General features: G+C 65.5%; 52 protein-coding genes and 2 pseudogenes (1 of these 54 running past the window's edge). 23 read left to right on the forward strand and 31 right to left on the reverse strand.

Annotated elements, in window-relative coordinates; all coding sequences use genetic code 11:
* Both OZ10_RS06800 and OZ10_RS06805 read right to left on the reverse strand, forming a co-directional pair.
* Positions 1–1,909: M3 family metallopeptidase (locus OZ10_RS06800; RefSeq protein ID WP_039564275.1), on the reverse strand; the 1,909-nt coding region annotated here is incomplete at its 3' end.
* Between the two features lie 94 nt (positions 1,910–2,003).
* Complete coding sequence (locus OZ10_RS06805; protein ID WP_039403655.1) at positions 2,004–3,107, reverse strand: PLP-dependent cysteine synthase family protein; 1,104 nt, start codon at positions 3,105–3,107, stop codon at positions 2,004–2,006.
* Positions 3,108–3,201: 94 nt separating this feature from the next.
* On the opposite strand from OZ10_RS06805, the gene OZ10_RS06810 reads away from it, so the two are divergent.
* The 6 genes from OZ10_RS06810 (at position 3,202) to OZ10_RS22080 (ending at position 10,696) form a co-directional block, all read left to right on the forward strand.
* Complete coding sequence (locus OZ10_RS06810) at positions 3,202–3,657, forward strand: CopL family metal-binding regulatory protein (protein ID WP_068835589.1); 456 nt, start codon at positions 3,202–3,204, stop codon at positions 3,655–3,657.
* A 226-nt stretch (positions 3,658–3,883) separates the two neighbouring features.
* A complete protein-coding gene (locus tag OZ10_RS06815; protein WP_039564278.1) occupies positions 3,884–5,668 on the forward strand; it encodes a copper resistance system multicopper oxidase in 1,785 nt (594 codons plus the stop codon).
* 209 nt (positions 5,669–5,877) lie between these two features.
* Positions 5,878–6,951 carry a copper resistance protein B gene (locus tag OZ10_RS06820; RefSeq protein ID WP_425598934.1) on the forward strand — a complete coding sequence of 358 codons (1,074 nt, stop codon included), beginning with the start codon at positions 5,878–5,880 and terminating at the stop codon, positions 6,949–6,951.
* Positions 6,952–7,110: 159 nt separating this feature from the next.
* Positions 7,111–7,635: a lactoylglutathione lyase gene (gene gloA / locus OZ10_RS06825; RefSeq protein WP_039403670.1), complete on the forward strand. Its 525-nt coding sequence runs from the start codon at positions 7,111–7,113 to the stop codon at positions 7,633–7,635.
* 325 nt (positions 7,636–7,960) lie between these two features.
* Positions 7,961–8,722 (forward strand): hypothetical protein, encoded by a 762-nt coding sequence (locus tag OZ10_RS06830; protein ID WP_039564305.1) that lies wholly within the window; start codon positions 7,961–7,963, stop codon positions 8,720–8,722.
* 72 nt (positions 8,723–8,794) lie between these two features.
* Positions 8,795–10,696, forward strand: a complete 1,902-nt coding sequence (locus tag OZ10_RS22080; protein ID WP_039564306.1) for a peptidoglycan-binding protein — start codon at positions 8,795–8,797, stop codon at positions 10,694–10,696.
* Positions 10,697–10,830: 134 nt separating this feature from the next.
* On the opposite strand, the pseudogene OZ10_RS22830 reads toward OZ10_RS22080, so the two are convergent.
* The 3 genes and pseudogenes from OZ10_RS22830 to glmS form a co-directional block, all read right to left on the reverse strand.
* Positions 10,831–11,975 (reverse strand): annotated as a pseudogene (locus OZ10_RS22830) (hypothetical protein).
* 234 nt (positions 11,976–12,209) lie between these two features.
* On the reverse strand, positions 12,210–12,683 hold the full coding sequence (locus OZ10_RS06845; RefSeq protein WP_039564281.1) for a hypothetical protein: 474 nt from the start codon (positions 12,681–12,683) through the stop codon (positions 12,210–12,212).
* Positions 12,684–13,072: 389 nt separating this feature from the next.
* A complete protein-coding gene (gene glmS / locus OZ10_RS06850) occupies positions 13,073–14,902 on the reverse strand; it encodes a glutamine--fructose-6-phosphate transaminase (isomerizing) (RefSeq protein WP_039403678.1) in 1,830 nt (609 codons plus the stop codon).
* Positions 14,903–15,107: 205 nt separating this feature from the next.
* Here glmS and OZ10_RS06855 point away from each other — a divergent pair, with 205 nt between their 5' ends.
* The 7 genes from OZ10_RS06855 (at position 15,108) to OZ10_RS06885 (ending at position 23,132) form a co-directional block, all read left to right on the forward strand.
* Positions 15,108–16,379: an efflux RND transporter periplasmic adaptor subunit gene (locus tag OZ10_RS06855; RefSeq protein ID WP_039564282.1), complete on the forward strand. Its 1,272-nt coding sequence runs from the start codon at positions 15,108–15,110 to the stop codon at positions 16,377–16,379.
* Between the two features lie 48 nt (positions 16,380–16,427).
* A complete protein-coding gene (locus OZ10_RS06860; protein ID WP_011348648.1) occupies positions 16,428–17,147 on the forward strand; it encodes an ABC transporter ATP-binding protein in 720 nt (239 codons plus the stop codon).
* An 11-nt stretch (positions 17,148–17,158) separates the two neighbouring features.
* Entirely contained in the window at positions 17,159–18,460 is a 1,302-nt protein-coding gene (locus OZ10_RS06865) for an ABC transporter permease (protein ID WP_039564283.1), read from the forward strand.
* Between the two features lie 55 nt (positions 18,461–18,515).
* Positions 18,516–19,742: an ABC transporter permease gene (locus OZ10_RS06870; RefSeq protein WP_039564284.1), complete on the forward strand. Its 1,227-nt coding sequence runs from the start codon at positions 18,516–18,518 to the stop codon at positions 19,740–19,742.
* A 225-nt stretch (positions 19,743–19,967) separates the two neighbouring features.
* Positions 19,968–20,273, forward strand: coding sequence for a hypothetical protein (locus OZ10_RS06875; protein ID WP_039417653.1), 306 nt, complete (start codon positions 19,968–19,970; stop codon positions 20,271–20,273).
* 160 nt (positions 20,274–20,433) lie between these two features.
* Positions 20,434–21,777: a sigma-54-dependent transcriptional regulator gene (locus tag OZ10_RS06880; protein WP_039564307.1), complete on the forward strand. Its 1,344-nt coding sequence runs from the start codon at positions 20,434–20,436 to the stop codon at positions 21,775–21,777.
* An 8-nt stretch (positions 21,778–21,785) separates the two neighbouring features.
* On the forward strand, positions 21,786–23,132 hold the full coding sequence (locus tag OZ10_RS06885; RefSeq protein ID WP_039564308.1) for a sensor histidine kinase: 1,347 nt from the start codon (positions 21,786–21,788) through the stop codon (positions 23,130–23,132).
* Positions 23,133–23,339: 207 nt separating this feature from the next.
* On the opposite strand, the gene glmU is transcribed toward OZ10_RS06885, so the two are convergent.
* Entirely contained in the window at positions 23,340–24,704 is a 1,365-nt protein-coding gene (gene glmU, locus OZ10_RS06890; RefSeq protein ID WP_039564285.1) for a bifunctional UDP-N-acetylglucosamine diphosphorylase/glucosamine-1-phosphate N-acetyltransferase GlmU, read from the reverse strand.
* Between the two features lie 145 nt (positions 24,705–24,849).
* Here glmU and OZ10_RS06895 point away from each other — a divergent pair, with 145 nt between their 5' ends.
* Positions 24,850–25,233 (forward strand): GtrA family protein, encoded by a 384-nt coding sequence (locus OZ10_RS06895; RefSeq protein ID WP_039409185.1) that lies wholly within the window; start codon positions 24,850–24,852, stop codon positions 25,231–25,233.
* A gap of 412 nt (positions 25,234–25,645) precedes the next feature.
* On the opposite strand, the gene OZ10_RS06900 is transcribed toward OZ10_RS06895, so the two are convergent.
* The 10 genes from OZ10_RS06900 to OZ10_RS06945 form a co-directional block, all read right to left on the reverse strand.
* Positions 25,646–26,233, reverse strand: coding sequence for a chorismate mutase (locus OZ10_RS06900; RefSeq protein WP_039564287.1), 588 nt, complete (start codon positions 26,231–26,233; stop codon positions 25,646–25,648).
* Positions 26,234–26,499: 266 nt separating this feature from the next.
* Positions 26,500–26,922, reverse strand: a complete 423-nt coding sequence (locus OZ10_RS06905; RefSeq protein ID WP_005992065.1) for a F0F1 ATP synthase subunit epsilon — start codon at positions 26,920–26,922, stop codon at positions 26,500–26,502.
* Positions 26,923–27,069: 147 nt separating this feature from the next.
* Positions 27,070–28,476, reverse strand: a complete 1,407-nt coding sequence (atpD, locus tag OZ10_RS06910) for a F0F1 ATP synthase subunit beta (RefSeq protein WP_003484008.1) — start codon at positions 28,474–28,476, stop codon at positions 27,070–27,072.
* A gap of 125 nt (positions 28,477–28,601) precedes the next feature.
* Entirely contained in the window at positions 28,602–29,465 is an 864-nt protein-coding gene (gene atpG, locus OZ10_RS06915; protein WP_039409202.1) for a F0F1 ATP synthase subunit gamma, read from the reverse strand.
* 187 nt (positions 29,466–29,652) lie between these two features.
* A complete protein-coding gene (atpA, locus tag OZ10_RS06920) occupies positions 29,653–31,200 on the reverse strand; it encodes a F0F1 ATP synthase subunit alpha (RefSeq protein ID WP_039409204.1) in 1,548 nt (515 codons plus the stop codon).
* A 47-nt stretch (positions 31,201–31,247) separates the two neighbouring features.
* Positions 31,248–31,775, reverse strand: coding sequence for a F0F1 ATP synthase subunit delta (locus OZ10_RS06925; protein ID WP_039409206.1), 528 nt, complete (start codon positions 31,773–31,775; stop codon positions 31,248–31,250).
* Between the two features lie 3 nt (positions 31,776–31,778).
* Entirely contained in the window at positions 31,779–32,249 is a 471-nt protein-coding gene (locus OZ10_RS06930; protein ID WP_039409208.1) for a F0F1 ATP synthase subunit B, read from the reverse strand.
* A gap of 114 nt (positions 32,250–32,363) precedes the next feature.
* Positions 32,364–32,666, reverse strand: a complete 303-nt coding sequence (gene atpE / locus OZ10_RS06935; RefSeq protein WP_002814105.1) for a F0F1 ATP synthase subunit C — start codon at positions 32,664–32,666, stop codon at positions 32,364–32,366.
* A gap of 73 nt (positions 32,667–32,739) precedes the next feature.
* The gene (gene atpB / locus OZ10_RS06940) at positions 32,740–33,540 is read right to left on the reverse strand and encodes a F0F1 ATP synthase subunit A (protein WP_039409216.1); all 801 of its coding nucleotides are present in this window, start codon (positions 33,538–33,540) and stop codon (positions 32,740–32,742) included.
* A gap of 25 nt (positions 33,541–33,565) precedes the next feature.
* The gene (locus OZ10_RS06945; RefSeq protein WP_074059361.1) at positions 33,566–33,931 is read right to left on the reverse strand and encodes a hypothetical protein; all 366 of its coding nucleotides are present in this window, start codon (positions 33,929–33,931) and stop codon (positions 33,566–33,568) included.
* 630 nt (positions 33,932–34,561) lie between these two features.
* On the opposite strand from OZ10_RS06945, the gene OZ10_RS06950 reads away from it, so the two are divergent.
* Entirely contained in the window at positions 34,562–35,374 is an 813-nt protein-coding gene (locus OZ10_RS06950; RefSeq protein ID WP_039409218.1) for a porin family protein, read from the forward strand.
* Between the two features lie 137 nt (positions 35,375–35,511).
* Here the strand turns inward: OZ10_RS06950 and OZ10_RS06955 are convergent, their stop codons facing one another.
* The 6 genes and pseudogenes from OZ10_RS06955 to OZ10_RS06980 form a co-directional block, all read right to left on the reverse strand.
* The gene (locus OZ10_RS06955; protein ID WP_039564289.1) at positions 35,512–35,799 is read right to left on the reverse strand and encodes a hypothetical protein; all 288 of its coding nucleotides are present in this window, start codon (positions 35,797–35,799) and stop codon (positions 35,512–35,514) included.
* A gap of 59 nt (positions 35,800–35,858) precedes the next feature.
* Entirely contained in the window at positions 35,859–37,691 is a 1,833-nt protein-coding gene (gene lpdA / locus OZ10_RS06960; RefSeq protein ID WP_039564290.1) for a dihydrolipoyl dehydrogenase, read from the reverse strand.
* A gap of 16 nt (positions 37,692–37,707) precedes the next feature.
* Positions 37,708–38,355, reverse strand: a complete 648-nt coding sequence (locus OZ10_RS06965) for a hypothetical protein (RefSeq protein ID WP_039409224.1) — start codon at positions 38,353–38,355, stop codon at positions 37,708–37,710.
* A complete protein-coding gene (locus tag OZ10_RS06970) occupies positions 38,352–40,127 on the reverse strand; it encodes a dihydrolipoyllysine-residue acetyltransferase (RefSeq protein WP_039564291.1) in 1,776 nt (591 codons plus the stop codon). Before OZ10_RS06970 ends, OZ10_RS06965 begins: the two co-directional genes overlap by 4 nt.
* 127 nt (positions 40,128–40,254) lie before the next feature.
* Positions 40,255–40,660 (reverse strand): annotated as a pseudogene (locus OZ10_RS06975) (DUF2884 family protein); the annotation flags it as partial.
* 97 nt (positions 40,661–40,757) lie between these two features.
* Positions 40,758–41,318, reverse strand: coding sequence for a DNA-deoxyinosine glycosylase (locus tag OZ10_RS06980; RefSeq protein ID WP_039564293.1), 561 nt, complete (start codon positions 41,316–41,318; stop codon positions 40,758–40,760).
* 140 nt (positions 41,319–41,458) lie between these two features.
* On the opposite strand from OZ10_RS06980, the gene OZ10_RS06985 reads away from it, so the two are divergent.
* On the forward strand, positions 41,459–42,130 hold the full coding sequence (locus OZ10_RS06985; RefSeq protein WP_039409230.1) for an OmpW/AlkL family protein: 672 nt from the start codon (positions 41,459–41,461) through the stop codon (positions 42,128–42,130).
* A 253-nt stretch (positions 42,131–42,383) separates the two neighbouring features.
* Here the strand turns inward: OZ10_RS06985 and OZ10_RS06990 are convergent, their stop codons facing one another.
* The 5 genes from OZ10_RS06990 to OZ10_RS07010 all read right to left on the reverse strand — a co-directional run bounded on the left by OZ10_RS06990 (position 42,384) and on the right by OZ10_RS07010 (position 46,909).
* Complete coding sequence (locus tag OZ10_RS06990) at positions 42,384–42,941, reverse strand: CcdC protein domain-containing protein (RefSeq protein WP_039564294.1); 558 nt, start codon at positions 42,939–42,941, stop codon at positions 42,384–42,386.
* A 127-nt stretch (positions 42,942–43,068) separates the two neighbouring features.
* The gene (locus OZ10_RS06995; protein ID WP_039409234.1) at positions 43,069–43,872 is read right to left on the reverse strand and encodes a MetQ/NlpA family ABC transporter substrate-binding protein; all 804 of its coding nucleotides are present in this window, start codon (positions 43,870–43,872) and stop codon (positions 43,069–43,071) included.
* Between the two features lie 217 nt (positions 43,873–44,089).
* Complete coding sequence (locus tag OZ10_RS07000) at positions 44,090–44,785, reverse strand: methionine ABC transporter permease (RefSeq protein ID WP_039564295.1); 696 nt, start codon at positions 44,783–44,785, stop codon at positions 44,090–44,092.
* Positions 44,782–45,789, reverse strand: a complete 1,008-nt coding sequence (locus tag OZ10_RS07005) for a methionine ABC transporter ATP-binding protein (protein WP_039564296.1) — start codon at positions 45,787–45,789, stop codon at positions 44,782–44,784. The genes OZ10_RS07000 and OZ10_RS07005 overlap by 4 nt, the downstream gene beginning before the upstream one ends.
* 223 nt (positions 45,790–46,012) lie before the next feature.
* A complete protein-coding gene (locus tag OZ10_RS07010) occupies positions 46,013–46,909 on the reverse strand; it encodes a DMT family transporter (protein WP_039564309.1) in 897 nt (298 codons plus the stop codon).
* Between the two features lie 106 nt (positions 46,910–47,015).
* On the opposite strand from OZ10_RS07010, the gene OZ10_RS07015 reads away from it, so the two are divergent.
* The 6 genes from OZ10_RS07015 (at position 47,016) to OZ10_RS07040 (ending at position 52,361) form a co-directional block, all read left to right on the forward strand.
* A complete protein-coding gene (locus tag OZ10_RS07015) occupies positions 47,016–47,501 on the forward strand; it encodes a YajQ family cyclic di-GMP-binding protein (RefSeq protein WP_039409242.1) in 486 nt (161 codons plus the stop codon).
* Positions 47,502–47,645: 144 nt separating this feature from the next.
* A complete protein-coding gene (locus tag OZ10_RS07020; RefSeq protein ID WP_039409244.1) occupies positions 47,646–48,110 on the forward strand; it encodes a hypothetical protein in 465 nt (154 codons plus the stop codon).
* A complete protein-coding gene (locus tag OZ10_RS07025) occupies positions 48,103–49,842 on the forward strand; it encodes an ATP-binding response regulator (protein WP_039564297.1) in 1,740 nt (579 codons plus the stop codon). Before OZ10_RS07020 ends, OZ10_RS07025 begins: the two co-directional genes overlap by 8 nt.
* Entirely contained in the window at positions 49,820–50,683 is an 864-nt protein-coding gene (locus OZ10_RS07030) for an alpha/beta hydrolase (protein WP_039564298.1), read from the forward strand. Before OZ10_RS07025 ends, OZ10_RS07030 begins: the two co-directional genes overlap by 23 nt.
* 131 nt (positions 50,684–50,814) lie before the next feature.
* Complete coding sequence (locus OZ10_RS07035) at positions 50,815–51,375, forward strand: DUF1415 domain-containing protein (protein ID WP_039415418.1); 561 nt, start codon at positions 50,815–50,817, stop codon at positions 51,373–51,375.
* Between the two features lie 179 nt (positions 51,376–51,554).
* Positions 51,555–52,361, forward strand: coding sequence for an SDR family oxidoreductase (locus tag OZ10_RS07040; RefSeq protein WP_039564301.1), 807 nt, complete (start codon positions 51,555–51,557; stop codon positions 52,359–52,361).
* 74 nt (positions 52,362–52,435) lie between these two features.
* On the opposite strand, the gene OZ10_RS07045 is transcribed toward OZ10_RS07040, so the two are convergent.
* The 3 genes from OZ10_RS07045 to OZ10_RS07055 are packed head-to-tail and all read right to left on the reverse strand — an operon-like array spanning position 52,436 to position 54,890.
* Positions 52,436–53,116 (reverse strand): HAD family hydrolase, encoded by a 681-nt coding sequence (locus OZ10_RS07045; protein WP_039414169.1) that lies wholly within the window; start codon positions 53,114–53,116, stop codon positions 52,436–52,438.
* Complete coding sequence (locus OZ10_RS07050) at positions 53,113–53,826, reverse strand: pseudouridine synthase (RefSeq protein WP_039414172.1); 714 nt, start codon at positions 53,824–53,826, stop codon at positions 53,113–53,115. The genes OZ10_RS07045 and OZ10_RS07050 overlap by 4 nt, the downstream gene beginning before the upstream one ends.
* Positions 53,823–54,890 carry a class I SAM-dependent methyltransferase gene (locus OZ10_RS07055; protein WP_039414175.1) on the reverse strand — a complete coding sequence of 356 codons (1,068 nt, stop codon included), beginning with the start codon at positions 54,888–54,890 and terminating at the stop codon, positions 53,823–53,825. Before OZ10_RS07055 ends, OZ10_RS07050 begins: the two co-directional genes overlap by 4 nt.
* A gap of 189 nt (positions 54,891–55,079) precedes the next feature.
* Between OZ10_RS07055 and OZ10_RS07060 the strand changes: the two genes are divergently transcribed.
* Positions 55,080–55,340 carry a hypothetical protein gene (locus OZ10_RS07060; RefSeq protein WP_081419358.1) on the forward strand — a complete coding sequence of 87 codons (261 nt, stop codon included), beginning with the start codon at positions 55,080–55,082 and terminating at the stop codon, positions 55,338–55,340.
* 224 nt (positions 55,341–55,564) lie between these two features.
* Here the strand turns inward: OZ10_RS07060 and OZ10_RS07065 are convergent, their stop codons facing one another.
* A protein-coding gene (locus OZ10_RS07065) for a PQQ-dependent sugar dehydrogenase (protein WP_039564303.1) crosses the window boundary here: on the reverse strand, positions 55,565–56,753 show its 3' portion. Its footprint extends 149 nt past the window's final position; only the last 1,189 of its 1,338 coding nucleotides appear in the window; the start codon falls outside the window, past its right edge; the stop codon is at positions 55,565–55,567.

Consider the following 56,753-nt stretch of genomic DNA (forward strand, 5'->3'; position numbering starts at 1 on the left):
GGAAACGGGCGCCGGTCTCGGCTACCTGCTCGGGCGCTTCCTCGAACGCGGCATAGGCATCGGCGCTGAGCACTTCGGCCCATTTGTAGCTGTAGTAACCGGCCGCATAGCCGCCGGCAAAAATGTGGCTGAACTGGTGCGGGAAGCGATTCCACGCTGGTGGCCGATTGACCGCCACTTCGTCGCGCACGCGTTCGATCAACTGCAGCACGCTGTCCTGCGCCGGGTCGAAGCTGCTGTGCAGCTGCATGTCGAACAAGGCGAATTCCAGCTGGCGCACGGTGAACATGCCGCTCTGGAAATTGCGCGCAGCCAGCAGGCGATCGAACAGGTTGCGCGGCAGCGGCTCGCCGGTCTGCACATGCGCGGTCATCGCCTGCACGCGCTCCCATTCCCAGCAGAAGTTCTCCATGAACTGGCTCGGCAGCTCCACCGCATCCCATTCCACGCCGTTGATGCCGGCCACGCCCAGCTCGCCGATCCGGGTCAGCAGCTGATGCAGGCCATGGCCCATTTCATGGAACAGCGTGGTGACTTCGCCATGCCGGAAGGTAGCCGGTGCGTCGCCGCTGCCGCGGCCGAAGTTGCACACCAGGTACACCAATGGCGTCTGCACGCCGTTGGCTGTTTCGCGGCGATTGCGGCAGTCGTCCATCCACGCGCCACCGCGCTTGCCCTCGCGTGCATACAGATCCAGATAAAACTGGCCCACCAGCGCACCTTGCGCATCTTCCAGCCGGTAGAACCGCACATCCGGATGCCACACCGGCGCGCTGTCCTGTATGACGCGCAAGCCATAGAGACTGTGGATCACATCGAACAGACCAGCCAGCACCTTCGGCTCGGTGAAGTACTGCTTCACTTCCTGCTCGGAAAAGCTGTACCGCGCCTGCTTGAGTTTTTCACTGACGTAGGCCAGATCCCAGGCCTGCAGTTCGTCCAATCCCAGTTCGTCGCGTGCGAAGGCTTCAAGCTCGGCGCGGTCGCGCTGCGCATAGGGCTTGGCGCGCACGGCCAGATCGCGCAGGAATCCCATCACTTCATCGGGGCTCTGCGCCATCTTGGTGGCCACCGAATAGTGGGCGTAGCTGGCAAAGCCGAGCAGCTGGGCCAGCTCCGCACGCAGCGCAAGAATGCGGTCGATATTGGCGCTGTTGTCCAGCGCGGCATCGCCGAATTCGGAAGCGCGCTCGGCGTTGGCGCGATACAGCAGCGCGCGCAGTTCGCGGCTGTCGGCATCGCTCTGCACCGGCATATAGCACGGCATCTGCAAGGTGAACTTCCAGCCCGCCACGCCGTCCTTTTCTGCGGCAGAGCGCGCGGCGGCGATCACTTCGGCCGGCAGGCCGGAGAGCTGCGTTTCGTCCTCGGTGACGTGCGACCAGGCATCGGTGGCGTCGAGCACGTTCTGCGAAAACTTGGCTGCCAGTGCCGACAGTTCTTCCTGGATCTGCGCAAAACGCGCCTTGGCCTCGTCATCGAGTTCGGCACCGCCCAGGCGGAAATCGCGCAGCGCGTTGTCCAGCACCTTGCGACGTGCCTCATCGTAGGACGCCGCCTCCGGCGACTGCGCCAACGCCTTGTACTGCGCATACAGCGCCAGGTTCTGGCCCAGCGCACTGCCGAAGCGGCTCACCTTGGGCAGGTTGCTGTTGTAGGCCTCGCGCAACTCCGGGGTGTTCATCACCGCCTGCAGGTGGCCGACCTGGCCCCAGGCGCGCCACAGGCGCTCGGTGGCATCGTCCAGCGGGGTCACGAAGCTGTCCCAGCTCACCGGGCTGACCTGCTCGGCCGCTTTCACTGCCGCTTCGGCATCGGCGAGCAAGTGGTCGATCGCCGGGCCCACGTGTTCGGGGCGGATCGCATCGAAGGACGGCAGTCCGGACAGGTCGAGCAGCGGGTTGGTCATGGGGCGCTCCGGCGGGGGACTGGATCAGGGATGACGACGTTGTCTGGTGACACGTACCGACACGTTGCATGTCACTGCGTGGTGGATATGGCGGTCATTCCAGCGCGGCACAAGGCAAGGCCGGCAGATCGCCGCCGTTCACGGCCAGCGCAATGGCGGCATCGCTGCCGCTGACATCGATCTCGCGCGCCACGTACCAGGCCGGGTCGTAATAGCTGTGCGCGTAGCGCTCGCCGGCATCGCACAGGATGGTGACGATGGAGCCCTGCCGGCCCTCCTCGCGCATCCGCTGCGCCGCCTGCAGCACGCCGACGAAATTGGTGCCGGTGGAGCCGCCGACGCGCCGGCCAAGGGTGGCGCTGACATGGCGCATGGCCGCCAGGCTCAGCGCGTCGGGCACCTTGATCATCACATCCACGCAGCTGGCGATGAAGCTCGATTCCACCCGCGGCCGGCCGATGCCTTCGATGCGCGAACCGCCGGTGATGGCCAGCTCCTTGGGGCACTGCCCGTCCACCGCACGGCAGTAGCCGTCGAAGAACACCGACACTTCCGGGTCTGCGCACAGGATGCGGGTGGCATGCCGGCGATAGCGCACATAACGGCCCAACGTGGCGCTGGTGCCGCCGGTGCCGGGGCTGCAGACGATCCAGTCCGGAATCGGGTGCGGCTCTTCGGACAGCTGCTTGAAGATCGATTCGGCGATATTGTTGTTGGCGCGCCAGTCGGTGGCGCGCTCGGCATAGGTGAACTGGTCCATGAAGTGCCCGCCGGTCTCGCGCGCAAGTGCATGCGAGGCGCTGTCCAGGTCGCAGGCGCGCTCCACCAGATGGCAGCGGCCGCCCTGGAATTCGATCGCGGCGATCTTCTCCGGCGAGGTCGACGCCGGCATCACCGCGATGAAGGGCACGCCCAGCAGGCGCGCGAAATACGCTTCGGAGATGGCGGTGGAGCCGCTGGAAGCCTCGATCACCGGCCGCCCGGCACGCAGCCAGCCGTTGGTAAGCGCGTACAGGAACAGCGAGCGCGCCAACCGGTGCTTGAGGCTGCCGGTGGGGTGGCTGGACTCGTCCTTGAAGTACAGGTCGATGCCCGGATAACCCGGCAGGTCCATCGGGATCAGATGGGTGTCGGCCGAACGGTTGAAATCGGCCTCGATCTTCTGGATGGCGGCGGCCACCCACTGGCGCTGCGACATGGGCACGGACGTGATGCAAAGGAAGAACGCAATTCTAACGCCGCCAGGTGCGCTGCCGGGGCGGGCGGTCATCCGGCGGACAGTTGCCGGGCCGGTGGTATGCTCGTGGCCCTGTCCGCCGCCTCCACTGCCCGTGCTGCGTTGCCTGCTCCGCCTGCTGCTGTGCCTGTGCCTGGTCGCCAATACGGCCACCGGCTCGTGGGCGTCGGTGGGCATGGCGATGCCGGACACGGTCGTGCCGCAGGCCACGGCGCATGCGATGGCGGCGCACCCGTCGACCGCACAGGCCATGCCCTGCCACGACGCCATGGCGGCGCCGCACAGCGCTGCGCCCGACGCACTGACCGCGCAGGTCAAGGGCGACCACCCGCATGCCGCCGACTGCTGCAAGCTGGGCAGCTGCGACTGCCTGCAGCATTGCAGCCTGGCCCTGCTGACGCTGCCTGCGCTGCCGACGGCGATGCCGGGCCATTTTGCCGTGCCTGCCGCCCTGGACGAGGGCCGCAGCAGCCCGGCGCACGAGCAACCGGTGCGACCTCCCATCGGCTAAGCGGCCGACGGACCCTGTGCCCACCAGCAGGCGGGCATGCTCGTTGCCCGATGTCGTCAGGTCGTGCATGCGCGCGGCGCGTGCAATCGCGCCCTCGCCGCAGCCTGACGTCGGCTCCGCATCGTCTGTCAGCCACGTCTTATGCCCTTCGCCCTGCGTGCATGCACGCGGGAGTTCCCAGCGATGCGTTGCGTCCGCCAGTTGGCGCAGACGCACCGGAGGTGTCATGTCTTCCGATTCCCATGTGTTCGATCCAACCTCCGCGCCAGGCCTGAGCCGGCGCCGCTTCGTGCAGGGCCTGGCCCTGGGCGGGGTTGCCGCCACCGCCGGGCTGTGGCGCAACAATGCGCGCGCAACCGGTGCCATGGCTGCGCCCGTCCTGCGCGGCAGCAGCCAGTCGCTGCAGATCGGCCGCCTGCCGGTCAACATCACCGGGCGCACCCGCCCGGCGATCACCGTCAACCAGAGCCTGCCCGCGCCCACCCTGCGCTGGCGCGAGGGCGACACCGTGAGCGTGCGCGTGCGCAACACGCTGCCCGACCAGCCCACCTCGGTGCATTGGCATGGGTTGTTGCTGCCGGCCAACATGGATGGCGTGCCGGGCATGAGCTTCGATGGCATCGCGCCGGGGCAGGAATATCACTACCGCTTCGCGCTGCGCCAATCCGGCACCTACTGGTACCACAGCCATTCGATGTTCCAGGAGCAAGCGGGCCTGTACGGCGCCATCGTCATCGACCCGCTGACGCCACCTCCGTATCGCCACGACCGTGAGCATGTGGTGCTGTTGTCGGACTGGACCGACCTGGACCCGGCCGCGCTGTTCCGCCGGCTCAAGCAGATGCCCAGCCACGACAACTACGCGCAGCGCACGGTGGGCGATTTCCTGCGCGATGCGCGCGAAGACGGTGTGCGGGCAACGTTGGCAGACCGCGGCATGTGGGGGCGCATGCGCATGACCCCCACCGACCTGTCCGACGTCAATGCCAACACCTACACCTACCTGCTCAACGGCGTGGCACCGGCCGGCAACTGGACCGGGCTGTTCACCCCCGGCGAGAAGGTGCTGCTGCGTTTCATCAACGGCTCGTCGATGACCTATTTCGACCTCCGCATCCCCGGGCTGCGCATGACGGTGGTGGCCGCCGATGGCCAGTACGTGCATCCGGTCAGCGTGGACGAACTGCGCATTGCCGCAGCCGAAACCTTCGACGTCATCGTCGAACCGATCGGGCAGGATGCATTTACGTTGTTTGCGCAGGACATGGGGCGTACCGGCTTCGCCTGCGGCACCTTGGCGGTACGGCACGGCCTGCAGGCGCCGATTCCTGCACTGGATCCGCGCGCGATTTTGACCATGCAGGACATGGGGCATGGCGATGGGATGCATCACGCAATGCCCGCAATGCATGGCGCACCCGGGATGCAGGCGGCGCACGAGATGCACACCATGCACTCGCATGATCACGCCCAGGCGCACGACACCACACCGCACCATGCCGCCAGCGAAGCAGGCAACCCGCTGATCGACATGCGCAGCAACGCCACCTCACCACGCCTGGACGACCCCGGCGTGGGCCTGCGCGACAATGGTCGCCGCGTGCTGCGCTATGGCGATCTGCACAGCCTGTTCGACGACCCGGATGGGCGCGATCCCGGACGCGAGATCGAGCTGCATCTGACCGGGCATATGGAAAAATTCGCCTGGTCCTTCGATGGCATCGCCTTCGCTTCTGCAGAGCCGCTGCGCCTGCAGTACGGCGAGCGGCTGCGCATCGTGCTGGTCAACGACACCATGATGCAGCACCCCATCCATCTGCACGGCATGTGGAGCGATCTGGAAGATGCCGACGGCAACTTCCAGGTGCGCAAGCACACCATCGACATGCCGCCCGGCACCCGCCGCAGCTACCGCGTGCGCGCCGATGCGCTGGGCCGCTGGGCGTATCACTGCCATCTGCTGTACCACATGGAAGCGGGCATGATGCGCGAAGTGCGGGTGGAGGCATGAGTGCGCTTCGGCTCACCGCGCTGGTAGCAGGCAGCGTCTTGTTCAGTGCGCCGCTGGCGGCGCAGGAGCACGTGCATGCTGCGGCGGACATGGCAGCGCACGACCATCATGCCCATGCGATGCAGGCAGCAGACCAGCCCGGCGCAGCCGGCACGCAGGCGCCAGCCTCTCCGGAAGCGCCGTCGTCCGCGCGCGATGTGACGCCCGCGATGGACATGACGCATGCACATGCGCAGCACGCCAGCGATGACGCCGCTTCGACGGAGCCGGATGCTGCCACGCACGCTCCGGCACGACACCCGGCGCATGCCCACGGCGTAGTGCCCCCGCAGCATGCAGACATCCCGCAAACACCGCAGCAAGCCGCATCGCCTTCGCCGGCAGAGCATCGCCAGATGGCGCACGAGGGCATGGACCATGGCGCGATGAACCATGGGCCGACGGATCATGCCGCGATGGAGCACGCTGCAGTCGACCACGCGGCGATGGGCCATACGGCGATGGATCATGCAACGATGGGTCATGCAACAGCCACGAGCACGTCCGTGTCCACATCTGCCCCCCGTGGCAACGCAGCCCTGCCACGCGAGCCAATTCCCGCGCCCACCACCGAGGACATCGCGGCGGCCCTTGCCCCGTTGCGCAGCCATGCGATGCACGGAACCGGCATCAACCGGTATGTCCTGTTCGATCGCCTGGAAGCCTTCGACACCGATCGCGGCAGCGGGCAAGCATGGGAAGCACGGGCGTGGGTCGGCGGCGACATCAACCGGCTCTGGCTCCGCAGCGAAGGCGAGCGTCACCGCTGCCGCACCCAGGATGCATCGGTCGAAGCGTTCTACGGTCATGCCATCTCACCGTGGTGGGATCTGCTGGCAGGCGTGCGTCAGGACCTGGGTGCAGACCATCGCAGCTGGGCCGCGTTCGGGGTGCAGGGAGTGGCGCCGTACAAGTTCGAAACCGAAGCCACGCTGTTTGTCGGCAATGGTCGCGCCGCGGTGCGGCTGGAAGGTGAGTACGACGTGCTGCTCACCAACCGCCTGATCCTGCAGCCACGTGCAGAGGCAACCATCGCAGTGACCGATGACGATCGACGCGGGATCGACAGCGGGCTGCAACAGGTCGAAGTAGGCGTGCGGCTGCGTTACGAAATCACCCGGCGGTTTGCGCCTTACATCGGCTGGGTGCATCACCGCAGCTTCGGTGACCGGGCCACCGCCACGATGGACGAGGAGCCTGCACGCGACAGTCGCTTCGTCGCTGGCGTGCGCGTCTGGTTCTGAGCCAGTGGCAAGACGGCCCCGACTGCTTATCTGGCCCCTGCCGCTGACAGGCGCGCGGACGGTGGCAGCGCGCTGCCATGACACGCACACAACCCCGCCCCCGCTAACATCGCCGCCCGGCGCTCACCCTGCGCACCCAACTTTTAAGAGGAGATCACCATGCCTTTGACCGATCTGCAGCATGTTCCCGGTGCCAGTGCGGCGCCGGCACAGACCCACGGCTTCGTGTTCAACCACACCATGCTGCGCATCAAGGACGCGCCGCGCTCGCTGGACTTCTACACGCGCGTGCTCGGCTTCCGCCTGCTGGATGCACGTCACTATGCAGACGCGAAATTCAGCCTGTACTTTCTGGCGTTGTTGCCGGAGGACACCGCCGTTCCCGATGACGACGCAGAGCGTCGCCTGTGGATGGCCGGCATCCCCGGCGTGCTCGAACTGACCCACAACCACGGCACCGAAACCGAAGACGGTCCCGTGTATCACGACGGCAACAGCGACCCGCGCGGCTTCGGCCACATCTGCATCTCGGTGCCGGACATCCACGCCGCCTGCGCGCGCTTCGACAGCCTCGAGGTGCCGTATCAAAAGCGCCTGGAAGACGGCCGCATGAAGCACCTGGCCTTCATCAAGGACCCGGACGGATACTGGGTAGAGATCATTTCCAATACGCCGCTGGCCTGAGAGCGGGACGCTCGGCAACCCTGACGTTTCGGCGGATGGGAGTGGACATGAAAACGCCTCCCATCCCGCCCACAGGCCCCGGCGGAAAGCCGGCACCGCCAGGCGCGGCGCGACGACTGGACACAACGGCGGGCTGGAGTAGACTTTCGCCGCCCTCCGCAATGGATGCACCCCAATGCTCGTCAGGAAGATTCCACTGATTCTTGCGCTAGCAACGATCGCCGCGTGCAAGCCGGCGGCGCCAGACGCCACGGCTCCAAAAACGGCCACCGCCGACACAGCCAACGCCACCACTCCTAAATCCGCAGACAAGGATGCATCTCCCATGCAGGACGCAACCCAGGGATCGACCCAGCAGGTGCAGCCGCCGCGCCCCGATAGCGTGCTGTATTTCATCAGCAACGTGGACGGCGACGGCGCAACCTCTTACGAGGTCGCCAATGGCAGCTGGATTAACTACTGGTACGGCTTCGAGTTCGAACTTGGCGGTACGCGTTACTACACCGGCTTTGCCTGGGAAACGCCCGAACGCTACGGCGCAGAGCGCGAGAATCACGACGCTGCCCCTGGTACCAAGGTGACACTTGCTCACGCTACGTTTGTGGCCAGCGAGCCGGGCAGCAAGTCACCGTGGAAGCTGCTAGGCGTAGAACCCTACATTGGTGAATTCGGGGGTAGCGAAAAAGGCAACGAGATAGATACTGAGCGCAAACCCCAGACATGGATCACACCCTCGGGCGACATGCTACTGGCGTTACCCACCTGGTATCTGGTCTCGGGGGTTCGTATGCGGACGATCGAGGTACTGCTATTCAATCCGCATGAACTCACAAAAACCGATGAAAATGTGTGGCGCTACCTGACAACGCTCGAGGCTGGCTCCAATAACGATGCAAGTTGCGGACCTGACTCTCCGGGATCCATTCCTTGCATTGATGTCACCGGCACGCTTGTGATCGTGCCGCAAGATGGGAGCGACATGCCCCTGTTGCGGGTAAGCATTCCTGGAGCAGCCAACCAGGGTGACACGGTAACCGAATATCTTTACGATGCGTCGCAGAAAACCTACCGGTCGACCTCCCGGTAAGGGCCAATGGATTGGCTCAGGTCGACTTAACGCGGCAGCATCTGTTGCCGCCTCAATCGCATGGAGAACGCGATGGCACGTGACTACAACCGCGCTGAAGTATTGGACATCATCGAACATGAAGCTCAGCAGCGCAGCATTCCGCGCGACGACTTCATGCGGTTCGCATATATCGAAACTGGCGGCCAGTTTAATGAACTGGCATCGCGCGGCCCCAATAGCGCCAAGGGTTTATTCCAGTTCGTACCAGAAACGGCTGAGCAATACGGCATCAGGGGCCGTGAGTTGGATGCGGTCGCTAACACCGATGCCGCTGCACAACTGTATCAGGACAACCGTCGCATCCTGGTAAACCGCCATGGAAGCAACGGCATGCCATATCTATCGGGCAAAGAGCAGCCCGATGGAATGGACTTATACATGGCGCACCAGCAGGGTGCGGACGGCTATCGTTCAATCCAGTCGGCTATCGCACGCGGCGAATTCATCCGTCCCGATACTCGCGCGAAGATCATCAACAATGTCTCCAGAGAAGACTTGAAGGAAGTGACTGGAGTCGAATACGACGCGTTTAAACGCCTCGCCGACAGGGAAATGGCACAGACGTTCAGGCAATACTGGGATACAAAGTTTGATCGCATTCGCATTCCCGAAAAAGGAATTGAGCCGATTAACGATGCACCTTCACGCGCACCGACGCAAGCCCAGGGCACACCCGCACAAGCACAGCAGAAGGGAGCTATCGCACTAAGCGCTGCCTATGATTTGACAGAGAAGTACGATCATGTCAAATACGCCATGAGCGGCAAGCATGCAGGTGTGGACGGGAAACACCCGGAACAGGGATATGTTGATTGTTCTGGCTGGGTTGCGACCATGCAGAACGCAACCATGAAGGAGATCAACGAAAAGGCTGGGCATACCGTGTTCAGTAAGGGCGATCAATTCAAGCTGGCAATTGACGGCGCGGCGATGATCGTGGAAAAAGCGCAGGAGCGCTCTGGAGTTCTGATCCAAGGCAAAGACGTCACTGCCCAGAATCTCAAAGAAGGCATGATCATCGGCGAGGACAATGGTCCGCAGAGTTGGGACAAGGGGCGTTACAAGGGCATCGACCACATCACCATGGTGGTGCGCGACCCCAAGGATGGCGAGCTCAAGATCAGCCAGTCGCGCGGCGGCGAGGGTGTCGAACTCAGCTCGCTGGATACCTACCTTGAGCGCAAGCACGCCAAGGGCGTCAAACTCTATGCCAGCGACCCGCTCTCCGAGGCGCGCGAGTTGCTGCAAGACCGTAGCCAGAACAAGCAGCAGTCTCACGCGGCCAACGAGCACAAACTCAGCCAGGCGCATGCTGCCGCTGATGCGCCGGGCGTCTTGCGCGAACATGCACGTGGCGCAGAAGTGCACACCTTGCAGCAGACACTTCACCAACTCGGCTACAAGGACGCTGGCGGCAACGAACTCAAGGCCGACGGCGCATACGGGCAGCGGACGAGCGACGCGGTCAAGGCATTCCAGCGTGCGCACGGATTGCAGGACGACGGCGTGGTTGGCCGCGATACGCTCAATGCGCTGAAGCAGGCAGAAAAAACACCGCTGCTCTCGGAGAAAACCAACCCCGACCACCCGCTATTCAACCAGGCTGTCAGCAAGCTGGAACAACTGGGTCCGAATGCATTCGCCAACCGGCAGCAGTTGGTGAACGCTGCCGGCCACATGACCTTCGAAGCAAAAGTCAGTGGCCTGCAGCGAATCGACATGGTAGCGCAAAGCAAGGATGGCAGCGGGCTGTTTGCCGTACAGGGCCAGCCGAGCGACCCGGCGCATCAGCGTATCTACACCGACAAGGCAACCGCTGCGGAACGTCCCCTGGAGCAAAGCAGCAATGCCGTGCGGCAGGAAGCGCAGTCGCAGACGCAGGCCCAAGATCAGCACGAGCAGCAACGCAACCAGGCGCGCGGCGTAGGCTGATCGCTCTGCAATGGAAAGACACAAGGGGCACTGATCGATGGATCAGTGCCCCTTGTGGTTTAGCGATATGTCTACCGTGATTCTTGTCAGAGCACATCGGGTGCCGGATGTCCGACGTCGACAGATCTGACCGTTCAATTGGACGTCGCAACAGCCTCTCGATCGGGGAACCACTGCGGCAACCGCTCGGCGAATTTCGCTGCGCATTCGTCGCTGTAGGCTTGTGCGGCCTCTTTGACCAATGCGTAATCGTTGGCTTCCCACTGCTCCAGAGAAGCAGTCCGCGGTGTCGGTGTACAGTGCATGCTGACCGGGCTCGCCTTGCGCTTGAGAAGGCCGGTGCGCTCTCCGCCGATCGTCACTGCATAGCGCAATTCGTAGGGCGATTTGGTATCGGCCAGGCTCTGATACACCAGCAGCCAGTCGGACATCAGCACCTGCAATGGAAACGGATCCACCGGCAGCGCAGTCGGATGCCCGGTGAAATAGGTCTTCAAGTGCGCGTTGACCGCATCGCGCTGCAATTGATAACCCGGATTACCTACCCCTTCCATCTTCTCGCCTTTCAACTGCCCCTTGTTGAAGGCCGAGACCACGCCCCCACGCGCAAACAAGCTGGTGGCGATCTGCAATCCCACCACCGCCCCGGTATGCCCGCGACGAACCACGCGCAACATTTCATCGCCATTGGAAGCCCGTTGGAGCCTACGCGCATGCTGGCATGCAACGGCAGCTGCAAGGCCCAGTCAGCCGATGCTGCAATGACAACATCTGCATCGGCTTGCGTTTGTGACGATGGCTGCCCTTCGGCTGCCGCAAGCGCAATCGTCCCCGCCTCAGCTGCCGCCGCATAGGCCGTTGCCGCAGAGAAGTCACCGCCTGCAAACGCAGGCCCCACTGCTGTGGCTTCGGTCACGCGCGTCGGCGTACAAAACGTCCCAGCCGCACGCATCTGCGCTTCATGAAAGCCGATACCGTTGATCTGGTGCACCACGGCATCCTTGCCGTACTGCTCCACCAGCTTGCCGATCACTGCATCAGATGGCGTTTGCTGTGCGCAGACCTTGGCGGCAGCGAGACGCGACCACGCAAATTGCAGCGCAGGGTCCCAACCCATCGCATCTTCGCCTACGAACCCGTGGTCGTAGTGATACGCATAAATGGCCGGGTCGATTTCCTGCAACGTCATTCCACCCTGACCCGCATAGCCAAGCGGCAGATCTTGCGCAACGGCAAGCCCAGGCAGTGCCAACAGCACCGCCGCGATACACGTCTTCATGGATCCCTGTCCCTGTGGATGACTGCGGCGCGCTGCATGTCCCCCATGCAGCGCGACCGATGCACCAACGCTTGCACGCGATGGCCTCCAACACTGCAGGGTTCGGATCGACAGGTAATGGCACAACGCACCCGCAGATCGTCCTGCAGGGATAGTGTGCCCGCACACGGCAGCCATCGCAGTCGGGGCGGTCCCGACGCCGATGTGGGGACCGTCCCTGCGCACGTTCACTGGTTACGCATGCAAGATCCCGCCAGCGCTCGGTTGCCAGTCGTGTGGAGTGCGCAATGCAGCGAGTGTGCGCACCAGCTCGCGATAGCTGCCGGCCAGTTGTGCAAACAGACCTGCATCGCTGTAGCGGGTGTCGGCTACTTCGGAATACGCACCGCGCCCCAGGTCGATGAAGTAGTCCACGCTCAGCCGACGGCGCTGCGCCACGCCCGGGAACAGGCCCGCAATGAGCAGGCAACCGTCGCCGACGTCGCGCAATGCATCGGCCCGTACGCTGCCGACCTGATCCTGCGCATGCAACCATGCCAGTGCCTGCGTGCGCGACAGCAGATGCGCATCGCGCTGGAAACGCAACAACACAAACACCAGATAATGCTCACGCGACTCGTCCAGCGGACGTGCGATCCGCTGCCCCGCCTCGCGCACCAACGCCTGCCACAATTCCGCTGGCGCCCCCTGTTTGAAAGACTCGTGCATACGTCCTCCTGCGTGGTGTGACCCTCGCAAGAGGCTTATGCATAACCTGGGCCAAAGCGTTGGCAGCCTTGGAGCGCGGCTGCTAAGCGGCGCAACACGCAGCTGCCTTGACGAGGGCCCATCGCTTGGCTGCCCTAGGACGACGATCGCTACTCCCTTGAGCAGAAGCAGCGAGGCAGCCACGCAGCCTGGCTGCTCACCGCCGTTGCACGAGGGCTGCGGGCTCACGCTTCGGTGCAGTGGCTCGATGCGGATATGGCACGCAGGTCGTCGGCCAGAGGCCGGCACCGGCAGCGCGCAAGCATTGCATTCGGGCGGCATAGTCTCAGCCGAAACAACGCACTAGCCGCGCCTGCCCCAAGGCGGGCACGGTCGTCCCGTTCGCGCGCTTACTCCACCGTCACCGATTTGGCCAGATTGCGCGGCTTGTCTACATCGGTGCCGCGTGCCAGGGCGGTGTGATACGCCAGCAGCTGCACCGGGATGGTGTGGATCACCGGCGACAGCACGCCGGCGTGGCGCGGCGTGCGGATGACATGCACGCCTTCGGACTCGCTGAAGTGGCTGTCCTGGTCGGCGAACACGAATAGCTCACCGCCACGTGCACGCACCTCCTGCATGTTGGATTTGACCTTCTCCAGCAGACGGTCGTTCGGTGCGATCACCACCACCGGCATCGCCGCGTCCACCAGTGCCAACGGGCCGTGCTTCAACTCGCCAGCCGGATACGCTTCGGCATGGATATAGGAGATTTCCTTGAGCTTGAGCGCGCCTTCCAGCGCGATCGGGTAATGCAGGCCGCGACCGAGAAACAGCGCATTTTCCTTCGGCGAAAAACGCTCGGCCCAGGCCATGATCTGCGGCTCCAGATTCAAGGCGTGCTGCACGCTGCCCGGCAGGAAACGCAGCTGCTCCAGATAATCGGCTTCTTCGGCCTCGCTGATGCGGCCCTGCAGCTTGCCCAGCACCATGGTGAGCTGGAACAGCACCGCCAGCTGCGTGGTGAACGCCTTGGTCGAGGCCACGCCGATCTCGGCGCCGGCGCGCGTATAGCAGACCAGTTCGCTGGCGCGCGGGATGGCGCTTTCGGGCACGTTGCAGATCGACAACGTATGCAGATGCCCCAGCGATTTGGCGTATTTCAGCGCTTCCATCGTGTCTAGCGTTTCGCCGGACTGCGAGATGGTGACGATCAGGTGCTTGGGGTTGGCATACGCGGCGCGGTAGCGGTATTCGCTGGCGATTTCCACGCTGCACGGCAGGCCGGCGATGGCTTCGATCCAGTAACGCGCAGTCATGCCGGCGTAGTAACTGGTGCCGCAGGCCAGGATCTGCACGCCTTCGATGTCACGCAGCACCGCTTCCGCGTTGGCGCCGAACAGCGATGCCGGAAAGCCCTTGGCATCGATGGCCGCTTCGATGGTGTCGGCCAGCGCACGCGGCTGCTCGTGGATTTCCTTCTGCATGAAATGCCGGAACGGCCCCAGCTCCAGCGACGCCAACGAGACATCCGACAGGTGCAGCGGGCGCTCGACCGGGGCGTCGTTGCCATCGAAGATGCGCACGCCATCGCGACGCAGTTCGGCGGTGTCGCCCTCTTCCAGGAAGATCACCTGGCGGGTGGCCTGCACGATGGCCGACACATCGGAGGCGACGAAGTTCTCGCCCTCGCCCACCCCGATCAGCAACGGGCAGCCCATGCGCGCGCAGACAAACCGTTCCGGCTCGGCCTGGCTCATCACCGCCAGCGCGTAGGCACCGGTGAGCTCCTTGACGGTGCGCTGCAGCGCGGTCAGCAGGTCGCCCGCGCTGCCCAGATGGTGATGGATCAGGTGCGCGATGACCTCGGTGTCGGTCTGCGACTCGAAGGTGTAGCCCAGCGCGCGCAGTTTTTCGCGCTGCGCTTCGTGGTTTTCGATGATGCCGTTGTGCACCAGCGCCACGCCGGCGCTGATATGCGGGTGCGCATTGGCTTCGGTGACACCGCCATGCGTGGCCCAGCGGGTGTGGCCGATGCCCAACGTGGCGCCGAACTGTTCGGCCTGCGCGGCCTGGGCCATTTCGGCCACGCGCCCGGTGCGTCGCACCCGGCGCACCTGGTCGCCATCGAGCACCGCGATGCCGGAGGAATCGTAGCCGCGGTATTCCAGCCGCTTGAGTCCTTCGATCAGGACCGGGACCACATCGCGCCCGGCGATCGCTCCGACAATGCCGCACATAGGGACAGCTCTTTAGGAAGAAGACCGGCATTTTAGCGTGTCCGCTCTTGTCCACTGCATGACCGTCCCCGGACAGCGTGTCCGCGCAGGTGTCCGCGGACACTGCGGACACCTGCACTGCGGCTCTAAAGTGCAATCATTTCAGCCACTTGCCAGTTGGCACGCGTCCTGCTTTGTCACCGTGACGCCACCGAGCCCGCCGACCATGATTCGTGACACCTCTGCCCAGGACCAGGTTCTCCGCACCCCCACCCGGGGCACGCCGTGGCGCCGCTGGCTATGGCCCGGCATCGCGGCGGTCGCCGTGTTGGCCGGTATTGGCTGGGCGGTCACTGCATGGAGCGCCGGCAGCCGCTCGTTCGACGCCAGCCGGGTGCGCATCGCCACGGTCAGCCAGGGCGACCTGGTACGCGACATCGCCGCCGACGGCCGCGTGATCGCTGCCAACAGCCCCGTGCTGTACGCCATCTCCGCCGGCACGGTAACGCTGAGCGTGGTGGCCGGCGATGTGGTCAAGCAGGGCCAGGAGCTGGCGCGCATCGACAGCCCGGAGCTGCGCAGCAAGCTGGCGCAGGAGCAGGCCACGCTGGCCGGCCTGGAGGCCGAATCCAGCCGCGCCGCCCTGGATGCCACGCTTGCCCGCGCCAACGCCAGCAAGCTCACCGACCAGGCCCGGATCGACAAGCAGGCCGCCGCACGCGACCTGGAGCGCTACCAGCGTGGCTACGATGGCGGTGCGGTGCCGCAGGTGGAGCTGGCCAAGGCGCAGGACACCCTGAAGAAGACCGACATCGACCTGCAGCACGCCCAGCGCGATGCCGCGTTGAAGAGCCAGGGCGCAGATCTGGATTCGCGCAACAAGCGCCTGCTGGCCGACCGCCAACGCGCGGTGGTGGCCGAGGTGCAGCGCCAGGTGGACGCACTCACGCTGCGCTCGCCCTTCGATGGCCAGGTCGGCCAGGTGCAGGCCGTGCAGCACACCCAGGTCGCCGCGAACGCACCGATCCTGGGCGTGGTGGACCTGTCCAAGTTCGAAGTCGAGATCAAGGTGCCGGAAAGTTTCGCGCGCGATCTCGCGATCGGCATGCCAGCCCAGCTCACCAGCGGCAGCGGCGAACCGTTCCCCGGCGCCATCTCGGCGGTGTCGCCGGAAGTGGTCAACGGCGAAGTCACTGCGCGCATCCGCTTCACCGACAAGCAGCCGCCGGGCCTGCGCCAGAGCCAGCGCATGAGCGCACGCGTGGTGATGGACACGCGCCGCAACGTGCTCAAGGTCGAGCGCGGCCCCTTCGTCGAACAATCCGGCGGCAGCTACGCCTACGTGATGGATGGCAACACCGCAGTGCGCCGCCCGGTGCGCATGGGCGTCAGCAGTCTGGGCGAAGTGCAGGTGCTGTCCGGGCTGCAGGCCGGCGACCGCGTGGTGGTGTCCGGCGCAGACAACTTCGGCGATGCGCCGCGCGTCACCGTCCACTGATTCAGTCATTCCACCTCGTCGCACTCTCTCTTCGCAAAGGAATCGGCAATGCTCAAGATGCAAGCGGTCTCCAAGGTCTTCCGCACCGAACAGGTGGAAACGCACGCGCTGCGGTCGCTGGACCTGCATGTACGCGAAGGCGAATTCGTCGCGGTCACCGGCCCCTCCGGCTCGGGCAAGACCACCTTCCTCAACCTGGCCGGGCTGCTGGAAACCTTCACCAGCGGGCAGTATCTGCTCGATGGCGAAGACGTCAGCCATCTGTCCGACGATGCACGTTCGCGCCTGCGCAACCGCAAGATCGGCTTCATCTTCCAGGGCTTCAATCTGATTCCCGACCTCAACCTGTTCGACAACGTCGATGTGCCGTTGCGCTATCGCGGCATGGCCGCGGCCGAGCGCAAGCAGCGCATCGAAGAGGCGCTGACCAAGGTCGGCCTGGGCTCGCGCCTGCGTCACTACCCCACCGAACTCTCCGGTGGGCAACAGCAGCGCGCTGCGATTGCGCGCGCACTGGCCGGCAGTCCACGCTTGCTGCTGGCCGACGAACCCACCGGCAACCTCGATTCGCAAATGGCGCGCGGGGTGATGGAACTGCTGGAAGAGATCAACAGCCAGGGCACCACCATCGTCATGGTCACCCACGATCCGGAACTGGCCGCACGCGCGCAGCGCAACGTGCACATCGTCGACGGGCAGGCCACCGACCTGGAACGCAATCCCAGCCTGATGCGCACGCCTGCCGCCGTTGCAACCCTGGCCGACTGAGGAGCCCACCCATGTTCGGCTATTACTTCAATCTTGCGGTACGCAGCTTCCGCCGCAACAAGGTGCTGACCGCACTGATGGTGCTGGCCATCGCGCTGGGTATCGGCGCCAGCATGACCACGCTGACGGTGTTCCATGTGTTGTCGGGCGACCCGATTCCGCAAAAGAGCGATCGGTTGTTCTATGTGCAGGTGGATGCGGAACCGAAGTCCGGCTATCAGCCGGGAGACGAGCCCGATTACCAGTCCACCCGCTTCGACGCCGAGGCGCTGCTGCGTGAGAAGCGCGCCATGCGTCAGGCGATGATGTCAGGCGGAAGTGTCGCGATCGAGCCACAGCGCAGTGGATTGAGTCCTTTCAAGCTAAACGCTCGTTTCACTTCGGCCGATTTCTTTGCGATGTTCGACGTGCCCTTGCTCTACGGCCAAGCGTGGTCCGGCACAAGCGACGAGCGGCACGAACGTGTCGCGGTGATCAGCAAGTCGCTGAACGAAAAGCTGTTCGACGGTGGCAACAGCGTCGGGCGCGAAGTGCGCGTGGACAAGAACACCTTCCGTATCGTCGGCGTCCTGGATACCTGGAAGATCGACCCGCGCTTCTACGACATCACAGACACCTACGGCTCGAACGAACAGCTGTATGTGCCGTTCAGTACGGCGATGGATCTGAAATTGGCCCACGCCGGCGGGACCAACTGCTCCGGCAAGGTCGAGGCAGGCGACACCACCGCGCTGAATGCGCCCTGCACCTGGGTGCAGTACTGGGTGGAGCTGGAAAATGCCAAGCAAGCGGGCAGCTACAAGGCCTACCTCGAAAACTATTCCGATCAACAACGTGCCGCCGGGCGCTTTACCCGGCCCAACAATGTGCGCCTGCGCAACGTGATGCAGTGGCTGGACTACAACAAGGTGGTTCCCAGCGACGTCCGTCTGCAGTTGTGGCTGGCCATGGGCTTTCTGCTGGTGTGCCTGCTCAACACGGTCGGCCTGTTGCTGGCGAAATTCCTGCGCCGCAGCGGAGAGATTGGCGTGCGGCGTGCGCTTGGCGCGTCGCGCGGCGCAATCTTTGCGCAGTGCCTGGTGGAGGCAGGGACCATCGGCCTGGCCGGCGGCATCGGCGGACTTGGGCTGGCGTGGCTGGGGCTGTGGGCCGTGCGTCAGCAACCGGTGGATTACGCCGCACTGGCGCACCTGGATATCACAATGCTGCTGCTGACATTCGCCATTGCGATCGCCGCGAGCCTGCTCGCCGGCATCCTGCCGTCCTGGCGCGCCATCCAGGTCGCACCGGCACTGCAGTTGAAGTCGTCCTGAACCTCCTGCCCGCCGCATCGCGGCGAGCCACGCTTTCTATCTTCAAGGTCAGCCCATGGACATCCGACCCATCATCTCCACCTTGCGCCGCCATAAGACGGCCGCCGCACTGATCGTGCTCGAGATCGCACTGGCTTGCGCCATCATCTGCAATTCGCTGTTTTTGATCGGCAATCGTCTGGACACGCTCCGGACTCCCAGCGGCATCGCCGAACAGGAGTTGCTCAGTATCCAGCTGGACGGCATCGGCCCACAGGCCAATGCCGATGCACGCACCCGGGAGGATCTGGCAGCGCTGCGCGCGATACCCGGCGTGCGCAATGCGGTCATCACCAATCAGATCCCCTTCGTCAATTACTCGTCCAACACGGGGCTGACCCTGACCCCGGAGCAGGAACGCCCCACGCTCAATGCCGCGCAGTATCTGGTCAGCGAAGGCAGCCTGGATGCACTTGGCCTGCAATTGAATGCCGGCCGCGACTTCAGCCCCGACGAATACATCAGCCAGGAAAAGGCTGATAACGACGATGAAGTCCGCAAGAAGGGTGCGGCGGTCATTCTGACGCAGGGGGCGGCGGACAAGATGTTCCCCGACCACAGCGCGCTCGGCAAGACCATCTACTCTGGCGATGTCCCGCTGCGTATCGTCGGAATCGTGCGCACCCTGGCGCGGCCGAACAATGTCAATGGACTGTCGGCAAAGGACTATTCGATGCTGATGCCCATCCGTCCACCGTATAACAACGGGCAATACATCGTACGTGTCACCGATCCCTTGCGTCGGGCGGAAGTGCTGAAGGCGGCAGTGGCGGCCTTGATGAAAGTGGACAACAGCCGCTTGGTGCTGAAACAAGAGACCTACACCGAAATCCGCGAAAAGTATTTCCGCAATGATCGCGCCATGATCTGGCTGCTTGGAGCGGTGTGCGTCGCCCTGCTGATTGTGACCGCCTTGGGCATCGTCGGCCTGGCGAGTTTCTGGGTGCAGCAACGCACCAAGCAGATCGGTATCCGCCGTGCGCTGGGTGCAACGCGCAGCCAGATCCTGCGCTACTTCCAGATCGAGAATTTCCTGCTCGCCTCGGTCGGCATCGTGCTCGGCATGCTGATGGCCTACTCGATCAACGTCTGGCTGATGGCACGCTATGAATTGCCGCGACTGCCGGCAATCTACCTGCCGATTGGCGCGCTGCTGCTATGGATGCTCGGCCAGCTGGCGGTGTTCTGGCCGGCCCGCCGCGCAGCCGCAGTGCCCCCGGCTGTTGCCACCCGCAGTGCATGATGGCCGGCGTTGCTTCCCCGTCGCTTGGCAGTGGGGAAGCAACCCGGCTCGCCATCCACCGCGCGTTTCCACCATCGTTACGAACCGGATTCCCTCATGCCTTGCTCTCTTGCATCATCGGCATTGATCGCCCTGACCGCCTGCTGCCTCCTTCACCCCGGCCAGGCCGATGCGGCAACGCGGGCGCACGCGGCGTCGGCCTCGTCCAGCACTTCGACGCAAGAGGTGCTCGCCATCGACGACACCCGGCTGAACTGGCGCCATGACGATCAAGTTCTGGAACTCGTCGCCAGTAGCGACGGATTGCTGGTGACCCAGGCCAGCGCGTCGCTCAGCCTGCAGTTGCAACGCGGCGACCGCGTGCGCACGGCGGGCCGAACCCAGATCACCACAATCGCAACATTGCTGGCCGCACTGCAGGCTGCCGCAGGCAACCCCATCGCCGTGGATGTCATGCGCGATGGTGTGCAGGTGCACCTGATCTGGACAGCGGCCACGTACACACCGCTGTTGCCGCCCGCGGCTCCATAACCAGCGCCGTGCCGGCAACAGCCGATGCACCCTGCATCGGCCGCTTGAGTCCGCCGACCTTGCCGCCCGGCGATCTGCCGCCCCCGCCGAGCAGCGCGTTGTCGCTGCGTGTTGCCAGTATTCTGTGCCGATCCCATCCCGCGCCTTCTTGAGCAATGCGATGCCGCACATCCTGATCATCGACGACAACACGGCCGTGGCCACTGCATTGGAAGTGCTGTTTTCGTTGCACGACATCGAGGCGCGGCACGCGCATTCGCCGCAGGCCGGGCTTGCGCTGCTGGACGAGCAGGCGTTCGATCTGGTGATCCAGGACATGAACTTCACCGCCGACACCACCTCCGGCGAAGAGGGCGAGGCGCTGTTTACGCAGCTGCGTCAACGTCATCCGGACCTGCCGGTGATCCTGCTCACCGCCTGGACGCACCTGGGCAGCGCGGTGGGCCTGGTCAAGGCCGGTGCGGCCGATTACATCGCCAGGCCCTGGGACGACACCAAACTGCTGACCACGGTCAACAACCTGCTGGAACTGTCCGAAGCACGCCGCGAACTGGAACGTCGTCGCGAACGCGAACGCCGCGGCCGCGAGCAGTTGACCCAGCGCTACGACCTGCGCGGCGCGGTGTTCGCCGATCCGGCCAGCGAGCGCGCAATCGCCCTGGCCTGCCAGGTCGCACGCTCGGACTTGCCGGTGCTGATCACTGGCCCCAATGGCAGCGGCAAGGAAAAGATTGCCGAGATCATCCAGGCCAATTCGGCCACCAAACATGGCCCGTTCATTGCACTCAACTGCGGCGCCTTGCCAGGTGAATTGATCGAAGCCGAATTATTCGGGGCCGAAGCCGGCGCCTACACCGGCGCCAACAAGTCGCGCGAAGGCAAGTTCGAAGCGGCCGATGGCGGCACGCTGTTTCTCGACGAGATCGGCAACCTGCCGCTGGCAGGGCAAATGAAGTTGCTGCGCGTGCTGGAAACCGGCCGTTACGAGCGGCTGGGTTCCAACCGCGAACGCCACGCCAAGGTGCGCGTGATCAGCGCCACCAATTCAGATCTGCCGGCGATGATCCGCGACGGCAGTTTTCGCGAGGATCTGTATTACCGGCTCAACACGGTGGAAATCGCACTGCCCGCACTGTCCGAACGCCCCGGCGATATCGGCCCGCTGGCCGGGCACTTCCTTGCCGGTGAAAAGCCGCTATCCGCGCAGGCGCGCGATGCCTTGCAACGGCATGCCTGGCCCGGCAACGTGCGCGAGTTACGCAATGTGCTGCAACGCGCCGCCTTGCTCGCGCAGGGCGCGCGCATCGAAGCGGGCGATCTGAATCTGCCGCGTGCAACCGCGCCACGGCCGGCGACGCCGGCCGCAGGCGAGCCGGATCGCGCGCGTATCGAACAGGCGCTGGCACGCGCGCAAGGCGTGATCGCACAAGCGGCCGCCGAGCTGGGGTTGAGCCGCCAGGCGCTGTATCGGCGCATGGACCGCTACGGCATCAGCTCGGAATGATCCTTCGCATGCGGAACCGCTCTTTCACGTTTTCGCTGTTTTTGCGCTTGCTGCCGGTGCTTGCGCTGGCGGCTGCATTTCCATGGTTCATGGCGTACTGGCTGGACCACGGCTGGCAGGTGGCGACGATTTCGGTCCTCGTCCTGCTGGCAGCGATGTGGTTCAGCCTCAACCGCGCCACCGCACCGATGCGCTCGCTGTTTCGTGCGCTGGCCGGCACCACCAGCAGTTACCGCGATGGCGAATACAACTTCGGTGTCCACTGGCGCGGCAATGACGAACTGGCACAACTGGTGCAGGCGCATGCCGAACTCGGCGACGTGCTGCGTGCGCAACGCCGCGACCTGGTGCAACGCGAACTGATGCTCGACACCATGCTGCAGAACACGCCGGTCGCGATGCTGCTGGTGGTGGCCGGCGGCGATGGCCTGCGACGGATCGGTTTCTCCAACAATGCCGCACGCAAACTGCTGCATGGCGGGCGCAAGCTCGAAGGCCAGCATCTGGACGATGTGCTGGAGCGCATGCCGGGCGAATTGCGCGATGCCCTGGCCCGCGGCGGCGACTGCCTGTTTGCGGTACGCGAAGAGGGTGACGACGAAGACGATGAGCAGATCTACCACCTGTCGCGGCGCAGCTTCCACCTCAATGGGCGCGGCCATGAGCTGCTGCTGATCCGCACCCTGACCACCGAGCTGCGCCGGCAGGAAGTGCAGACCTGGAAGAAGGTCATCCGCGTGATCAGCCACGAATTGAACAACTCGCTGGCTCCGATCGCCTCGCTGGCGCATTCCGGCGCCGAGCTGCTGCGCCGCGAACGCACCGACCGCCTGGGCACGGTGTTCGAAACCATCGAAGAACGCGCGCGCCATCTGGAAGGGTTTATCCGCGGCTATGCGCGATTTGCAAAGTTGCCGCAGCCGCAGCTGCAGACAATCGCCTGGGAACCATTTCTGGAACGCTTGCGGCAACAGATCCCGTTCCAGTTGCAGGGCGACCTCAGCGATGTCAGCAGCCGCATCGATGCCGCCCAGGTCGAACAGGCGCTGCTCAACCTGCTCAAGAACGCGCACGAAGCCTGCAGCGAAGCGCAGCCGGCCAATAGCGAGGTCGCCGTGCGCGTAAGCCGCGTGCCGCAATGGCTGCGCATCGAAGTGCTCGACCGCGGCAATGGCATGAACGAAGCGGTGCTGCACAATGCGCTGATGCCGTTTTACTCGACCAAGCGCAACGGCACCGGCCTGGGGCTCGCACTGACCCGCGAAATCGCCGAGGCGCACGGCGGGCGCATTTCGCTGCACAACCGCGCGCATGGCGGGCTGTGTGTGACCCTGTTGCTGCCACTGGCCGCGTGAAGGCAGGACCCCGTCCACGCCTGGTAGCGCCTAGGATCAGCACGCGTCATCGTTGCATCAGACCGTCCGCATCAGAACGCCGTCGTTCAGCTGTAGGAGCGCACCCGGGCGCGACAGGCTTCCCGGCATTGTCAGTCGCGCCTGGGTGCGCTCCTACGCAGTCGATCTGGGGCCGCAGCGCACTGTATTGTCCGCCAACAGGGCGGCCTACTTTTTAGCAGGTCGCTCCCATCCTTCGATCACGGTCTGCCGCGGACGCGACACACTGAGCTGGCCCGGCGGTGCATCGCGGGTGATCACCGACCCCGCGCCGATGGTCGCATTGGTGCCGATCTCGATGGGTGCCACCAACGCGCTGTTGGAGCCGACAAAGGCGCCATCGCCGATGGTGGTCTGCGATTTGTTCACCCCATCGTAATTGCAGGTGATGGTGCCGGCGCCGATGTTGACCTTGCTGCCGATGACCGCATCGCCCAGGTAGGTGAGGTGATTGGCCTTGCTGCCCACGCCCATCGTGACCTTTTTGGTCTCCACGAAATTGCCGATATGCACGCCATCGGCCAACACGGTGCCGGGGCGCAGCCGTGCGAACGGGCCCACCAGCACCGCACCTTCGGTGACCACGCCTTCCAGGTCGCAGTGCGCGCGCACCTGCGTACCCGCGCCCAGGTTTACGTCGCGCAACCGGACGAACGGACCGATCACCACGCCATCGCCCAGGGTCACATCGCCTTCCAGAATCACGTCGATATCCAGCTGCACGTCGCGGCCCACCTGCACGCTGCCGCGCTGCTCCACGCGCGCAGGGTCGGCCATGCGCACGCCCTGCAGGCATAGCGCCCGCGCCGCCCGTGTCTGCCACGCACGCTCCAGCTGGGCCAGCTGCCAGGGGTCGTTGGCGCCCTCCACATCCTGCGGGTCGGCTACGTAGACCATGTCGGCCGGCGTGAAATCGCTGGCCGCGCTGGCAAACACATCGGTCAGATAGAACTCGCCCTGCGCGTTGTCGTTAGACAGGCCACCCAGCCAACGGCGCAGCGCGGTGGATTCGGCGGTGAGGATGCCGGTATTGATGGTGCGGATACGGCGCTGCTCTTCGCTGGCATCCTTCTGCTCGACGATCGCTGCCACCTTGCCTTCGGCATCGCGCAGGATGCGTCCATAACCGGTGGGATTGGCGGGTTCGGCGACCAGCACCGCCATGCGCCCCGGCGCGTGCAGCAGTTCCAGCAGGCTCTCGCTGCGGATCAGCGGAACATCGCCGTACAGCACCAGCACCGTGGCCGCATCCGGAATCGCATCCATTGCCTGTTGCACTGCGTGGCCGGTGCCGAGTTGCTCGCGCTGCTCGGCCCATTGCAGATCCTGCTGCGCAGCGAATGCGTCCCGCACCTGGTCGCCGCCGTGCCCGTACACGATATGGATCGCCGCCGGCTGCAGCTGGCGTGCGGTGGCGATCACGTGCGCCAGCATCGGCCGGCCCGCCAGCGGCTGCAGCACCTTGGGCAGCGACGAGCGCATGCGCTTGCCCTCGCCTGCGGCCAGGATCACAACGTGCAAAGGCAGGGTCATCAACAGTTCCCGAGAGGATAGACGCGTAAATTCTAGTCGCAGCGGTGCAACACGGCGTGCCCGTCACAGAGGATCGGCAGGCAATGACACACCGTTAAGCGCGGCGACCGCTAGGATGGGCGCCCTTTCTTCCTCTTCGGTCCGCATGAGCCTGTTCCGCCAAGGCAGCCAGTTCATCCTCATTGGCGCGCTACAGTTGGCGGTGGATTGCGGCATCTTCATCGCGGCCACCGCCGCCGGCATGCCTGCGGTGCCGGCCAATCTGCTCGGGCGCGTCAGCGGTGCGGTGCTCGGCTTCTGGCTCAACGGCCGCTACACCTTTGCCCGGCAAGGCGATGCTCGCCTTGGCTGGCAGCGTTTCCGACGCTTCGCGGTAATGTGGCTGGCGCTGACGCTGATCAGCACTTGGCTGCTGTCGGTCACCGTCGATCTGGTCGGCCTGCGCCAGGCCTGGCTGGCCAAACCGCTGGTCGAAGGCGGGCTGGCAATCGTGTCGTTCTTTTTGGGCCGGCACGTGGTGTATCGCTGAGGCCAGGCAAGTGAGTACAGCGACCTGGCGCATGGAACGCGCCGCGCTGGCGCGACCTGTCCTGCACAATGCGCCTGCCTTCGCCTGGGGAGCGCTGGCGAACAGCCGCCATGCGACAGGCATGTCGTTCAGACCCCTGCCTTTCCCGTCGCAGACGACCGCCAGCGGCGCCCACGCGGACCTCAGGCTGACAACCGCGCACGAACCCGGCGTCGCCGTCGTTGGACGCTATTGGTAAACAACCGCATCACCCACAGGTCGCCAGACCACGCGGCCGATCGCTGACCGCGCGGTTATCCACCTGATTGCAGATGCGGCCACTCGTTCCAGCACATGTTGCAAGCGCATAGACCCACACACGCCCCTGCATGGTCTGCTCGCCTGTCGAACCCGTCGCGCCGATTGCCGCCCGCTAGGTCTTGTTACCCGCCTGCTGGCAGAAGTCGCCCAGGCTACGCACCAGTGCCGCGCGATGCAGTGCGTCCAGTTGCCACTGCGCGGCATAGCGCGCAGCCGCGCGTGCGGTATCGGTCGGGCACTCCCGCGCCGCGCGTGCGGGACCTGCGGCGGCCAGTGCATCGAGCAACTCGCCTTGCAGCTGGTCCAGCCGTGCGCGCAACGCGGCCAGATCCGGCCGGGCGGTATCCGGCGCGCGGCCGCGCTCGTGCCAGCGATTCAGTAGTGCATATTGCACCGCCTTGTTGGCCTCGATCTGCGCGGCAAAAAAACGCACCGCGTCATCGGGCTCCAGCCCATGGTGGGATGCCTGATCGCGCACGCTCAGCAACACTGCGGCTTCGCGCGTCTGGTCCAGTACCGGCTTGCCGCTGTCCCACTTGCTCAACGCCACGGCATCGCCGATGGCATTGCGCGCCACGATGCGGTCCAGCAGCGGGTCCAGCGACGGCTGGCTGCGCGCCGGCCACGCGCACCCCAGCAGTGCGGCCGTCAGCATGCCGGTCATGACGTAACGACGGAAGCCATCCACCCAGTGGGTCATGTAACGATCCTCAACGACAGGTCGGCTGCGGCGATGACGCGCAGACGTCAACCAAGGCACACAAACCGTCGTAACGGCGCATCCCGCATCGCACCACGGCACAAGCGCGCAGTGTGCCTGTTACCCACAGAACATGGCGTGCTGTCCCGCAACCGCGGCTCCAGAAACGAAAACGCCGACACGGAGGTCGGCGTTTGCAGTCCACAACTGGGTGCGGCAGTACACGGGCATCGCGTTGCCTGACCCTTGCCGGGCCAGGCACGCGCTCAGTGCTTGAGATTACGGCGCAGGCGTTCGAGCGCCTGCAACTGCACCGTCGCCTCGGCCAGCTGACGCTGCGCCTGGGCCACGTCCACCGTGTCACCACGGTTGGCCAGCAGCCGCTCGGCTTCTTCCTTGACCTTGCGGACGGCGGCCTCGTCGATGTCCTGCGCACGCACCGCGGTGTCGACCAGCACGGTCACCACCTGCGGCTGCACTTCCAGGATGCCGCCGGAAATGGCGAAGTCCAGCTGTTCGCCACTGGCAGTGGTGACCACCACCTTGCCCGGCTTCAGGCGGGTGATCAGCGGTGCGTGCTTGGGCGCAATGCCCAGCTCGCCCAGCTCGCCGGTAGCCACGACCAGCGTCGCCTCACCGTGGAAGATCTCCTTCTCGGCGCTGACGATGTCGCAACGGATAGTGCTCATGGTGGATGCCTCACGTTGTGAGGCGGAGATTGGGGATTGGGAATTCGGGATTGGCAACCGCAGCTTTCACCATGGCCACTCATCTCGTTTCCGCACCCCGCCCACCGCCTTACCTAATCCCGAATCCCGAATGCCAAATCCCGGCTCTTACGCCTTGGCGCTCATCTTGTTGGCTTTCTCGACCGCTTCTTCGATGCTGCCGACCATGTAGAACGCCTGCTCCGGCAGGTGGTCGTATTCGCCGTCGCAGATCGCCTTGAAGCCGCGGATGGTGTCCTTCAACGAGACGTACTTGCCCGGCGAGCCGGTGAACACTTCGGCCACGTGGAAGGGCTGGCTGAAGAAGCGCTCGATCTTGCGTGCGCGCGACACCGACTGCTTGTCTTCTTCGCTCAGCTCGTCCATGCCCAGGATCGCGATGATGTCCTTCAGTTCCTTGTACTTCTGCAAGGTCTGCTGGACGCGCTGGGCGGTGTCGTAATGCTCGTGCCCGATCACCAGCGGGTCCATCTGGCGGCTGGTGGAATCCAGCGGATCCACGGCCGGGTAGATACCCAGCGAAGCGATGTTACGGCTCAGCGTAACGGTCGAGTCCAAGTGGGCGAAGGTGGTCGCCGGCGACGGGTCGGTCAGGTCGTCTGCGGGCACGTACACGGCCTGGATCGAGGTGATCGAACCACTCTTGGTCGAGGTGATGCGCTCCTGCAGCACGCCCATTTCTTCGGCCAGCGTCGGCTGGTAGCCCACTGCCGACGGCATGCGGCCGAGCAGTGCGGACACTTCGGTACCGGCCAGCGTGTAGCGGTAGATGTTGTCCACGAACAGCAGCACGTCCTTGCCCTTGCCGCTGGCGTCCTTCTCGTCGCGGAAGTACTCGGCCATGGTCAGGCCGGTCAGCGCCACGCGCAGACGGTTGCCCGGCGGCTCGTTCATCTGGCCGTACACCATTGCGACCTTGTCCAGGACGTTGGAGTCCTTCATCTCGTGGTAGAAGTCGTTGCCCTCACGGGTACGCTCGCCCACGCCGGCGAACACGGACAGACCGCTGTGCGCCTTGGCGATGTTGTTGATCAGTTCCATCATGTTGACGGTCTTGCCGACGCCAGCGCCGCCGAACAGGCCGACCTTGCCGCCCTTGGCGAACGGGCACATCAGGTCGATGACCTTGATGCCGGTTTCCAGCAATTCGGTGCTGGACGACTGGTCTTCATACGACGGTGCGCCGCGATGGATTTCCCAGTGATCCGAGGCCTGCACGTCACCGGCTTCGTCGATCGGGCGACCCAGCACGTCCATGATGCGGCCCAGCGTACCGGCACCGACCGGCACCGAAATGGCGCGTTCGGTGTTGGTGGCGACCAGGTTGCGCTTCAGGCCGTCGGTGGAGCCCAGCGCAATCGTGCGCACGACGCCGTCGCCCAGCTGCTGCTGCACTTCCAGGGTGATTTCGGTGCCGTCGACCTTGAGCGCGTGATACACCTTCGGCACTTCATTACGCGGGAATTCGACGTCGACGACCGCGCCGATGATCTGAACGATCTTGCCCTGACTCATTTGGATAACTCCACTAATGTCTGTTCGATTCTGGTGTCGGGAATGGGGAATCGAGAATGGGGAATGGGGAGATCAAGAGCACCGATGGCCTTGCCTATTCCCGTTTCCCGATTCTCCATTCCCGGCTACACAGCGGCCGCGCCGCTGACGATTTCCGAAATTTCCTGGGTGATCGCCGCCTGGCGCGCCTTGTTGTAGACCAGTTGCAAGGTGCCGATCATCTTGTTGGCGTTGTCGCTGGCGGCCTTCATCGCCACCATGCGCGCTGCATGTTCGGAGGCCACGTTTTCCAGCACCGCCTGGTACACCAGCGACTCGATGTAACGCGTCATCACGTGCTCCAGCACGGTCGCGGCATCGGGTTCGTACAGGTAGTCCCAATCGTGCTGCGCCACCTTGTGCTCGGCGGCCGGCAGCGGCAGCAGCTGATCGAAGCTGGCCTTCTGCGTCATGGTGTTCACAAAACGGTTGTAGACCAGATACACGCGGTCCACCCGGCCCTCGATGAAGGCATCGATCATCACCTTGATCACGCCGATCAGCTGTTCCACCTGCGGGCTGTCGCCCAGGTGGGTCACGCTGCCGACCATATTGACCTTGATGCGACGGAAAAACGCCGAAGCCTTCTGGCCGATGGTCACCACGTCGATTTCGGCGCCGGTGTCCTGCCACGGGCGCACTTCGCCGAGCATCTTGCGGAACAGGTTGTTGTTCAGACCGCCGGCCAGGCCGCGGTCGGAAGAGATCACGATGTAGCCGACCCGCTTGACCTGCTCGCGCTCGACCAGGAACGGATGCTGGAAATCGGTGCTGGCCTGCGCCAGATGCCCGATCACCTGCTTCATCGCCTGCGCATACGGACGCGAGGTCTTCATGCGGTCCTGCGCCTTGCGGATCTTGGAGGCCGAGACCATTTCGAGCGCGCGCGTCACCTTGCGGGTGTTCTGCACGCTCTTGATCTTGGTTTTGATTTCGCGTCCGCCTGCCATTGCTCGCTCGCTTCGCTCGTGGGAATCGGGATTCGGGATTCGGGAATGGCCAAAGCCTCCCACGTCCCGCACCACGACTTCCGAATACCTAATCTGAAGATTCGAAACGATGGTCGAGGATCAACAAGACCTCGACCATCCGCTCTTACAAATCCCGAATGCCCAATCCCGAATCCCGGCTACTGACTTACCAGGTGCCCGTGGTCTTGAACTCTGCGATGCCCTTCTTGAACGCCGCTTCGATGTCGTTGTCCCAACCGCCGGTGCTGTTGATCTTGCTGACCAACTCGCCCTGGGTGTTGGCGAAGTGCGCGTGCAGGCCTTCTTCAAACGCCAGCAACTTGTTGACCGGTACGTCGTCGAGGAAACCCTCGTTGACCGCGTAGATCGACAGCGCCTGGTTGGCGATGGACATCGGCGCGTACTGCTTCTGCTTCATCAGCTCGGTGACGCGCTGACCGCGCTCGAGCTGCTTGCGGGTGGCTTCGTCCAGGTCCGAGGCGAACTGCGCAAACGCCGCCAGCTCGCGGTACTGCGCCAGCGAGATACGGATGCCGCCGGACAGCTTCTTGATGATCTTGGTCTGGGCTGCACCACCGACGCGCGACACCGAGATGCCGGCGTTGACGGCCGGACGGATACCGGCGTTGAACAGATCGGTTTCCAGGAAGATCTGGCCGTCGGTGATCGAGATCACGTTGGTCGGCACGAACGCGGACACGTCGCCGGCCTGCGTTTCAATGATCGGCAGCGCGGTCAGCGAGCCGGTCTTGCCGGTCACCGCACCGTTGGTGAACTTCTCCACGTATTCCTCGGACACGCGTGCAGCGCGCTCGAGCAGGCGGGAGTGCAGATAGAACACGTCGCCCGGGTAGGCTTCGCGACCCGGCGGGCGCTTGAGCAGCAGCGAGATCTGGCGGTAGGCAACGGCCTGCTTGGACAGATCGTCGTACACGATCAATGCGTCTTCGCCGCGGTCCATGAAGTACTCGCCCATGGTGCAGCCGGCGTACGGGCTGATGTACTGCATCGCGGCCGATTCGGACGCGGTCGCAGCCACCACCACGGTGTGTGCCAGCGCGCCATTTTCTTCCAGCTTGCGCACGATGTTGGCAACGGTCGAGGCCTTCTGGCCGATCGCCACGTACACGCACTTGATGCCGGTGCCCTTCTGGTTGATCACCGCATCGATCGCCAGCGCGGTCTTGCCGGTCTGACGGTCCCCGATGACCAGCTCGCGCTGGCCACGGCCGATCGGGATCATTGCATCGACCGACTTGTAACCAGTCTGCACCGGCTGGTCGACCGACTTGCGCCAGATCACGCCGGGCGCCACGCGCTCCACCGGTGCGGTCTGGGTGGCGCCCAGCGGGCCCTTGCCGTCGATCGGCTCGCCGAGTGCGTTGACCACGCGACCCAGCAGCTCCGGACCGACCGGCACTTCCAGGATGCGGCCGGTGGTCTTGGCCACGTCGCCTTCGCGCAGGCTTTCGTAGTCGCCCAGCACCACGGCGCCGACCGAATCGCGCTCCAGGTTCAGTGCAAGCGCGAATGTGTTGTTCGGCAGTTCGATCATTTCGCCCTGCATCACATCGGCCAGGCCGAAGATGCGCACGATGCCGTCGGACACGCTGGTCACGGAGCCTTCGTTGCGCGACTCCGCGGACAGCTTGACCGTCTCGATGCGGGTCTTGATCAGGTCGCTGATTTCGGAGGGGTTGAGCGTGGTTGCCATCGTTCAGTCCTAGGTGCCGGCCACAAGGGCCATGCGTTTATGTGAATTCAGTGGGCGAGCGAACTTTGCAGACGCGCAAGCTTGCCCTTCAGCGAGCCGTCGATGACCACGTCGCCGGTATCGATCACCGCGCCGCCGATCAGCGACGCATCCACCGCGGTGGTGATGTCCACCTCGCGGCCGAAACGCTTCTTCAGCGCGACGGCAATCGTGTCCAGCTCGGCCGGGCTCATCTCGGTGGCCGAGGTCACGGTCGCCTTGACGACGTGTTCGGCTTCGGCGCGCAGCTGTTCGTACAGCCCCGCTACTTCCGGCAGCAGCGACAGCCGCTGCGCATCGGCCAGCAGGCCGAGGAAGCGCAGATAGTCTTCGCCTGCCTGCGGTGGCGCCAGCAACGTTACCGCCTGTTCCTGGCCCAGGGCCGGGTTGAGCAGCAGCGCAGCCACGCGCGGATCGCCAGCCACCTGCGCCGAAAACGCCAGCGCATCGGACCAGGGCGCGAATGTGCCGCCCTCACGCGCGATCGCAAACGCGGCACGGCCGTAGGGACGGGCAAGTGTGAGGGCCTGACTCATCGCTTAAATCTCCGCCGCCAGCTCGTCGAGCAGCGCCTTGTGGGCGTTGGCGTCGATTTCGCGCTTGAGCAGCTTTTCTGCACCGCTGACGGCCAGCACCGAGACCTGCCTGCGCAGCTCTTCGCGGGCACGGGTGGCGGATGCGTCGATTTCGGTCTGGGCAAGATCCTTCTGACGGTTGGCTTCGGCGATTGCCTCCAGCTTGGCCGCTTCAATGATCTGGTTGGCGCGCGCATGGGCCTGATCGATGATCTCGTTGGCCTTGGTGCGTGCGTCCTTCAATGCTTCGTTGACCTTTTCCTGCGCCTGCGCCAGATCCTTCTGACTGCGATCGGCCGCAGCCAGACCTTCAGCGATCTTTTGCTGACGCTCTTCGATCGCCTGCAACAGCGGCGGCCAGATTTTGGTCGCCACGATCCAGATCAGACCGGCGAAGGCCAACGCCTGGGCAAAGATGGTAAGGGTGATATCCATGGGTCGCTCAATCGCTGTTTAGGGGTGAAAGCGCCGCCGCACGGGCGACGCTTTCCGACCTTCATCCGCGGAGGCAACCGCGCGCGGCTGCCTCCACATCCTGCTACCGCTGGATCAGCCGGCGGCCTGCGACAGACGCTCGATGAACACCTGGGCCAGCGGGTTGGCGAAGGCGAACAGCAGGCCGACAGCGACGCTGATGATGAACGCGGCGTCGATCAGGCCGGCGGTGATGAACATACGCACCTGCAGCACCGGAATCAGTTCCGGCTGGCGTGCAGCCGATTCCAGGAACTTGCCAGCCATGATGGCCAGACCGAGGCCGGCACCCAGCGCGGCCAGGCCGATCATGATGCCGACGGCGAGGACGGTGGAGCTCTGGACTTGAGCGAGGTTGGTCAGGACGGCGAGGTACATGGTGATCTCCGAACGAAAGTTTCTAAGGGTGATGGATGAAGCGGAATGAAGCAGATGAAGGGGTGACGCAAACTCAGTGACTGTCTTCAGCCAGGCTCAGATACACGATCGACAGCATCATGAAAATGAAGGCCTGCAGCGGAATCACCAACAGGTGGAACAGCATCCAGCCAAGGCCGAATGCGCCGCCAGCGACCATGCCGGCGATGCCCGCACCGCCCAGCACCCAGATCAGCAGGAAGACGATCTCGCCGCCGAACATGTTGCCGAACAGTCGCATCGCCAACGAAATCGGCTTGCTCAGCCACTCGACGATGTTCAAGAGCAGGTTGAACGGCATCATCCACTTGCCGAACGGCGCCGTGAGGAACTCCTTGGTCATGCCGCCCACGCCCTTGGAGCGCAGCGAGAACACGATCATCAGGAAGAACACGCTGATCGACATGCCCAAGGTGGCATTGACGTCGGCGGTGGGTACCGGCTTCCAGGCATGGATACCGGCCCACCCCAGCGGAATGGCGATGAAATCGGCCGGAATCATCTTGATGAGGTTCATCAACAGGATCCAGAAGAAGATGGTGATCGCGATCGGCGTCACCAGCTTGCTGCTGCCGTGATAGGTGTCCTTGGCCTGGCGGTCGACGAACTCCAGGCAGATTTCCACGAATGCCTGCCACTTGCCCGGCACGCCGGCGGTGGCATTGCGGGTCGCCGTCCAGAATGCCAGCACCATCACCAGGCCCATCAGCACAGCCATGACCAGGGTGTCGACGTGGATGGTCCAAAACGTGCCGCCACCCTCGCCAACCGGATAGATCAGGTTCTGCAAGTGATGCTGGATATAGGAGGTAGGGGTTGCTGCCTCGCCCGCCATGTGTCTGGAGCCCTTTAAGTTCGAATCAACGTCTGGCCAGGGCCAGAACCTGAAAAATCAACCCGATGGCGATACCCGCCAACAGAGCCAGAGGAGGCAGCCGCCACAGGGCAAAGCCCAGCGACAACGCCGCAAATACCAACACCCACTTCAGCACCATCGCCAGCACCAACCGCACCATGGCGATACCGGCTGCCTGGATGCCGCCACCGAGCGCGGTGCGTGCCGCCACCCAACCACCCAGCACCGTCGCAAACCCGGTCAATGCCAGACCGGCAGAGTAACGGGGACCGACCAACAGCAACCCCAGACTGGTTATAGCTACGGCGGCAAGCGGATATACCGCAGCGCGCAGCATCAACCGCCGACCCGCGTCAACGGAGTTCAGCACTACGGTTACCTTACGTGTGAATGAGTGGGAAGCGCAGTTGCGCCTCGTCGAGCCGCGAAAGTATAGCAATGGGACAAATTGCGAGACAACCGGCAAAGGTCATTCGTTGTTGCGATGCACAATGTGGCGACGGCGGCGCCGGGTGGGAACTTTGCCACAAACCGACGGTCATAACCGGCGAGGCCTGCACATCCTCGTCGAAAGGTCGCGCCGCAGGCCGCGTCTGGGGGCCCCGGGAAACCGGGGCTCCTGCTTTTTACGCATTTTGTCGCACCCTGACACTTTCCCATCCGCGGTCCAATCCGCTGCGGGGCACGACCGCTCGCTTCGCCAGCGCGCGGAACGAGCATTGGCCCGGCGACATCGAGAAGTCACTGCGCAGTCTGCGCAGTCGAACGTACCGCAGGGTATGCACTGCCGCACACTTTGGGCCCATCGCGACCCGCAGCGTTTTCAGGGCTGGACAGCGGCGGCGCCTGTGCCTGCTGGCGTTGCGGACCGTTTTGTCCGATTGCTATGTGCACCTTCACGGGCATGCGACGGGTTCTTCACTTTTGGACGACGCCGCCTTATCGAACATGCGCCGCACTGGCTCAACGGCCTGACCATTCCAAGAATTCGGAGCTCCCCATGAAACACCTTCTCGCACTGGCGATCCCGTGCGTTCTGGCCGTCGGCTATGTCGCGCCCGCACACGCCGAAGATACCGACGACCGCTTCCAGCTTCGCCTCGGTGCGATGAACGTCGACAACGACAACACCATCCGTGGCAACACGCTGGTGGCTGGCAACAACGTGTCGGTCAACGAAGACTTCAAGCTCGGCGGCAAGGAATGGGAGCCGCGCGTGGATGGCGTGTTCCGCATCAGCACCCGTCAGCGCCTGATCTTCGATTACTTCAAGTACGACAAGGACCGCCGCGAGACCCTGACCCAGGATCTGAGCGCCGGTGGCGTGACCGTGCCGACCGGCAGCTTCATCAAGGGCGAGCTGAAGTACCAGGTTGCGACCCTGGTGTACGACTACTCGGTGATCGACACCCCCGAATTCAGCCTCGGCCTGCAGATCGGTGCCGAGTACGCCAAGGTCGAAGCCAATGCGTATGCCGATCTGGGCAGCGTGTTCTCCGGTGACGTGCTGGACGAAAGCGAAGACGGCGCCGCGCCGGTGGTGGGTATCCGCTTTACCGCACGCCCAAGCGAGCATTGGCTGTTCAACGTGCAGGGCCAGTACCTCAACACCAGCTGGGGCGACTTCGGCGACTACGACGGTGACCTGAGCCGCGCCAACGCGATGGCCGAATACCGCTTCACCAAGAACTTCGGCATCTTCGCCGGCTACGACTGGTTCAAGCTCGACGTCGACCAGCGCGGCAGCGACGGCCTGATCGGCCTGAAGCAGGAGTTCAAGGGTCCGGTCGCAGGCGTGACGTTCGCGTTCTGATTCTTTCCGGTCCCGGGACCCGGGATTCGAAAAGCAGCCTTATGCAGAACCCCGCAGCGATGCGGGGTTCTGTCGTTTTACGGATGCATGGCAAGTAACCGACGCTGCTGCAATCCATGGCAGCAGCGGACACACGCTCAGGGCGGCTTGGTCGCACCCGCGACCAACAGATGCCGGTGCGTGGTGCAGTAGCACTCGTCGTGCCAACCATAGTGGGGATCGGTGCAGATCGTATGCTGCACCGTTGCCGGCAGCGACGCCACGTCGCTGCGCAAGTCGCGCTTCAGCGAGACGAACACCGAGCCCGGATGTGGCCAGTCGGTTCGCTGCGGCGGCTCGGCGATACGGTTGCCACTGGCCAGTTCGCGCTGCAGCAGCGCCTGCAGTTCAGGACACAGATTGCCCTGCCCCATGACGACCTCCATGCGTCGACTCACCACCGCAACGACCGCACCACACATGGCGGCGCGGCCGTGAACGGCGCTTACTTCTTCTTGGGGATGTACAGGTCGGTGATGGTGCCGTCGTAGACCTCGGCCGCCATGCCGACCGATTCGCTCAGGGTCGGATGCGCATGGATGGTGTGGCCGATGTCTTCGGCTTCGGCGCCCATCTCGATGGCCAGGCCGATTTCGGCCAGCAGGTCACCGGCATGCACGCCGACGATGGCACCACCGATCACGCGGTGGGTCTCTTCGTCGAAGATCAGCTTGGTGAAGCCCTCGGTGCGGCCGATGCCGATTGCGCGGCCGCTGGCGGCCCACGGGAACTTGGCCACGCCGACCTTCAGGCCCTTGGCCTTGGCTTCGGTTTCGGTGACGCCGACCCAGGCGATTTCCGGGTTGGTGTAGGCCACCGACGGAATCACCCGCGCCACCCATTCCTTCTTCTCGCCGGCAGCCACTTCGGCGGCCAGCTTGCCTTCGTGGGTGGCCTTGTGCGCCAGCATCGGGTTACCGACGATGTCGCCGATGGCGAAGATGTGCGGCACGTTGGTGCGCATCTGCCGGTCGACCGGAATGAAGCCGCGCTCGGTGATGGTGACGCCGGCCTTCTCTGCGCCGATCTTCTTGCCGTTGGGCGTACGGCCCACGGCGACCAGCACGCGATCGTAGGCGGTGGCCTGCAGACCCGGCTTTTCGCCTTCTACCGCCGCTTCGAACGACACGGTGATGCCGCTGGTGTCGGCCTTGACGTCGGTAGCCTTGGTCTTGAGATGGACCTCCACGCCCTGCTTCTTCAGGCGGTCGGCCAGCGGCTTGACCAGGTCCTTGTCGGCGCCCGGCATCAGCTGGTCCATGAACTCGACCACGGTGACCTTGCTGCCGAGCGCGCTGTACACCGTGGCCATCTCCAGGCCGATGATGCCGCCGCCGACCACCAGCAGGGTCTTGGGAATGTCGTGCAGCTCCAGCGCGTCGGTGGAGTCCATCACGCGCTTGTCGTCCCAGGGGAAGTTGGGCAGCTTCACCGCCTGCGAGCCGGCCGCGATGATGCAGTGCTCGAAACGCAGCAGCTGGGTGGTGCCGTCGTCGCCGACGATCTCCAGCTCGTTGGGCGAGACGAAGCTGGCCACGCCGGTGACGGTGCGTACCTTGCGCTGCTTGGCCATGCTGGCCAGGCCGCCGGTGAGCTTGCCGACCACTTTTTCCTTGTACTCGCGCAGCTTGTCCAGGGTGATCCTGGGCTGGCCGAAGTCCACGCCAAAGTCGCCGGCATGGGCGACCTCGTCGATCACCGCCGCCGCATGCAGCAGCGCCTTGGACGGAATGCAGCCCACATTGAGGCAGACACCGCCGAGGCTGGCGTAGCGTTCGATCAGCACCGTGTCCAGACCCAGGTCGGCCGCGCGGAACGCGGCGGTGTAACCACCGGGGCCGGCGCCGAGCACCACCATCTTGCATTCGATATCGGCGGGCTTGCCGCTGGCCAGCGCCGGCTTGGGCGCTGCCGGCTCGACCGGAGCGCGATGCGACGGCGTCACCGGCGGCTTGCTGCCCGGAGCGGCGGCAGGCGCTGCAGCGGCCGGGGCCGCCTTGGTGTCGGCCTTGGCAGGCGCTGCCGGCGCGGCGGCTTCGCCTTCGGTCTCCAGCAGCAGCACGACCGCACCTTCGGAAAGGTTGTCGCCCACCTTGACCTTGAGTTCCTTGACCACACCGGCGGCCGAGGACGGCACTTCCAGCGTGGCCTTGTCCGATTCCAGTGTCACCAGGCCCTGGTCCTTGGCCACGCTGTCGCCCACGGCGACCAGCACTTCGATGACGGGGACATCGCTGTAATCGCCGATGTCGGGAACCTTGATTTCAATGACCGCCATTTGCTTCTCCTGTGGCTCAACCGGCCGTGCCGGCAAGCGTCTGCTGAAGTTCATCCAGCGACGATTCGATTTGGGTCCAGCGCTTGTCGCGCTTCTTTTCCTTGCCGTCGCTGGCTTCGATCAGCAGCGCGGCCTGTTGCAGCAGCAGCTCGCCGGCACCGCAGTTCGGGCGCGTGCCGCTGTAGCGCACGCCCTCCACCTGGAACGACACCACCTCGCCCTCGGTCACCGGCGCAGTACGGCCGGTCGGCGCCAGCTGGGTGAGCGCGGCGGTCCAGTTGCTGACCAGGCGCCTGGCCAGGGCCGCCGGAATCGGGATCTCGACCGTTTCCGGGGTCTGTTCGGTACGGAACTGCACGCTGCCGCGATCGGCCTGACTGACCCAGCTGTAGACGCGCTCGTCGGCGCGGCTGTGCCGCAGGGTCCAGTCGGCGCCGTCCTTGCCCGGCACCAGCGACACGCCGCTCTCCACCCCACGTGTGGGCAGGGTCAGCAACGACAAGGCCGGCTTGCTGGCGCCATCGAGCAGCGTGGTCACCGCAGTGCCGTAGTTGCCCACTGCCGGCGGCCAGCCGCGCCCGAGCGTGCTGTCGCACTCGCGCGCCGCGGCACAGGTCCACGGCAACGCACCAAGCAGGGCGATCGTCAGCAGCGCAGGCTTCACAGCAGGACGCGACGCATGTCGGCCAGCACCTGGCTGAGGTAGGTGGTGAAGCGGGCCGCCAGCGCGCCGTCGATGACGCGGTGGTCGTAGCTCAGCGACAACGGCAGCATCAGCTTGGGCGAGAAGTCCTTGCCGTTCCAGACCGGCTGCATCGCCGACTTGGACACGCCCAGGATCGCCACTTCCGGCGCATTGATGATGGGCGTGAACGCGGTGCCGCCGATGCCGCCGAGCGAGCTGATCGAGAAGCAGCCGCCGCTCATGTCGGCCGGGCCCAGCTTGCCGTCGCGCGCCTTCTTGGCCAGCTCGCCGCTTTCCTGGGCGATCTGCAACACGCCCTTCTTGTCGACGTCGCGGATCACCGGCACCACCAGGCCGTTCGGCGTATCGGCCGCAAACCCGATGTGGAAGTACTTCTTCAGGGTGAGGTTTTCACCGGCCGCATCCAGCGAGGCGTTGAACTCGGGGAACTTCTTCAGCGCTGCGGCGCTGGCCTTGACCAGGAAGGCGAGCATGGTGAGCTTGATGCCGGCCTTCTCGTTTTCCTTGTTGAGGGCAACGCGCAGGGCTTCCAGGTCGGTGATGTCGGCCGATTCGAACTGGGTGACGTGCGGGATCATGGCCCAGTTGCGCGCCAGGTTGGCACCGGAAATCTTCTTGATGCGCGACAGCGGCTGGGTTTCGGTTTCGCCGAACTTGCTGAAGTCCACCTTCGGCCAGGCCAGCAGGTTCAGGCCGTTGCCACCACCGGCCGGTGCGGCACCGGCTGCGGCAGGTGCGCCGCCGCTGAGTGCGGCCTTGACGAAGCGCTGCACGTCCTCACGGGTGATGCGGCCGCCCTTTTCGCTGCCCTTGATCTGGCCCAGGTCCACGCCGAGTTCACGTGCAAACACGCGCACCACCGGGCTGGCATACGGCACCTTGGAGGGCAGCACGCTGTCGGCATCGAAGGTCACCGGCGGGCTGCTCGGGTTGCCGGCCGACTGGCCGCCCTGCGCGGCACCGGCCGGCTGCGACGGGCCGCCGGAACGGGCACCCTGCACCTGCGCGATTTCGCGCTGGGCCAGCTTGTCCGGCTCGGCAGAGACGGCGACCGGCTCGACCTTGCCCGCCGTCTCGGCGGTGTCGGTGGCGGGCTTTGCCGGGGACTGCGCCGCACCGGCGCCGCCATCGCTGGCGGCGATGATCGCCACCACATTGCCCTGCGACAGGGTGTCGCCGACCTTGACCTTGAGCTCCTTCACCACGCCCGCGGCCGAGGACGGCACTTCCATCGTGGCCTTGTCCGACTCCAGCGTGACCAGGCTCTGGTCCTTGGCAACGGTGTCGCCCACGGCGACCAGCACTTCGATCACCGGAATGTCGGTGTAGTCGCCGATGTCGGGGACGGTGGCCTCGATCAGGCCGCCTTCCGAACCGGCCGCCGGTGCAGCCGGCTCGGCCTTGGCGGCAGGTGCCGGCGCCGCAGCGGGCGCGGCCTTGGCGGGCGCGGCGGCGGGGGCCGGCTTGGCGGCGGTATCTGCGCCGGCATCGGCCACTTCGATCAACGCCACCAGGGCGCCCTGCGACAGCGAATCGCCGACCTTGACCTTGATCTCCTTGACCACGCCGGCCACCGACGAGGGTACTTCCATCGTGGCCTTGTCCGATTCCAGCGTGACCAGGCTCTGGTCCTTGCTGACCGTATCGCCGACGGACACCAGCACCTCGATTACCGGGACGTCGCTGTAGTCACCGATATCGGGGACAAGTGCTTCCTTGATTTCGGCCATACGGGGAACTCCGGCAACAGATGGGGAAACCCCTATTGTGGCCGGCTGCGGGCCGCAGCGCCAACCATTGCCGCGGAAAAAATCGCGCGCCCGGCAGGATGCAGCGTCCGCGCGCGCACCTGTACGCTCATTTCGACATGCGCAGATCCACCCGCAACAGCTGCAGTGGCTCGCCCGAGGGCAAACGATACGCCAGCGCATTGTCCAGCGCATCGAGGGCGTCGAACCGTGTGCACAGCTGCTGCGCGCGAGGCCGCAATGCACGCACCTGCGGCTCGACCATGCGCTCGATGCGCGCTTGCAGGCCATCGAGCGAGCGCAGCTGCGCGTCGTTTCCGGTCAGTGCCGACTGCATCCGCGGCGAGCACATCGCCGATCAGCTGGCAGCAGCTCGGCAACCAGCGCACCGATCTCCTGGCGATATCGATGGGCGTGAGCTGGCGCTTGCTGAAGCTTTGCGTCAATCGCAGGTCCAGCTTCTCGCTCCCCGTGTGCTGCCTGCACTGTCCCGCCGCTGCCTCCGCTGCACCTGTGCCAGAGGCTGGCGTGACTGATGGCGACAGCCGCCGTACCTGCGCGGTCTGTGTGTTGCACCGATTGCACACCAGCGGCGATACGCTGACGAGTGGCTTACTTCAACGCATCACGCACGGGCTGCCATGCCTGACACAGGCGAGGCAATGACCAGGCAGCATTGGCCGGGCTGGTGGAAGGCAAGGCCAGCATCGGCACCGCGCGCGCCTGTTCCGGGAGCAGCGGGTGCACATGCCGCTGCCAGGCCTTGGCGGCGGCAGCGCCGTTGCAGGCCACCAGCCGCAGTTGCGGCAACGTGGACAGCAACGTGGGCAGCGGGTTGATCACAATGCTGTCGGCAACGATGGCGGTGTCCAGGCTGCCGGGGCGCACGCACTGGCCGATCACGTCCCACAGACCGAGCCCGCCGTGGAGCAGTGCCTGCATGCGCAAGGCATAGGGAACGGCCGCATTGATGCCCAACAGGGCATGCATGACAGGCCAGAACCGATTACGCGGATGCGCGTAGTAGCGACTAGCATCCAGCGAGGCGATGCCGGGCATCGAGCCGAGCACCAGTACGCGACAATCGTTACGAACGTGCGCTGGCAAGCCCTCACATGTGCCGTTTTTCGTCACGGCACTCGCATCTGCGTGAATGTCTTTTTCTGCCTGCATCGTGCAACCACGGCCTTCTTGGGAACGTTCCTGAACAAACGAAATTTTAGCGAGCCGCAGGTGGGCGTGGATTCAGATTTTTAGGAATAGTTTTGGCGCGGCCCACTCCACGGGCCTAACAACAAGACGAGGAGATCCTCATGCGTTCCATTTCCATCCTGAGCCTGGCTGCTGTATCTGCACTTGCGATTGCACCGTCCGCGTTCGCGCAGGACACCACCTATTCCAGTGACACCTCCTCGACTTCTTCTACTGCTGAAACTGCCTCCGGCAAGCATTGGGCCGTGGTCGGCGGCGTGGCACTGCTGAACCCGAAGAACGATCCGGCTCCGGGCCTGGACGTCGATGGCGGCCCGGCACCGACGCTGAGCGCCAGCTACTACATCAACGACAACTGGGCCGTTGAACTGTGGGGCGCTGCCGACAAGTTCAACCACCGCGTCAACGCCGATGGCGTGGGCAAGGTCGGTACCGTCGAGCAGCAGCCGATCGCCATCAGCGGCCAGTACCACTTCGGCGAAGCCGACAACGTGTTCCGTCCGTTCGTGGGCGTGGGCTACTACGAGTCGAACTTCAGCAACGAGAAGATCGACGCGGCCTCGCCGAACGGCCAGCACGTCGGCGTGGATACCGCCAAGGGCGTGATCGGCACCGTCGGTGTGGACATGAACATCAACTCCACCTGGTTCGCACGCGCCGACGCCCGCTACATGCGTTCGCGTCCGGAACTGCGCGTCGGTGGCCAGGGCACCGGCAGCGAGCTGGAACTGGATCCGTGGACCGTTGGCTTCGGCATCGGCGCGCGCTTCTAAGCACGCACCTGCCGTACGCGACGTGTCAGTTGACGAAAGACGGGCCGCAAGGCCCGTTTTTTGTGCGCGTCGATTGCGCGTTGCGCGGGTTGCGGTACCTGCCCTGCGCGTTGGCTTGGCCGGTGGCGACATCGAGGTGCCCAGGCAGTGACTGGTGCGCAGCTCGCCCCTCAGCGCACGGGCGATGACCCTGGCCACCGCAACACCGCAGCAGCGTTGATCGTCGCGCAGGCAGTTGAGCGTGGCGCTGCCTTCAACGCCAGTAGACGCTGCCGCGCAGGCGCGCGGTGCGCCACCGCCACCACAGCAGGCCGGCATAGGCCAGCGCGTAGCCGAGCAGCACGCCGGCTGCGCCGAGCAGGCTGGCGTGGCTGAGCCAGCCGTCCACCGGCCACGCGGCGCCCTGCCAGGTACTGCGCCAGCCCTGCACCATCCCGGCGATCACCCGCACCACCACCAGCGCCGTCAAGCCCAGCACCAGCCACAGATTCGGTCGATAGAACAGGCCCTGCGCGGTGCGCTCGAAGCGGGTCAGGCGCAAGGCCAGCACGCCCAGCGCCAGCCCGCAGGCCCATCCGAACGCGGCATGGCTGATCGCGCCGGGCCAGAACGCGGCGGCGATCAGGGTAAACACCACGAACAGCGCGCTGGATAGTCCGGCCGAAACCAGGTTGATCATCAGCAGCCAGCCCCGTGCCTGCCGGCGTGCGGTACCGACCCGGAAGCGCTGCAGCAGCGACAACGGCAACAACACTGCGAACACCGCCAACGCAATGATCACGGCCAGTGGAATGGCAAGCAGCAGGGGCATCGAAGGCACGGCCTGGACAAAGGAGCCGACCACGCTACTACGCCTGCGTCAGGTGCGCGTGTTCGCCCTGCCAGCCGATGTGTGGCTGCGCCCGCATGTGGGCAGACGCAGGCATGGTGCGTGTTGCTCAGAACGCAGGCAGTACCGCGCCCTTGTACTTCTGCTCGATGAAGGCCTTCACTTCCGGGCTGGTCAGCGCCTTGGCCAGTTTCTGCACGCGCGGATCGTCCTTGTTGTCCGCTCGCGCCACCAGGAAGTTGACGTAGGGCGACTCCTTGCTTTCGATCGCCAGGGCATCGCGGGTCGGATTGAGCCCGGCATCCAGCGCGTAGTTGGTGTTGATCAGCGCCAGGTCGACCTGATCCAGCACGCGCGGCAGCATTGCCGAATCCAGCTCGCGGAATTTGAGCTGCTTGGGGTTGTCGACGATATCCCGCTGGGTCGACAGCGCATTGCTCGGGTCCTTGAGTTTGATCACGCCGGCCTTGTCGAGCAGGATCAGCGCGCGGCTGTTGTTGCTGGGGTCGTTGGGGATCACCACATCGGCGCCGGTGGGCAGGTCGGCCAGCGCCTTGAAGCGGCGCGAGTACGCACCGAACGGCTCGATATGTACGCCGACCACGGTCACCAGCTGGCTCTTGCGGTCGCGGTTGTACGCGTCCAGGTAGGGCTCGGTCTGGAAATAATTGACGTCGATCTGCTTCTGCACGACCTGGTCGTTGGGCTGCACGTAATCGTTGAACACGCGCACGTCCAGTGTCAGGCCCTGCTTGGCCAGCAGCGGTTCGACCACTTCCAGGATCTCGGCATGCGGCACCGCCGTGGCCGCCACGGTGAGGGTGTCGCCGCCACTGCTGCCGCCGGTGCCACCGCAGGACGCCAACGCCAGCGTGGCCGCAGCCAGGAGGGAACGAAACGCGAATGTGCTCATGTAGGGATCCGTGGGAGGAGGAGTGCGGAAAGGCCGCAGGCGTTAAACCTAGCAGACCGTGGCGGCGGCGGCGATGCAGCGCGCCGCCGCAACGCACGGCGCACGACGCCATCACGACGCCATGCAGACAGGCGCGCGGATTGCTCCACCGCGGCCAGCGCGGCCATGGCCAGGGCGCACGACCAGCGTCCGCCGCCCCGCCCCTGCCTTGCGCGGCTCAGCGCCGACTGTAGTGCGCCACCAGGCGGTCGCCCAGCATCTGCAGCAGCTGCACCAGCACCAGCAGGGCGATGACGGTGATCAGCGCCACATCCGCATGCGAGCGCATGTAGCCCTCGCGGTAGGCCACATCGCCCAGGCCGCCGGAACCGATCGCACCGCCCATGGCCGTGAAGCCGATCAGCGCGATGGTGGTGACGGTGGCGCCGGCGATCAGGCCGGGGCGCGCTTCGGGCAGCAGCACCCGCAGCACCAGCTGGCGGGTGGTGGCGCCCATCGCCTGGCTGGCTTCGATGATGCCGCGGTCCACCTCGCGCAGTGCGGTTTCCACCAGGCGCGCATAGAACGGCGCGGCACCGACCACCAGCGGCAGGATCGCACCGCGCACGCCCAGCGAGGTGCCCATCAGCATCAGCGTGAGCGGAATCATCGCGATCATCAGGATGATGAAAGGCACCGAGCGCAGCAGGTTGATCACCAGCGCCAGCGCGCCGTACAGCACCGGACGGCGGCGCAGCTGCGGCGCGCCGCACAGAAACAGCGCCACGCCCAGCGGCAGGCCGATCAGCAAGGTCAGCGGCAACGCGCCGGCCAGCATCAGCAAGGTGTCCAGGGTCGCCTGCCCGATGTCGCCCCACTTGGCGGCATCGAGATTGCGGAAGAAGCCGCCGGCAGCGGCAACGATCGGGTTCATACGCGCAGATCCTCCACATGCACGCCGGCGGCGACGAAGCCGGCGCGTGCAGCGTTCTGGTCGCCGCCGGTCAGCGCGACGACGAGCTGACCGTAGGGGGTGTCTTTAATGCGATCCACGCGCCCGGACAGGATGTTGTAGTCCACCCCGGTCTCGCGGGCGATGCGGCCCAGCACGGGTTCATAGGTGCCGTTGCCCAGGAAGGTGAGCCGCACGATGCGCCCGCCGACCGCGGCGAAATCGCGGTGCAGTTCGGCTTCGTCCACATGTTCGGCTTCGGACACGAAGCGCCGGGTGGTGGCGTGTTTGGGGTGCAAAAAGACCTCGGTGACCGGACCGGTTTCCACCAGATGGCCCGCATCCAGCACGGCCACGCGGTCGCAGACGCGGCGGATCACGTCCATTTCGTGGGTGATCAGCACGATGGTCAGGCCCAGCTCGCGGTTGATCTGCGCCAGCAGCTGCAGCACCGATGCGGTGGTCTGCGGGTCCAGTGCGCTGGTGGCCTCGTCGCACAGCAGGATCTGCGGCCGGGTGGCCAGCGCGCGCGCAATGCCGACGCGCTGCTTCTGTCCGCCGGACAGTTGTGCCGGATACTTGTTGGCGTGGTCCTGCAGGCCCACCCGGGCCAACAGCTCGGCCACCCGCGCATTGATCTCCGCGCGCGGCGTGCCGGCCAGTTCCAGCGGAAAGGCCACGTTGCCGGCCACGGTGCGTGAGGACAGCAGATTGAAGTGCTGGAAGATCATGCCGATGCGCCGGCGCAGGGCGCGCAGGCCCTGGCTGTCCAGCGCGGTGACGTCTTCGTCGCCGATCAGCAGGCGGCCGCCGCTAGGTTCTTCCAGCCGGTTGATCAGCCGGATCAGGGTGGATTTGCCGGCACCGGAATGGCCGATGATGCCGAACACCTCGCCGGGGCCGATCCGCAGATCGAGCGGATGCAGCGCCACGATGTGGCGACCGTCAACGGAATAGGACTTGTGCAGGCGCTGAAACTGGATCACCGCGCGTGGCCGATTGGGGGGTCGTGAAGCCTAACAGTCAATGTTCACTGCCGGGAGTCGGGATTGGGGATTGGGGATTGGCAAAAGCAACCGGCGCCCCGTTGTTGCCAATCCCGAATGCCAAATCGCGGCCGCTCGGGATTGGGATTGGGGATTGGGGATTCGCAAAGGCAACCGGCGCCCTGCCGTTGCCAATCCCGAATGCCGAATCCCGAATCCCCCACTACGGCCTATCCAGCGGCGGCAGCCTGTCGGCCTGCCGTATCCGCTCCCGCCGCAACAAATACAGCCCGCTGGCGACGATGATGCCGGCGCCGGTCCAGGTCCAGCCGTCGGGCAGGGTCTGCCACAGCAGCCAGTCCCAGCCGATCACCCAGACCAGGCCGGTGTATTCCAGCGGTGCGATCATCGAGGCTTCGCCACGCAGGAAGGCCTGGGTCAGCGCGATCTGCCCCAGCGCCCCGGCCAGGCCCATGCCGGCGATCAGCCAGCCCTGGCGCGGCTGCAGCGGCACCCAGTCGGGGATGGCCAGCAGCCCGGCGCCGATCGCCATGAACAGCAGAAACCACACCACCATCGCCTGCGGGGTGTCGGTGCGGGTCAGCAGGCTCACCGTGACCGCGGCGATGGCATAGGCGGTGGCCGCCAGCAGTACCATCAGGCCAGGCAGCGAGATCAGCCCGTCCACGCCCGGGCGCAGCACCACGATCACCCCGACCAGGCCGATGCCGATCGCCGTCCAGCGCCGCGGCCCGACGTGTTCGCCCAGCAGCGGCACCGACAACGCCGCCACCAGCAATGGCGCCACGAAGTACAGCGTGTAGGCGGTGGACAGCGGCATGCGCTTCAGGCCGTAGACGAAGCAGCCGATCATCACCATGCCCAGCACCCCGCGCAGCAGATGCAGGCCCCAGCGCACCGGCACGATCGAGCGCGGCCCGGCCGTGGCGAACACCCACACCAGCACGAACGGCAACGAGGCCGCGCCCCGCAGCAAGGTGACCTGCAATGGCGGGTAATGGGCCGACAGCAGCTTCATTCCCGCATCCATCAGCGAGAAGCAGGCCACGGCGGCCACCATCCAGGCGATGGCGGGGAGCGGAGAACGGGTGGTGGGCATGGCCGCATTATCGCCGCCGCGCCCCATCGACCGCCACGCGCCGGTGACGGGCAGCCCGGTGCGATGCCCTAGAATGGCCGCTGTTTTCAGACAGCAGGAGCTTTGCATGCCTTCCTTCGACGTGGTGTCCGAAGTCGACAAGCACGAACTGACCAATGCGGTGGACCAGGCCAACCGTGAACTGGACACGCGTTTCGACTTCAAGGGAGTCGAGGCCAGGTTCGAGCTGGAAGACGGCAAGGTGATCAACCAGTCCGCACCCAGCGATTTCCAGGTCAAGCAGATGACCGACATCCTGCGCGCGCGGCTGCTGGCCCGCGGCATCGACATCCGCTGCCTGGAGTTTGGCGATGTGGAAACCAACCTGGCCGGCGCGCGGCAGAAGGTCACCGTCAAGCAGGGCATCGAGCAGAAGCAGGCCAAGCAGCTGGTGGCCAAGTTGAAGGAGGCCAAGCTGAAGGTCGAAGCGCAGATCAATGGCGACAAGCTGCGCGTGACCGGCAAGAAGCGCGACGACCTGCAGGACGCCATCGCACTGCTGAAAAAGGCCGATTTCGAGCTGCCGCTGCAGTTCGACAACTTCCGCGACTGAGCGCGGCGGGCATGCCGGTGAACGCGTCGAGCCGCCAGGCCATGCCCATGGTTGACGTCGGTCGCGTGACGGCGCACCGCCCCTGCCCGCCGCAGGCAGCGTGCGGCAACGCACGCTGCATCGGGCCGCTGGTCTGGTAGCCCGATGCGCGCGCTGCTCGGCCGTCTGTTGAATCGCCTGCGCGTCGCCCCACAGACGGGCGCGGCTGTCGCGAGCGGGGGGCAGGCCGCCGCCGTCCAGGCACAGCCCCGCATCGAAGCCGGCTCCACGCTGCATGCCATGGCCGGCCTGGACCCGGTGGCGGCGGCGTCCTTTGCCGATGCCTTCGCAGTGGAGATCGACCATGCCATCGCACGCTGCACGCTCGGCCAGGCCGCCACCAGCCAGCAGCAGGCGCTGGAGCAGATCCATGCGTTGAAGAACACGATCTCGCTGACCGGCTCGCAGCAACTGCTCAGGGCCTGCGACCAGCTGCGCCGCGACGTGGAGCGCGACGCCCTGAGCGACACGCTTGCGCACCGCTTCACCGCGGTGGCGACCGCCGCTGGTCTACTGGTCAGGCACTACCGGCGCACCCTTCCCCTCGACGACGCGGAACCTCATGCGTAGTACTTCCCACCGCGCTGCGCCCGGCCTGATTCCGGCGGCCAGGCAATTGCGCAACGACAGGCTCGTGCAGCTGCTCGAGTCGTTCCTGGAATACCGGGCCTGCGTGGGCCGCGTGATCGTGCAGACCATCGTGATGCTGTGGTGCCTGGGCTGGCTGTACGGTCCGCAGCCGGTACTGGTGAAAGACGCGCACAACGTCTTTCTCACCGCGGTGCTGCTGTGGGTGGTGGCGGTGGCATGGATGGTGGTGGTGCGCAGCAAACGCATTGCGCCGGGCGAATGGATGGATGCCTTCGGCTTTGCGATGAGCCTGCTGTTCATCGGCATCCAGACCTCGCAGGCCTTCATCCTGCTGATGTCGTTGAACGCATTCCTGCCCTTCATCACCATCGCTGCCGTAGCGCGCTACGGGCAGCGCGCGATGGTCCCGGTGCTGCTGAGCACCTTCGTGCTGATGCTGCTGACCGCGCCCACCGGCTACTGGCTGTCGCGGCCTGCGTACTTTGTGTATGCGGTGGCGCTCAGCATGGTGCTGCCGTTCCTGGTGGCCCGCATCGTGATTGCGATGCAGGAAGTGGCGCTGCAGGCGCTGGCCTCGCGCGATGCGCAAAGCCGCTTCATCAGCACCATGAACCACGAGCTGCGCACGCCGTTGAATGCGGTCATCAATTGCGCGCAGCTGATCGACACCCAGCGCATGCCGGCCGACCAGCGCGACCTGATGCAGGCGGTGACGGTCAACGCCACGGCGCTGCGCCATCGCGTCAACGAGGTGCTGGACGTGGCCAGCATCGACGGTGGACGGCTGCAGCTGCACAGCAAGCCAGTGAGCCTGCTGGACGTGCTGACAACGGTCAAGGCGGTGTGCGCGACCGCCGCGTCCACCAAGGGCGTGTCGCTGGGCGTGCGCCTGGAGGCTGCGCAGCCGCCGCACGTGCTGGGCGACGAGGGCCGCATCGAGCAGGTGATCAGCAACCTCGTCATCAACGCGATCAAGTTCACTCCCACCGGCGGCGCGGTCGAGCTGCTGGTAGAGGCCACCCTGGCGCACGCGCGCTGGACCATCGAGGTGACCGTCACCGATACCGGCATCGGCGTGCCCGACGACAAGAAGGCCTACATCTTCACGCCGTTCACCCAGCTCAGCACTGGCTTCAATCGCGTCGAGGGCGGTGTGGGGCTGGGCTTGTACATCGCCTTGTCGGTGTCCGATGCGATGGGCGGCAGCCTGACGGTGAGCGACAACCCCGCCGGTGGCAGTATCTTCCGCTGGATCTTCGAATTGCCTGCCACCGCCGCCGAGGGCAGCCGCACGCTGGACCTGCGCGATGCGCTGGCGCAACACGCACAGACGGTGCCATCGTTGCACTGCCTGGTGTTCGAGGACCTGGATACCAACCGCCTGGTGATCGGCAACCTGCTGACCCGCGCCGGGCATCGCGTGAGTTTCCATGTCGATGGCACCGATGCGGTGCAACGCATCGCACAGGCCGCACCCGACATCGTGTTTCTGGATCTGCACATGCCCGGCACCTCCGGCTGGGATGCGCTGGGGCAGGCAAGCGATGCGATCGCCACGCTGCCGCCGATTATCGTGCTGACTGCCGACACGCGTACCGACTCCATGCGGGAGGCGTCCGCTGCCGGCGTGGCCGGATACCTGTCCAAACCGATCAACGCGCACGAACTGCTCGCGCTGCTTGCCCGCCATGCCCACCGACCACCGCACTGAACTGAAACCGGGGAATGCGGCCCGCCGGCACTGGCGCACCGCCGCGCAGGCGCGCACGCCGCTGGCGCTGCTCTACCTGCACGGGTTTTCCGCAAGCCCGGGCGAAGCCGGCACGCTACCCGAGCAGATGGCCGATGCGCTGCAGGCCAACTGCTACGTGCATCGCTGGCCCCGGCACGGGCACAGCGCAGCGGAAGCGATGCACGGGCTCACCACAGCGGCGTTGCAGGCTTCGGCGGTGGAGGCGCTTGCGCAGGCGCAGCGCATGGGCGAGCGGGTGGCGATCGTGGGCTCGTCGATGGGCGGCACGCTGGGCCTGTGGCTGGCTGCACAGCATCCGGCGCACATCGCGGCCGTGGTCGCCTGGTCGCCCGGCGTGCAGCCTGCCAACCCGGGATTTCTCGACCGGCTATGCGCTGCGGAGGTGCCGGTGACCGACCCGTACCCGCGCACGGCGGCGGCACTGGCGTATTGGTCAGACACCATCCACCCGGACGGTTTTCGTGCATTGCGCGGCCTGTTCCACGCGGTGACCGCTGCGCCGCCGTGGCCGCAGGTGCGCTGCCCGGTGTTGCTTGGCTATTACCGCGCGCCCAACGGCGACGAAGATCAGATCGCCTCGGTGCCGGCAATGCTGGCCATGTTCGAGGCGCTGGGCACGCCGCCTTCGCACAAGCAGGCGATGGCGTTCGATGCGGGTGCGCATGCAATCGGGTCGCCGCACAAGACGCCGCTGGCCGCCCACGTCGCACAGGTGTCGGTGGAATTTCTGCGTACGCAGGTGGGCGCACCTCCCGGCGATGCGAGGCATGGCGAGCCCAGCAGCGCAAGCAAGCCCTGAGCTTCGCGCATGCGCTGGAGCATTGCCGCCCGCAGCGCCGCTTGCGTCTGCCGGGTCATTCGCCGTGGATGGATGCGCCGCTGCGCCCACAGCGATCGCATACACTGGCGCGCCATCACGCCGCCGCCACGATGACCACCACGCCTGCCCCGACCGATCCGTTGACCGCCACGCGCACGTGGATCGAACGCGCAGTGATCGGCCTGAACCTGTGCCCGTTCGCCAAGGCGGTATACGTCAAGGAGCAGGTGCGGCTGGTGCTCAGCGATGCCAGCACGCCCGAGGCGTTGCTGGAGCAACTGGCCGAGGAGCTGGTGCTGCTGCGCGATACGCCGGCCGAGCAGATCGACACCACGCTGATCGTGCACCCGGACGTGCTCACCGATTTCCTGGACTACAACGACTTTCTCGACAACGCCGACGCGGCGGTGGAAGCGCTGGACCTGCAAGGTGTCCTGCAGGTTGCCAGCTTCCACCCCGACTACCAGTTTGCAGGCGCCGCGCCGGACGATGTGGCCAATTACACCAACCGCTCGCCCTTCCCCACCCTGCACCTGCTGCGCGAAGACAGCGTGGAGCGTGCGGTCGCCGCGTTCCCGGATCCGGACGTCATCGTCGAGCGCAACATCCAGACGCTGGAGCGGCTGGGCCACGCTGGCTGGGAACGCGTCTTGAACGGCGCCGAGCACTGAGCCTGCAACGCGCCGCGCGCGCCGGCGTGCAGCAGAGCCGAGCGCGCGCGGTGCCGTTCGGCAAGTGTTGAGCGCAAGGCCGGCGCTAGCGCATCGTGCGCGCCGTTGCACGCGGTGTTGCTACGACGCTGACAGCGTGCGCGCTACAGTGCCGCCTTCTTTTGCACGGTGCGCATGCCATGGCCCTGACTCCCGGCGTTTCCGCATGGAACCCTTCCCCCCTGCAGGACCGCGTGGTCGTGATCACCGGCGGTGCGCAAGGCATTGGGCGCGGCATTGCGCAGGCAGTGCTCGGTGCCGGCGGCACGGTGGTGATCGGCGATCTCGACGCCGATGCCGGAAAGGCCTGCCTGCAGGAGTGGGCGCTGCCGCGACGCAGCGCCTTCGTGCGCTGCGATGCCGCGCGCGAGACGCAGGCGGCGCGCTTGATCGCCACCGCGCTCAAACGCTTCGGCAGGCTCGATGGCCTGGTCAACAACGCCGGCGTCCCCGATCCGCACATCGCGCCCTTGCCGCAGTTGGCATGGGACGAGTGGAACCGGCGTCTTGCGAGTCTGCACGGCGCGTTTGTGTGCAGCAAACAGGCGCTGCCCGCGTTGGCCCAGGCCGAGGGCGGCGGCGCGATCGTCAACATCGCCTCTACCCGCGCCTGGCAGTCGGAACCACATAGCGAGGCCTATGCCGCCGCCAAGGGTGGCCTGGTCGCCTTTACCCATGCGCTGGCGCTGAGCGAGGGCCCGCAGGTGCGCGTCAACAGCATCAGCCCGGGCTGGATCAGTACCGATGCCTGGCGCGCACCGCAGCGCCGACGTGCGCCCAAGCTGTCGCGACGCGACCATGCGCAGCATCCGGCCGGACGCGTGGGAACTCCGGAAGATATCGCGCAGCTGGCGGTGTACCTGCTGTCGCCGCCGCTGTCCGGGTTTGTCACCGGGCAGGATTTCGTCGTCGACGGCGGTATGTCGCGCAAGATGCAGTACGTGTGAGGGCGTACCGTTCGTGTCGCCTGGCATCGAGCGCTGCGGTCCCGATGTGTGTCCGCGCTCCCGCCATCCGGCGATCAGCCCGCCAGCTGCGCTTCCAGCAGGTGCTGCGCATCGCTTAGCGAGGGCAGGATGCGATGACCGAGCGCGCGCACATCGGCATCGGGTTCGAGCAGGTCCGGGATCTGGATCGGCGTCATGCCGGCCGCCAGGGCGGCGCGCACGCCGGTGGGCGAGTCTTCCAGCACCAGGCACTGCGCAGGGTCCACGTCCAGCGTGCGCGCGGCCAGCAGGTAGATGTCCGGCGCCGGCTTGGGATGTCGCACGTCGCTGGCGGTGCACACCGCCGCGAAGCGCCACAACAGGTCAGCAGCCTCCAGCTTGCGCAAGGCCAGCGGGCGCTGAGTGGACGTGGCCACCGCACGCGGCAGCCCTTGCGCCGCCAGATACTCCAGCAGCGCGATGATGCCGGGCCGGTGCGGGATACCGCGTTCCACCGCAGCTTCATACAACGGCTGTGCCCGCGCCAGCAGGTGCTCGGCAGCGGCATCGCCGACACGTTCGCCAAGCAGACGGCGGCACGCCGCATCGCCCGTCCCCACCATGCGCAGCCAGAAGGCCGGCTCGATCTGCAGCCCCTGCGCATCGGCCGCCTGTGCCAGGCAGGCGGTGATGGCGCGCTCGCTGTCGAGCATCAGGCCATCCATATCGAAGATCACCGCCTGCGGACGGAACGGCAGCGGTGCGACCGCCGTCATGCAGATGCTCCACGGCCGAACAATACCTCCAGATCGCTCGCCTCCAGCGCGCGCCACTGCCCGGACGGCAGCGCATCCAGCCCCAACCCGCCGATGCGGCTGCGATGCAGCGCCACCACGTGGTTGCCGGCGGCGGCAAACATGCGCCGCACCTGGTGATAGCGACCCTCGTGCAGGGTTAGGCGTGCCTGGCGGGGGCCGAGCACTTCCAGTTCGGCCGGCAGCAATGGCTTGGTTTCGCCTTCCAGCAGCAAGGTGCCACTGGCAAACAGCGCGGCTTCGTCGCCACGTAGGTCCTCGGCCAGCGTGATCTCGTAGACCTTGTCCAGCGCGGACTTGGGCGAAATGATCCGGTGCAGCAGCGCGCCGTCGTCGGTCATCAGCAACAGGCCGCTGGTTTCGCGGTCCAGCCGCCCAACCGGCGCCAGCACCGGCGCGCGCGAGCGGAAGCGTGGCGGCAGCAGTTCGTAGATCAGCCGGCCGGTGTCCTTGGTCGAGCAGGTGTAACCGCTGGGTTTATGCAGCAACAGGCTGAAACCCGGGGGCGGATCGAGCGGCTCGCCATCGATGCGGATGGCGTCGTGTTCCACCTGGTCGTCGGCGTACAGCACCTCGCCCTGCGCGTCGGTGACCGCGCCCTGGCGGAACAGCTGGGTCACCTGCTTGCGGCTGCCGTAGCCGAGATTGGCGATGTGCTTGACCAGCTTCATGCGCGCGCTCCGCGTCCACGGGTGGCGGCGATCAGCTTGAAGCCGTCGCGCTCGGCAGCCACGCGCACCTGCCCGAAGCTGTCGTTGAGCACCTGTTCGTAGGGCAGATGGCGGTTGGCGACCAGCAACAGCTGCCCGCCCGGGCGCAGCGCCTGCGCGGCCACGGCAATGAAGCGCTGCCCGATATCCGGGCGATCGGCACGGGACGGCGTGTGGAACGGTGGATTGCTGACGATGAAGTCGTACGGCGCCTCCAGCCCGGCGGTGACATCGCGCCAGTGATAGTGCAGCTGCGCCGGATGCGCGAGGCCCTGCAGGTTGCGCTGCGCCAGCTGCAGCGCACGCGCTTCGGCCTCATAGACATCCAGCGCAGTGACCTTGGGGCAGCGCGCCAGCACTTCGGCCGAGAGATACCCAAACCCGGCGCCCAGATCGGCGCCATGCCCGGCCAGGGTGGCGGGCAGGTGCTCGACCAGCAACGCCGATGCCGGATCGATGCGGTCCCAGGCGAACACGCCCGGGCGGCTGACAAAACGCCCGTCCAGGATCTTGCGTGGCGCATCCAGCGCCGCCCAACGCGTCTGCAGCGCCGCATCGGTCTCGGCAGGCAGCGGTGCGGTCCAGTAGGTGCGGCAGTGATGCTTGGTCAGGCTGCCGGCCAGGCCGGTGAGCTGGCGCAGATCGGCTTCACCCGAGCGCGCGCCCTCGTTGTTGGACTGACAGGCGACCACGCGGCCGCCGGGCGCGGTCAGCGCCACCGCACGCGCGAACAGCGCACGCGCTTCGTCGCGCTGGCGCGGCGGCAGCACCAGCACCAGGGCATAACGGGTGGTGTCGGCCTCGATCTGGCTTTCTTCGCGCACGCTCCAGCCGCTGCGCTCCAGCGCCTGGGCAAACGGACGAAAGCTCTGCTCGCAGATCAACGCCTCAGCGGTGGCATGTTCGCGCAGCGGAAAGCCGTCGCGTGCGCGCAGGAACAACACCGGGCCTTGCGGCCATGGCAGCGCGCCCTGGGCAAAAGGCAGGAACAGGGCGTGAAGCGGGGCATCGGGCGGGCCAGCCATCGGATCATCGGGTCGGGAACAGGCCGCCATTGTAAGGGACCGGTGCCGCCTGCCCGCCGCCCCCCAACGTGGGGTTGCCTGCGTGTGTGTATCGCCGCCATGCGCCTTCCAATGTGTATACGGACTATTGATGCGCACGCAACATCCGCCCGCCTAGGCTGGAATCCAAGCCCACACCGGAGAGACGCGATGCGAGCCTTGTTCGTAGGAGGAGTTGTCGACAACAGCGAAATGGATCTGGACGACACACCACCACCGATGCATTACCCCGAAAACACCGGCGCCGGCCGCCCCCGCTACCGGCTGCACCAGGTAGGTGAGCGCGAAGACGGCACGGTGGCGTATGCGGTCTACGGCGCTCCGGAAATGGCCGACGACGAGATCAACCGCATCACCGAAGAGCGCGACTACGCACGCCGCTTCAGCGCCACGCCCGAAGCGCCACGCTAGTCCGAGCGTGTTGCCGCGCGTTCTCTCACGTTGCTCCGTGGAGCGTTCGCAGCGTGCAATGCCATTCGCAGCGTGCAATGCCAATTGACCGTCAGGCATGCCGGCAACTCGAACACACATTCAGTAGCTTGCCGCGTTCACGGACAAGCTCAAGGACTGGACGTCGAGCACGCATGTACAGCCAACCAGACCGGGCAGCCGCCCGGTTTTTTTCAGTCGATGCGTCAGCGCGCCTTCGGTGTCACACGCCAGATCACGTTGCCCACGTCATCGGCCACCAGCAGCGCGCCGCTGTTGTCGGGCGCTACGCCGACCGGGCGCCCCTGGGCGTTGCCTTCGGCATCCAGAAAGCCGTCCAGCACCGTGATCGGCGTCCCGCTAGGCTTGCCGTTGGCGAACGGCACGAACAGCACCTTGTAGCCACTGGGCGGGTCGCGGTTCCATGAGCCGTGCTGCCCGATGAAGGCGCCCTGGCGGAAGCGTTCGGGCAGCAGCGTGCCGCTGGCAAAGCTCAGGCCGAGCGATGCAGTATGGGGGCCCAGCCCGTAGTCCGGCTTGATCGCCTTGGCCACCAGCTCCGCATTCTGCGGTTCGACCCGCTCGTCCACGTGCTGGCCGTAATAGCTGTATGGCCAGCCATAGAAGCCGCCATCGCGCACCGAGGTCAGGTAATCCGGCACCAGATCGCTGCCGATCTCGTCGCGCTCGTTCACCACCACCCACAGCGCCTTGCTCTGCGGCTCCCAGGCCGTGCCCACCGGGTTGCGCAGGCCGCTGGCAAAGACGCGGCTGTTGCCGGTGGCCGGGTCGATCTCCAGGATCGCCGCGCGATTGAGCTCGGCTTCCATCCCGTTTTCGGCCACGTTGCTGTTGGAGCCCACGCCCACGTACAGCTTGCTGCCGTCCGGGCTGGCCAGCAGCGACTTGGTCCAGTGATGGTTGAGCCCGCCCGGCAGATTGGCCACGAACGTGGGCTTGGCGGTGATGTGCGTGTCGCCCGGCGTATACGGAAAGCTCACCAGCGCATCGGCATTGGCCACATAGAAGCGGTCGCCGACCAGGGCCATGCCGAATGGCGAGAACAGCCCGCTGATGAATTGGGTGCGCACCTCGGCCACGCCGTCGCCATCGGCGTCGCGCAACAAGGTGATGCGGTTGGCGCTGGACACCACCGCACCGGCCTTCTTCATCACCGCACCCTGCACCTTCTTGCGCAGCCCGCCGCCACTCTCGGCGTTTTCAGGCTTGGGCGGTTGCGCGGTCTCGGCGACCAGCACGTCGCCGTTGGGCAGCACATACACCCAGCGCGGGTGATCGAGGTCGCGCGCGAACGCATTGACCTGCAGATCGTCGGCAGCGATTGGCTTGGCCGTGGCCGCCCAGCGCTTGACCGGCGCCACCTTCACCGTGGGG

Origin of the sequence: Xanthomonas cannabis pv. cannabis, assembly GCF_000802365.1 — a bacterium.
Lineage (GTDB): Bacteria > Pseudomonadota > Gammaproteobacteria > Xanthomonadales > Xanthomonadaceae > Xanthomonas > Xanthomonas cannabis.

Bases quoted from the DNA above. Each gene is read 5' to 3' on its own strand.
- gloA (WP_039403670.1), top strand. From the start codon at position 7,111: ATGCCTTTGACCGATCTGCAGCATGTTCCCGGTGCCAGTGCGGCGCCG.
- OZ10_RS06815 (WP_039564278.1), top strand. From the start codon at position 3,884: ATGTCTTCCGATTCCCATGTGTTCGATCCAACCTCCGCGCCAGGCCTG.
- OZ10_RS06955 (WP_039564289.1), bottom strand. From the start codon at position 35,799: ATGGAGGTCGTCATGGGGCAGGGCAATCTGTGTCCTGAACTGCAGGCG.
- OZ10_RS07055 (WP_039414175.1), bottom strand. From the start codon at position 54,890: ATGGCTGGCCCGCCCGATGCCCCGCTTCACGCCCTGTTCCTGCCTTTT.
- OZ10_RS06900 (WP_039564287.1), bottom strand. From the start codon at position 26,233: ATGACCCACTGGGTGGATGGCTTCCGTCGTTACGTCATGACCGGCATG.
- atpB (WP_039409216.1), bottom strand. From the start codon at position 33,540: ATGGCGGGCGAGGCAGCAACCCCTACCTCCTATATCCAGCATCACTTG.
- OZ10_RS06950 (WP_039409218.1), top strand. From the start codon at position 34,562: ATGAAACACCTTCTCGCACTGGCGATCCCGTGCGTTCTGGCCGTCGGC.
- OZ10_RS06865 (WP_039564283.1), top strand. From the start codon at position 17,159: ATGTTCGGCTATTACTTCAATCTTGCGGTACGCAGCTTCCGCCGCAAC.
- atpG (WP_039409202.1), bottom strand. From the start codon at position 29,465: ATGGCAGGCGGACGCGAAATCAAAACCAAGATCAAGAGCGTGCAGAAC.
- OZ10_RS06820 (WP_425598934.1), top strand. From the start codon at position 5,878: ATGGACATGACGCATGCACATGCGCAGCACGCCAGCGATGACGCCGCT.
- lpdA (WP_039564290.1), bottom strand. From the start codon at position 37,691: ATGGCGGTCATTGAAATCAAGGTTCCCGACATCGGCGATTACAGCGAT.
- OZ10_RS06885 (WP_039564308.1), top strand. From the start codon at position 21,786: ATGCGGAACCGCTCTTTCACGTTTTCGCTGTTTTTGCGCTTGCTGCCG.
- OZ10_RS07000 (WP_039564295.1), bottom strand. From the start codon at position 44,785: ATGAACCCGATCGTTGCCGCTGCCGGCGGCTTCTTCCGCAATCTCGAT.
- OZ10_RS06855 (WP_039564282.1), top strand. From the start codon at position 15,108: ATGATTCGTGACACCTCTGCCCAGGACCAGGTTCTCCGCACCCCCACC.
- OZ10_RS06805 (WP_039403655.1), bottom strand. From the start codon at position 3,107: ATGTCGCAGCGCCAGTGGGTGGCCGCCGCCATCCAGAAGATCGAGGCC.
- OZ10_RS07045 (WP_039414169.1), bottom strand. From the start codon at position 53,116: ATGACGGCGGTCGCACCGCTGCCGTTCCGTCCGCAGGCGGTGATCTTC.
- OZ10_RS06880 (WP_039564307.1), top strand. From the start codon at position 20,434: ATGCCGCACATCCTGATCATCGACGACAACACGGCCGTGGCCACTGCA.
- OZ10_RS07060 (WP_081419358.1), top strand. From the start codon at position 55,080: ATGCGAGCCTTGTTCGTAGGAGGAGTTGTCGACAACAGCGAAATGGAT.
- OZ10_RS07040 (WP_039564301.1), top strand. From the start codon at position 51,555: ATGGCCCTGACTCCCGGCGTTTCCGCATGGAACCCTTCCCCCCTGCAG.
- atpD (WP_003484008.1), bottom strand. From the start codon at position 28,476: ATGAGTCAGGGCAAGATCGTTCAGATCATCGGCGCGGTCGTCGACGTC.
- OZ10_RS07020 (WP_039409244.1), top strand. From the start codon at position 47,646: ATGCGCGCGCTGCTCGGCCGTCTGTTGAATCGCCTGCGCGTCGCCCCA.
- atpA (WP_039409204.1), bottom strand. From the start codon at position 31,200: ATGGCAACCACGCTCAACCCCTCCGAAATCAGCGACCTGATCAAGACC.
- OZ10_RS06980 (WP_039564293.1), bottom strand. From the start codon at position 41,318: ATGCAGGCAGAAAAAGACATTCACGCAGATGCGAGTGCCGTGACGAAA.
- OZ10_RS06895 (WP_039409185.1), top strand. From the start codon at position 24,850: ATGAGCCTGTTCCGCCAAGGCAGCCAGTTCATCCTCATTGGCGCGCTA.
- glmS (WP_039403678.1), bottom strand. From the start codon at position 14,902: ATGTGCGGCATTGTCGGAGCGATCGCCGGGCGCGATGTGGTCCCGGTC.
- OZ10_RS06845 (WP_039564281.1), bottom strand. From the start codon at position 12,683: ATGCACGAGTCTTTCAAACAGGGGGCGCCAGCGGAATTGTGGCAGGCG.
- glmU (WP_039564285.1), bottom strand. From the start codon at position 24,704: ATGACCCTGCCTTTGCACGTTGTGATCCTGGCCGCAGGCGAGGGCAAG.
- OZ10_RS06860 (WP_011348648.1), top strand. From the start codon at position 16,428: ATGCTCAAGATGCAAGCGGTCTCCAAGGTCTTCCGCACCGAACAGGTG.
- OZ10_RS07050 (WP_039414172.1), bottom strand. From the start codon at position 53,826: ATGAAGCTGGTCAAGCACATCGCCAATCTCGGCTACGGCAGCCGCAAG.
- OZ10_RS06970 (WP_039564291.1), bottom strand. From the start codon at position 40,127: ATGGCCGAAATCAAGGAAGCACTTGTCCCCGATATCGGTGACTACAGC.
- OZ10_RS07030 (WP_039564298.1), top strand. From the start codon at position 49,820: ATGCCCACCGACCACCGCACTGAACTGAAACCGGGGAATGCGGCCCGC.
- OZ10_RS06930 (WP_039409208.1), bottom strand. From the start codon at position 32,249: ATGGATATCACCCTTACCATCTTTGCCCAGGCGTTGGCCTTCGCCGGT.
- OZ10_RS22080 (WP_039564306.1), top strand. From the start codon at position 8,795: ATGGCACGTGACTACAACCGCGCTGAAGTATTGGACATCATCGAACAT.
- OZ10_RS06990 (WP_039564294.1), bottom strand. From the start codon at position 42,941: ATGCCCCTGCTGCTTGCCATTCCACTGGCCGTGATCATTGCGTTGGCG.
- OZ10_RS07025 (WP_039564297.1), top strand. From the start codon at position 48,103: ATGCGTAGTACTTCCCACCGCGCTGCGCCCGGCCTGATTCCGGCGGCC.
- OZ10_RS06905 (WP_005992065.1), bottom strand. From the start codon at position 26,922: ATGAGCACTATCCGTTGCGACATCGTCAGCGCCGAGAAGGAGATCTTC.
- OZ10_RS06830 (WP_039564305.1), top strand. From the start codon at position 7,961: ATGCAGGACGCAACCCAGGGATCGACCCAGCAGGTGCAGCCGCCGCGC.
- atpE (WP_002814105.1), bottom strand. From the start codon at position 32,666: ATGTACCTCGCCGTCCTGACCAACCTCGCTCAAGTCCAGAGCTCCACC.
- OZ10_RS06985 (WP_039409230.1), top strand. From the start codon at position 41,459: ATGCGTTCCATTTCCATCCTGAGCCTGGCTGCTGTATCTGCACTTGCG.
- OZ10_RS06870 (WP_039564284.1), top strand. From the start codon at position 18,516: ATGGACATCCGACCCATCATCTCCACCTTGCGCCGCCATAAGACGGCC.
- OZ10_RS06995 (WP_039409234.1), bottom strand. From the start codon at position 43,872: ATGAGCACATTCGCGTTTCGTTCCCTCCTGGCTGCGGCCACGCTGGCG.
- OZ10_RS07010 (WP_039564309.1), bottom strand. From the start codon at position 46,909: ATGCCCACCACCCGTTCTCCGCTCCCCGCCATCGCCTGGATGGTGGCC.
- OZ10_RS07035 (WP_039415418.1), top strand. From the start codon at position 50,815: ATGACCACCACGCCTGCCCCGACCGATCCGTTGACCGCCACGCGCACG.
- OZ10_RS06925 (WP_039409206.1), bottom strand. From the start codon at position 31,775: ATGAGTCAGGCCCTCACACTTGCCCGTCCCTACGGCCGTGCCGCGTTT.
- OZ10_RS07015 (WP_039409242.1), top strand. From the start codon at position 47,016: ATGCCTTCCTTCGACGTGGTGTCCGAAGTCGACAAGCACGAACTGACC.